This window comes from Micromonospora sp. NPDC049175 (assembly GCF_043197345.1).
Classification (GTDB): domain Bacteria; phylum Actinomycetota; class Actinomycetes; order Mycobacteriales; family Micromonosporaceae; genus Micromonospora.
The window spans coordinates 637423-694064 of sequence record NZ_JBICSY010000002.1; the positions used below are offsets into that span (position 1 = coordinate 637423).

55 protein-coding genes and 1 tRNA gene (1 of these 56 running past the window's edge) are annotated in these 56642 nt (G+C 71.2%); 30 read left to right on the top strand and 26 right to left on the bottom strand.

Going from position 1 to position 56642, the window contains the following annotated elements:
- The coding region (locus ACGFH8_RS09880; protein ID WP_393365675.1) for a hypothetical protein at nt 1-278 on the bottom strand (278 nt) is incomplete at its 3' end.
- Nucleotides 279-500: 222 nt separating this feature from the next.
- On the opposite strand from ACGFH8_RS09880, the gene ACGFH8_RS09885 reads away from it, so the two are divergent.
- The 10 genes from ACGFH8_RS09885 (at nt 501) to ACGFH8_RS09930 (ending at nt 8296) form a co-directional block, all read left to right on the top strand.
- Nucleotides 501-803, top strand: coding sequence for a hypothetical protein (locus ACGFH8_RS09885; RefSeq protein WP_393365677.1), 303 nt, complete (start codon nt 501-503; stop codon nt 801-803).
- On the top strand, nt 800-1426 hold the full coding sequence (locus tag ACGFH8_RS09890) for a tetratricopeptide repeat protein (protein WP_393365679.1): 627 nt from the start codon (nt 800-802) through the stop codon (nt 1424-1426). Before ACGFH8_RS09885 ends, ACGFH8_RS09890 begins: the two co-directional genes overlap by 4 nt.
- Nucleotides 1427-1449: 23 nt before the next feature.
- Nucleotides 1450-2700, top strand: coding sequence for a glycosyltransferase (locus ACGFH8_RS09895; protein ID WP_393365681.1), 1251 nt, complete (start codon nt 1450-1452; stop codon nt 2698-2700).
- 341 nt (nt 2701-3041) lie between these two features.
- Entirely contained in the window at nt 3042-4145 is a 1104-nt protein-coding gene (gene ssd / locus ACGFH8_RS09900) for a septum site-determining protein Ssd (RefSeq protein WP_393365683.1), read from the top strand.
- A complete protein-coding gene (locus ACGFH8_RS09905; RefSeq protein WP_393365685.1) occupies nt 4142-5353 on the top strand; it encodes a TadA family conjugal transfer-associated ATPase in 1212 nt (403 codons plus the stop codon). Before ssd ends, ACGFH8_RS09905 begins: the two co-directional genes overlap by 4 nt.
- Complete coding sequence (locus tag ACGFH8_RS09910; RefSeq protein WP_393365686.1) at nt 5350-6633, top strand: hypothetical protein; 1284 nt, start codon at nt 5350-5352, stop codon at nt 6631-6633. Before ACGFH8_RS09905 ends, ACGFH8_RS09910 begins: the two co-directional genes overlap by 4 nt.
- Entirely contained in the window at nt 6630-7271 is a 642-nt protein-coding gene (locus ACGFH8_RS09915; protein WP_393365688.1) for a type II secretion system F family protein, read from the top strand. Before ACGFH8_RS09910 ends, ACGFH8_RS09915 begins: the two co-directional genes overlap by 4 nt.
- A 22-nt stretch (nt 7272-7293) precedes the next feature.
- Nucleotides 7294-7461, top strand: a complete 168-nt coding sequence (locus tag ACGFH8_RS09920; protein WP_081883916.1) for a DUF4244 domain-containing protein — start codon at nt 7294-7296, stop codon at nt 7459-7461.
- A gap of 38 nt (nt 7462-7499) precedes the next feature.
- On the top strand, nt 7500-7898 hold the full coding sequence (locus ACGFH8_RS09925) for a TadE family type IV pilus minor pilin (protein ID WP_393367054.1): 399 nt from the start codon (nt 7500-7502) through the stop codon (nt 7896-7898).
- 2 nt (nt 7899-7900) lie between these two features.
- Nucleotides 7901-8296: an Rv3654c family TadE-like protein gene (locus tag ACGFH8_RS09930; protein ID WP_393365689.1), complete on the top strand. Its 396-nt coding sequence runs from the start codon at nt 7901-7903 to the stop codon at nt 8294-8296.
- A gap of 160 nt (nt 8297-8456) precedes the next feature.
- On the opposite strand, the gene ACGFH8_RS09935 is transcribed toward ACGFH8_RS09930, so the two are convergent.
- The 3 genes from ACGFH8_RS09935 to ACGFH8_RS09945 form a co-directional block, all read right to left on the bottom strand.
- Entirely contained in the window at nt 8457-9035 is a 579-nt protein-coding gene (locus ACGFH8_RS09935; protein ID WP_393365691.1) for a hypothetical protein, read from the bottom strand.
- A 155-nt stretch (nt 9036-9190) separates the two neighbouring features.
- Nucleotides 9191-9400 (bottom strand): hypothetical protein, encoded by a 210-nt coding sequence (locus ACGFH8_RS09940; protein WP_393365692.1) that lies wholly within the window; start codon nt 9398-9400, stop codon nt 9191-9193.
- Nucleotides 9401-9498: 98 nt separating this feature from the next.
- Nucleotides 9499-11928 (bottom strand): DEAD/DEAH box helicase, encoded by a 2430-nt coding sequence (locus ACGFH8_RS09945; RefSeq protein WP_393365694.1) that lies wholly within the window; start codon nt 11926-11928, stop codon nt 9499-9501.
- Between the two features lie 131 nt (nt 11929-12059).
- On the opposite strand from ACGFH8_RS09945, the gene ACGFH8_RS09950 reads away from it, so the two are divergent.
- The 7 genes from ACGFH8_RS09950 to ACGFH8_RS09980 all read left to right on the top strand — a co-directional run bounded on the left by ACGFH8_RS09950 (nt 12060) and on the right by ACGFH8_RS09980 (nt 21150).
- Complete coding sequence (locus tag ACGFH8_RS09950) at nt 12060-12416, top strand: STAS domain-containing protein (RefSeq protein ID WP_357404550.1); 357 nt, start codon at nt 12060-12062, stop codon at nt 12414-12416.
- A complete protein-coding gene (locus tag ACGFH8_RS09955; RefSeq protein ID WP_030334228.1) occupies nt 12413-12850 on the top strand; it encodes an ATP-binding protein in 438 nt (145 codons plus the stop codon). Before ACGFH8_RS09950 ends, ACGFH8_RS09955 begins: the two co-directional genes overlap by 4 nt.
- A gap of 318 nt (nt 12851-13168) precedes the next feature.
- Entirely contained in the window at nt 13169-15529 is a 2361-nt protein-coding gene (locus tag ACGFH8_RS09960; RefSeq protein WP_393365696.1) for a sodium-translocating pyrophosphatase, read from the top strand.
- 102 nt (nt 15530-15631) lie between these two features.
- The gene (locus ACGFH8_RS09965; protein ID WP_393365698.1) at nt 15632-16174 is read left to right on the top strand and encodes a hypothetical protein; all 543 of its coding nucleotides are present in this window, start codon (nt 15632-15634) and stop codon (nt 16172-16174) included.
- Complete coding sequence (locus ACGFH8_RS09970; RefSeq protein WP_393365700.1) at nt 16165-16896, top strand: hypothetical protein; 732 nt, start codon at nt 16165-16167, stop codon at nt 16894-16896. The genes ACGFH8_RS09965 and ACGFH8_RS09970 overlap by 10 nt, the downstream gene beginning before the upstream one ends.
- Before the next feature lie 333 nt (nt 16897-17229).
- Nucleotides 17230-20067 carry a type I DNA topoisomerase gene (gene topA / locus ACGFH8_RS09975; protein WP_393365702.1) on the top strand — a complete coding sequence of 946 codons (2838 nt, stop codon included), beginning with the start codon at nt 17230-17232 and terminating at the stop codon, nt 20065-20067.
- Nucleotides 20068-20184: 117 nt separating this feature from the next.
- A complete protein-coding gene (locus tag ACGFH8_RS09980; RefSeq protein ID WP_393365704.1) occupies nt 20185-21150 on the top strand; it encodes a DUF559 domain-containing protein in 966 nt (321 codons plus the stop codon).
- A 67-nt stretch (nt 21151-21217) separates the two neighbouring features.
- Here ACGFH8_RS09980 and ACGFH8_RS09985 read toward each other — a convergent pair whose 3' ends face one another.
- Complete coding sequence (locus ACGFH8_RS09985; protein WP_393365705.1) at nt 21218-22534, bottom strand: D-arabinono-1,4-lactone oxidase; 1317 nt, start codon at nt 22532-22534, stop codon at nt 21218-21220.
- Nucleotides 22535-22760: 226 nt separating this feature from the next.
- On the opposite strand from ACGFH8_RS09985, the gene ACGFH8_RS09990 reads away from it, so the two are divergent.
- Nucleotides 22761-23363 carry a TetR/AcrR family transcriptional regulator gene (locus ACGFH8_RS09990; RefSeq protein ID WP_357812038.1) on the top strand — a complete coding sequence of 201 codons (603 nt, stop codon included), beginning with the start codon at nt 22761-22763 and terminating at the stop codon, nt 23361-23363.
- 13 nt (nt 23364-23376) lie between these two features.
- On the opposite strand, the gene ACGFH8_RS09995 is transcribed toward ACGFH8_RS09990, so the two are convergent.
- Nucleotides 23377-24582: an amino acid deaminase/aldolase gene (locus tag ACGFH8_RS09995; protein ID WP_393365707.1), complete on the bottom strand. Its 1206-nt coding sequence runs from the start codon at nt 24580-24582 to the stop codon at nt 23377-23379.
- 316 nt (nt 24583-24898) lie between these two features.
- Here ACGFH8_RS09995 and tmk point away from each other — a divergent pair, with 316 nt between their 5' ends.
- The 6 genes from tmk to ACGFH8_RS10025 all read left to right on the top strand — a co-directional run bounded on the left by tmk (nt 24899) and on the right by ACGFH8_RS10025 (nt 30805).
- Nucleotides 24899-26989 (top strand): dTMP kinase, encoded by a 2091-nt coding sequence (gene tmk, locus ACGFH8_RS10000; protein WP_393367056.1) that lies wholly within the window; start codon nt 24899-24901, stop codon nt 26987-26989.
- The gene (locus ACGFH8_RS10005) at nt 26989-28251 is read left to right on the top strand and encodes a DNA polymerase III subunit delta' (RefSeq protein WP_393365709.1); all 1263 of its coding nucleotides are present in this window, start codon (nt 26989-26991) and stop codon (nt 28249-28251) included. The genes tmk and ACGFH8_RS10005 overlap by 1 nt, the downstream gene beginning before the upstream one ends.
- A 122-nt stretch (nt 28252-28373) precedes the next feature.
- Nucleotides 28374-28703 (top strand): YbaB/EbfC family nucleoid-associated protein, encoded by a 330-nt coding sequence (locus ACGFH8_RS10010; protein WP_355027350.1) that lies wholly within the window; start codon nt 28374-28376, stop codon nt 28701-28703.
- 1 nt (nt 28704) lies between these two features.
- The gene (locus ACGFH8_RS10015; protein WP_393365711.1) at nt 28705-29010 is read left to right on the top strand and encodes a hypothetical protein; all 306 of its coding nucleotides are present in this window, start codon (nt 28705-28707) and stop codon (nt 29008-29010) included.
- Nucleotides 29010-29690, top strand: coding sequence for a hypothetical protein (locus ACGFH8_RS10020; RefSeq protein WP_393365712.1), 681 nt, complete (start codon nt 29010-29012; stop codon nt 29688-29690). The genes ACGFH8_RS10015 and ACGFH8_RS10020 overlap by 1 nt, the downstream gene beginning before the upstream one ends.
- Nucleotides 29691-29965: 275 nt before the next feature.
- Nucleotides 29966-30805, top strand: a complete 840-nt coding sequence (locus ACGFH8_RS10025; protein ID WP_393365714.1) for a stage 0 sporulation family protein — start codon at nt 29966-29968, stop codon at nt 30803-30805.
- A gap of 17 nt (nt 30806-30822) precedes the next feature.
- Here ACGFH8_RS10025 and ACGFH8_RS10030 read toward each other — a convergent pair whose 3' ends face one another.
- Complete coding sequence (locus ACGFH8_RS10030; RefSeq protein WP_393365716.1) at nt 30823-32562, bottom strand: metallophosphoesterase family protein; 1740 nt, start codon at nt 32560-32562, stop codon at nt 30823-30825.
- 144 nt (nt 32563-32706) lie between these two features.
- Between ACGFH8_RS10030 and ACGFH8_RS10035 the strand changes: the two genes are divergently transcribed.
- Nucleotides 32707-32783 (top strand) — tRNA-Thr (locus tag ACGFH8_RS10035).
- 214 nt (nt 32784-32997) lie between these two features.
- Here ACGFH8_RS10035 and ACGFH8_RS10040 read toward each other — a convergent pair.
- The 9 genes from ACGFH8_RS10040 to ACGFH8_RS10080 are packed head-to-tail and all read right to left on the bottom strand — an operon-like array spanning nt 32998 to nt 41138.
- Nucleotides 32998-33675, bottom strand: coding sequence for a hypothetical protein (locus tag ACGFH8_RS10040; protein WP_393365718.1), 678 nt, complete (start codon nt 33673-33675; stop codon nt 32998-33000).
- On the bottom strand, nt 33669-34499 hold the full coding sequence (locus ACGFH8_RS10045; protein WP_393365719.1) for a phosphotransferase family protein: 831 nt from the start codon (nt 34497-34499) through the stop codon (nt 33669-33671). Before ACGFH8_RS10045 ends, ACGFH8_RS10040 begins: the two co-directional genes overlap by 7 nt.
- A 1-nt stretch (nt 34500) precedes the next feature.
- Complete coding sequence (locus ACGFH8_RS10050) at nt 34501-35940, bottom strand: FAD-dependent oxidoreductase (RefSeq protein WP_393365721.1); 1440 nt, start codon at nt 35938-35940, stop codon at nt 34501-34503.
- A complete protein-coding gene (locus tag ACGFH8_RS10055; protein ID WP_393365723.1) occupies nt 35930-36781 on the bottom strand; it encodes a nucleoside-diphosphate kinase in 852 nt (283 codons plus the stop codon). The genes ACGFH8_RS10050 and ACGFH8_RS10055 overlap by 11 nt, the downstream gene beginning before the upstream one ends.
- 2 nt (nt 36782-36783) lie before the next feature.
- Nucleotides 36784-37431 carry a hypothetical protein gene (locus ACGFH8_RS10060; protein ID WP_393365724.1) on the bottom strand — a complete coding sequence of 216 codons (648 nt, stop codon included), beginning with the start codon at nt 37429-37431 and terminating at the stop codon, nt 36784-36786.
- 5 nt (nt 37432-37436) lie between these two features.
- Nucleotides 37437-38597 (bottom strand): DegT/DnrJ/EryC1/StrS family aminotransferase, encoded by a 1161-nt coding sequence (locus ACGFH8_RS10065; RefSeq protein WP_393365725.1) that lies wholly within the window; start codon nt 38595-38597, stop codon nt 37437-37439.
- Entirely contained in the window at nt 38594-39667 is a 1074-nt protein-coding gene (locus tag ACGFH8_RS10070; protein WP_393365726.1) for a Gfo/Idh/MocA family protein, read from the bottom strand. The genes ACGFH8_RS10065 and ACGFH8_RS10070 overlap by 4 nt, the downstream gene beginning before the upstream one ends.
- Nucleotides 39664-40326, bottom strand: a complete 663-nt coding sequence (locus ACGFH8_RS10075; protein WP_393365728.1) for an HAD family hydrolase — start codon at nt 40324-40326, stop codon at nt 39664-39666. Before ACGFH8_RS10075 ends, ACGFH8_RS10070 begins: the two co-directional genes overlap by 4 nt.
- Nucleotides 40323-41138, bottom strand: coding sequence for an ROK family protein (locus ACGFH8_RS10080; RefSeq protein ID WP_393365730.1), 816 nt, complete (start codon nt 41136-41138; stop codon nt 40323-40325). Before ACGFH8_RS10080 ends, ACGFH8_RS10075 begins: the two co-directional genes overlap by 4 nt.
- Nucleotides 41139-41402: 264 nt before the next feature.
- On the opposite strand from ACGFH8_RS10080, the gene aroA reads away from it, so the two are divergent.
- Nucleotides 41403-42656 (top strand): 3-phosphoshikimate 1-carboxyvinyltransferase, encoded by a 1254-nt coding sequence (gene aroA / locus ACGFH8_RS10085; protein WP_393365732.1) that lies wholly within the window; start codon nt 41403-41405, stop codon nt 42654-42656.
- A gap of 32 nt (nt 42657-42688) precedes the next feature.
- On the opposite strand, the gene ACGFH8_RS10090 is transcribed toward aroA, so the two are convergent.
- The 9 genes from ACGFH8_RS10090 to ACGFH8_RS10130 form a co-directional block, all read right to left on the bottom strand.
- Complete coding sequence (locus ACGFH8_RS10090) at nt 42689-43999, bottom strand: MFS transporter (protein ID WP_393365734.1); 1311 nt, start codon at nt 43997-43999, stop codon at nt 42689-42691.
- A 3-nt stretch (nt 44000-44002) separates the two neighbouring features.
- Entirely contained in the window at nt 44003-45019 is a 1017-nt protein-coding gene (locus ACGFH8_RS10095) for a diiron oxygenase (RefSeq protein ID WP_393365735.1), read from the bottom strand.
- Nucleotides 45016-47217 carry an asparagine synthase (glutamine-hydrolyzing) gene (gene asnB / locus ACGFH8_RS10100; protein WP_393365736.1) on the bottom strand — a complete coding sequence of 734 codons (2202 nt, stop codon included), beginning with the start codon at nt 47215-47217 and terminating at the stop codon, nt 45016-45018. Before asnB ends, ACGFH8_RS10095 begins: the two co-directional genes overlap by 4 nt.
- A gap of 270 nt (nt 47218-47487) precedes the next feature.
- Entirely contained in the window at nt 47488-48450 is a 963-nt protein-coding gene (locus ACGFH8_RS10105) for a winged helix-turn-helix domain-containing protein (RefSeq protein WP_393365738.1), read from the bottom strand.
- A 46-nt stretch (nt 48451-48496) separates the two neighbouring features.
- Nucleotides 48497-48796, bottom strand: coding sequence for a PqqD family protein (locus ACGFH8_RS10110; protein WP_393365739.1), 300 nt, complete (start codon nt 48794-48796; stop codon nt 48497-48499).
- Complete coding sequence (locus ACGFH8_RS10115; protein ID WP_393365741.1) at nt 48793-49572, bottom strand: nucleotidyltransferase domain-containing protein; 780 nt, start codon at nt 49570-49572, stop codon at nt 48793-48795. The genes ACGFH8_RS10110 and ACGFH8_RS10115 overlap by 4 nt, the downstream gene beginning before the upstream one ends.
- Nucleotides 49573-50430: 858 nt before the next feature.
- Nucleotides 50431-51183: an LPXTG cell wall anchor domain-containing protein gene (locus tag ACGFH8_RS10120; protein ID WP_393365743.1), complete on the bottom strand. Its 753-nt coding sequence runs from the start codon at nt 51181-51183 to the stop codon at nt 50431-50433.
- 137 nt (nt 51184-51320) lie between these two features.
- On the bottom strand, nt 51321-52211 hold the full coding sequence (locus tag ACGFH8_RS10125) for an aminopeptidase (RefSeq protein ID WP_393365745.1): 891 nt from the start codon (nt 52209-52211) through the stop codon (nt 51321-51323).
- Between the two features lie 135 nt (nt 52212-52346).
- Entirely contained in the window at nt 52347-53090 is a 744-nt protein-coding gene (locus ACGFH8_RS10130) for an AraC family transcriptional regulator (protein ID WP_393365746.1), read from the bottom strand.
- A gap of 78 nt (nt 53091-53168) precedes the next feature.
- Between ACGFH8_RS10130 and ACGFH8_RS10135 the strand changes: the two genes are divergently transcribed.
- Nucleotides 53169-54359: an MFS transporter gene (locus ACGFH8_RS10135; RefSeq protein WP_393365748.1), complete on the top strand. Its 1191-nt coding sequence runs from the start codon at nt 53169-53171 to the stop codon at nt 54357-54359.
- Entirely contained in the window at nt 54359-55249 is an 891-nt protein-coding gene (gene rarD / locus ACGFH8_RS10140; RefSeq protein ID WP_393365750.1) for an EamA family transporter RarD, read from the top strand. Before ACGFH8_RS10135 ends, rarD begins: the two co-directional genes overlap by 1 nt.
- A gap of 63 nt (nt 55250-55312) precedes the next feature.
- Here the strand turns inward: rarD and ACGFH8_RS10145 are convergent, their stop codons facing one another.
- A complete protein-coding gene (locus tag ACGFH8_RS10145; protein WP_393365752.1) occupies nt 55313-55930 on the bottom strand; it encodes a pyridoxamine 5'-phosphate oxidase family protein in 618 nt (205 codons plus the stop codon).
- Nucleotides 55931-56096: 166 nt separating this feature from the next.
- Between ACGFH8_RS10145 and ACGFH8_RS10150 the strand changes: the two genes are divergently transcribed.
- Nucleotides 56097-56603 (top strand): DUF2231 domain-containing protein, encoded by a 507-nt coding sequence (locus ACGFH8_RS10150; protein ID WP_393365754.1) that lies wholly within the window; start codon nt 56097-56099, stop codon nt 56601-56603.
- On the top strand, nt 56600-56642 hold the 5' end (the start) of the coding sequence (locus tag ACGFH8_RS10155) for an Hsp20/alpha crystallin family protein (protein ID WP_393365756.1). Its footprint extends 509 nt past the window's final position; only the first 43 of its 552 coding nucleotides appear in the window; it begins with the start codon at nt 56600-56602; the stop codon falls past the right edge of the window. The genes ACGFH8_RS10150 and ACGFH8_RS10155 overlap by 4 nt, the downstream gene beginning before the upstream one ends.

Sequence of the window (56642 nt, forward strand, 5' to 3'; positions counted from 1 at the left end):
GCGACGCCGGGGTCCAGGGCGCTCAAGGTCTGCAGGGCGTGCAGGGCGATGCCGGCGCTCAGGGCGCTCAAGGTGCGCAGGGCAACACCGGTGCCCAGGGTGCGCAGGGCAACGCGGGTGCGCAGGGATTTCAGGGTTTCCAGGGTGCGCAGGGTGATACTGGCGCTCAAGGCGCGCAGGGAGTTCAGGGCATCACAGGTGCCCAGGGCTTGCAGGGTGCGCAAGGGCCTCAGGGCGACACCGGCGCTCAAGGCGGGATTGGCGCCCAGGGTTTCCAAGGCGCTCAGGGAGCCCAGGGTGCCCAGGGCGACGCGGGCACCCAAGGTGCGCAGGGCGCGACAGGTGCCCAGGGGATCCAGGGTGCCCAGGGCGACACGGGCACTCAGGGCGCTCAGGGTTTCCAGGGCGTAGCAGGACCGCAGGGTGCCACTGGCGCCCAGGGCGCACAGGGACTAGCGGGTAACGGAATCCAGGGCGCCTACATTCAGGGCCCGCTGACCGTGATCGCGGACACTCCGGTGAACTTCGGCTGCGATCCCGGAGACATCGCCGTCGGAACCGGATACCAACTTTCCGGCGCGGGCGTAAACCCAGTGCTGATCCAGCCGCTTTCGACAAGCGGTTATCAGTTCACGTTCACCGGCGGGGGCGCGGACATCTGGGTGTCCTGCATTGAACTCGGCGCGCCGGTGCCGTTCGGTCAGGCCGGCAGCCCGTCGGGCCGGGCGGCGGCCAACAGTAGCAATTCCGACCGGCCGAACAGCGAGTCGGGCCGCCCCGTTACCGTCACGGAGGAAAAATGAGTACGCGTCAGATTTTCGGATCACTTGCCTGTGGTGCGGTCCTGTTGACCGGAGTCGCGGCATGCAGTGAGAAACCTGCCGAGAAGCCGCAGACGAGCAACTCGGGCGACAGCGACAAGGCGAAGGTCGATGCCTCCGCCGGGACCGCTCCGGCGGACCTGTTGAAGCTCGGGGTCGAGCAGGGTCAGGCCGGCAACTTCGAGGCGGCGAAGACCACCTTCGAGAAGGTGTTGGCGACCGAGGCCGACAACAAGTTCGCGTGGTTCAATTTGGGCTTCATCGCCCAGTCGCGTAACCAGCCCGACGAGGCGGTCAACAACTACGACAAGGCATTGGCGGCCGACGGCAACTACAAGCCCGCCCTTTTCAACAAGGCGATCGCGCTGGAAGGCAAAGCTCCGACCAGTTCGATCGACATCTACCGCAAGGTGGTGTCGATCGACAACAAGTCGTCAACCGCATACCTTCGGTTGGGTATTCTGCTGTCCCAGACCGGCGACGACCGGGCGGCGCGGGACGCCTTCAAGGCCGCGGTCCGACTGGACAAGGGGCTCACCTCTTCCGTTCCGGCAAAGTACCGCGCGGCCCCGACCGCTCGGTCCTCGACTCCGGCGGGTAGGTGAGTGGTTCAATGCACACACCGCGCGTGACGGTATTCACGGGAAGCAACCGTACCCGTTTCATCGACGAATGCTTCCGCTCGCTGGCTGCGCAAACTTTCACCGATTGGGAATGGGTGGTCATTCTCAACCAGGGGTCTCGTTGGCGGCCAGAGAGGCACGACGATCGGATTCGGCTCGTCGTCCAGGACAATCTGGACGGCGTTGGCGCCGTGAAGGGGTACGCCTGCGCTGAGGCCGCCGGGGACATACTGGTCGAGCTTGACGACGACGACCTGCTCAGCAGCGACTGTCTGCAAGAGATCGTCGACGCCTTCGACGCCAACCCGGAGGTGGGGTTCGTCTACAGCGACACCGCGCAGATCCAGGAGGACGGCGGCCGCTGTGAAGACCGTTTCTCGAGTTCGTTCGGCTGGCGGCACTACGACGAGAAGGTCGACGGCCGCGAGGTGCTGGTCTGTCGGGCGTTGCCGCCGACACCCCACAACGTGAGCTACATCTGGTACGCACCGAACCACGTGCGCGCCTTCCGCCGGGACATCTACGAGAAGGTCGGCGGATACGACGAGTCGCTCGATGTCGCGGACGATGCCGACCTCATGGCTCGGATGTATCAGGTGAGCGAGTTCCATCACATCCAGAAATGCCTCTACCTGCAACGCATGCATGCCAAGAACACGCAGCGCATTCCGGATGTCAACGCCCGCATCCAGCAGCGTACGGTGGAGATCTACGACCGGAACATTCAGCAGAACGCCTTGGCCTGGTCACGGCGACAGGGGCTCCTGGCGCTGGATCTGGGGGCCGCCCACAACAAGCCGGAAGGCTATCTCGGTCTGGATTACCACGACGGGTCGAGCGTCGACATGATCTGCGACATTACCAAGGGAGTCGATCTACCGGACGGTAGCGTCGGAGTCATTCGGGCCGTCGACTTCCTGGAGCACATCCCGGACAAGATCGCGCTGTTCAATGAGCTCTACCGGTTGCTCGCACCGAACGGGATGCTGTTGTCGCTGACGCCCAGCTCGGACGGCCGAGGTGCCTACCAGGACCCGACGCATGTGGCGTTCTACAACGAAAACTCGTTCTGGTACTTCACGGACGCCAACTATTCTCGGTACGTACCCGAAATCAAGTGCCGCTTCCAGACGTCGCGTCTGGTCACGTATTTTCCGAGCGAATGGCACAAGACGCACAACATTTCGTACGTGTCCGCGAATCTCATCGCGATCAAGGATGACGCCCTGCGTAACGGCGGCCCGCTGAACATATGAGCGTCGGGCTGACCACGTCGCCGTCGCCTGGATCTCGACATCTGCCGGGTCGGCGTCGGAGGTCGGCTCGCTGCCGCCGGCGCGGGTCCGTCCGTGCCAGACGATCATCCATCCGCATCGACCACGTCGACGGGCCGCTCCCGAAAAGGGAGCGGCCTCGTTTGCGTTGCCGAGCAGCTCGTGCGGTGACGGACAGGCCGCGCGCGTAGCAGATCAACTGGCGCGGCGGGCGTTGTCCACAGCCCGCGTGGTTGTCCACAGGTGACGTGGTCGGGGCGGCTTGCGGGGCGGTTTCCGAGCAGGGTCGGCGGCATACCAGAGCCCGACCGCTGGAGGCCGCGATGCCATCCCGTACCTCGGTTCCGCCGATCCGCCGGCTTCCGCTGGTGGTCACCGGCGACCACGATCTGCTCGATGATCTGCTCCGACTCGCCGCCGCCGGCGGGGCCGAGGTGGAGCTCGCCCGCGACCCGGCGGCCGCCCGTACTCGCTGGCAGCCAGCTCCGCTTGTGTTGCTCGGCGCCGACCAGGCCCAGTCGTGTCTGCGTGCCCGGTTGCCACAGCGGCCCCGGCTGGTGCTCGTCGGCCGAGCCGGTCAGCTCGACCCCGGTTGGCAGATTGCCGAGCTGATCGGGGCCGAGCACATCGCCATGCTGCCCACCGCCGAGCCGTGGTTGGTGGATCGATTCGCCGAGCAGGGCGCGGACCGCCCCGGCGAGGCCGGCGCCCGGATCGTCGCGGTGCTCGGCGGTCGGGGCGGTGCCGGGGCGAGCGTGCTCGCTGGTGGCCTCGCCGTGACTGCCGCTCGGTCCCGGTTGCGCACGCTGCTCGTCGACGCGGATCCGCTCGGGGGCGGCCTCGACCTGGTGTTGGGCTGGGAGCAGTTGGAGGGACTGCGCTGGCCGTCGCTCACCAGCGCCGACGGGCGAGTGGACGCCCCGGCGTTGGTGCAGGCCCTGCCCAACAGGGGTGATCTGGTGGTGCTGTCCTGGGATCGCGGCGAGATGCTGGCGTTGCCAGCGGCGGCGATGGCGGCGACCGTCGACGCCGCTCGGCGTGGTCGGGACTTCGTGGTCGTCGACGTGCCTCGACAGTTGGACGACGCCGCGGTGGTGGCGTTGCAGGCGGCGGACCAGGCGTTCGTCGTCGTCCCCGCCGAGTTGCGTGCCACCGCCGCGGCCGCTCGCGTGGTGGCCGCGGCTGCCCCGCACTGCGCCGCGCTCTCGGTGGTGGTGCGCGGGCCCGCTCCGGGTCGACTACGCGCCACCGAGGTGGCACGGGCCCTTGGCCTGCCGCTGGCTGGCGCGCTGCGCCCCGAGCCGGGTCTGTGCCGTGGGCTGGAACGAGGCGAGGCGCCTGCTGCTGCGGGGAAAGGCCCGCTGGCCGCACTCTGCCAGCGGATCGTCACCGACCTGACCGGTGTCCCGGCGACGGGTGCGGCATGACCGGCCGGCCGCAGGACGGCACCCTCGCCGCCCGGGTGCGGCAGCGGATCGCCGCCGCCACCACCCCGGTCACCGCGGCGGCGATCGTCTCCGCCGTACGGGCCGAGCCAACCGCCGCGGTGCTCGGCGACAACGCCGTGCTGCGGATAGCCGACCGGGTGCACGACGACCTCGTCGGCGCCGGGCCGCTGGCCCCTCTGCTCGCCGACCCGGAGGTCACCGACGTCCTCGTCAACGGGACCCGCGTCTGGGTCGACCGTGGTGCGGGGTTGCAGCAGGTCGCGGTCCCGTTCGGCTCGATCGAGGACGTCCGTCGGTTGGCGCAGCGTCTGATCGCCAGCGCCGGCCGGCGGCTCGACGACGGTTCCCCGTACGCGGACGCCCGGCTCCCCGACGGCACCCGACTGCACGCCGTGCTGCCGCCGGTGGCGACCGAGGGCCCCTACCTGTCCCTGCGGACCTTCCGACACCGGCCGTTCACTCTCGACGAGCTGGTCCGCCACGGGACCGTGCCGCGACCGGTGGCACCGCTGCTCGCCGCCGTCGTGGCTGCCCGCCTGGCGTACCTGGTCACCGGGGGCACGGGGTCGGGCAAGACGACCCTGCTCAACACGCTGTTGGGGATGGTTCCCGCCACCGAGCGGATCGTGCTTGTGGAAGACGCCGCCGAGCTGCGTCCGGGGCACCCGCACGTGGTCGGGCTCCAGGCGCGTACCGCCAATGTGGAGGGTTCGGGCGCGGTCAGCCTCGGCGACCTGGTCCGGCAGGCGTTGCGGATGCGTCCGGACCGCCTGGTGGTCGGGGAGTGCCGGGGCGGTGAGGTGGTCGATTTGCTCGCGGCGCTCAACACCGGCCACGACGGGGGCGCGGGCACCTTGCACGCCAACTCCCCGTCCGACGTTCCGGCCCGGCTGGAGGCGCTGGGCATGCTGGGTGGGCTGCCGCGCGCCGCACTGCACGCCCAGGTGGCCGCCGCGTTGCAGGTGTTGTTCCAGGTGCGGCGTGGCGACCAGGGGCGCGTCCTGGAGTCGATCTGCCTGCTCCTGCCCGACGGACCGGATCGGTTGGTGACGGTGGTGCCCGCCTGGGTACGCGGCAGTGGCCTCGGGATGGCCGCCCGCGCACTGGGTGCGCTGCTCCGGCAGCGCGGGGTGGCGGTGCCGCCGATCCTCAGCGAGCCGTGGCCCGGATCGGCAGGTCCGGCATGACCGGGCCGACGATGCTGGTGGCGGCGCTGTTGCTGGTCGCCGCGGCCCTGGTGGCGTGGCCCGTGCGCAGCATCCGCGCGCGCCGACGACGGGTGCTGACGACGGGACGGGGGAGTGGCGGCGCCGATCCCAACGACGCGCTTCTGGAGTGGATTCGGGAACTCGGCCGCACGCCGGACGGGCCGATCGACGGGCCCGACGACCCACCGATTCCGGGTGACGCGATCGGCATTCCGTGCCGGCCGTGGACCACAGCGGGTCGCAGCGGCAGGCCGACCGCGCTCGGCTGGCCCAGCCGGGACGTCACCGGCGGCACGGGTTGGCCCGGGGCGACGGGCGGGTCGGTGGGATCCGCCCGCCCCGTGGGCCCCACACGTCCGCCGACCCGTCGGGATCCCCGCCGCCCGGCCGCCACCACCGGGTACGAGTCCAGGCTCCCGGATGCCGAAGGACGGGGTGGCACATCCGTGGCCGAGATGACGATCGACGGCGACGTGGGGGCGGACCGCCGGGACGACGCCCCCGGTGCGGTGACGACAGTTGGGTGGGGCGCCACGGCGGACAGTCCGGGCAGCACGGTGACGGCCGGGGGAGGCGGGGGTGCCGTTCGCCGGGCCGACCGGCTCGTCGAGTCGACCGATGCCCCGACCGTGGCTGGGCGGACAGGGATTCCACGGTCGTCGAGGCGGGCGCTGCCGCTGGTCGGCCTGCTGGCCGGTGGCGTGGGTGCGGTGGTCGGCGGTCCGGTCGCGGCGGTCGCGTTGGGCGGGTACGCCGCACTGGCCGGGCGGGCCGTGTTGCGCTGGCGAGTGAACCGGGGTGCCGAGCGAAGGCGGCGACGCGGACTGGACCAACTGTGTGGCCTCGCGGCGGACCTCCGGGCCGGCCTGCCCGTGCAGCACGCGCTCGAGGCCGCCACCGATCGGTGGGACGGGTCCGACCGGCTGCGTCAGCTGACGGCAGCAGCGGTGCGACTGGCCGACCGGACGGGCGCGCCGCTGGCGGAACTCGTCGAGCGGATCGAGGCCGACGCTCGGGCGACCGACCGGGGCCTGGCTGCCGCGGCGGCCCAGGCGGCAGGTGCCCGGGCCACGGCCTGGTTGTTGGCCGCGTTGCCGGTGGGCGGGATCCTGCTCGGCTACGGGATTGGCGTCGACCCGGTGGCGGTGCTGCTGCACAGCGGCGTCGGCGGAGTCTGTGCGGTCGTCGCGGTCGCCCTGCAGGTCGTGGGCCTCCTCTGGACGGAACGGCTGGGCGCGACGCCGGGGCGGGTCGGATGATGTCGCGAAGTCCGGCGAGCCGACGCAGCCCAGCCGCTGGGCGGCGGCCGGACGCGATCCGCCTCGCCGCGGCGCTGGGCGGGCTCGCCGTCGCCGTGGTCGCCGAGGGCTGGCTGGGGTTGCTCGGTGCGGTCCCCACCGCGTTCCTGTTGGATTTTCTGCTGCGGCGGATCGAGTCACCGGGCGTGCGCCGGCGGCGGCTGCAGGAGGCCGTCGACCTACCGCTCGCCGTCGACCTGCTGGCCGCCGCGATGCGGGCGGGCGCTCCGGTGGATCGCTCGGTGCTGGCCGTCGCCGAGGCTCTGGACGGACCACTCAGCGCGCGGCTGGCCCGCGCCGGCCGCACGTTGCTGCTCGGCGGTAGCCCATCGGAGGCGTGGTCGGCGCTGGACGGGGTGCCCGGCGCCGAGCGGTTGGCCGCAGCGGCGTTGCGCTCGTCGAACAGCGGCGCGGCCCTGGCCGGCGCGCTGACCCGGCTCGCCGACGACCTACGTGCCGACCGGGCCACCGCTGCCGAGGCGTCCGCCCGTCGGGCGGGTGTGCTCATCGTCCTGCCGCTGGGGCTCTGCTTCCTGCCGGCGTTCATTCTCGCCGGCCTGGTGCCGGTGATCGTCGCCGTCCTCGGCGACGTGCTCTGACCCATCGAGAAGGGAAACAGCCATGCGCAAACTCATCGCCCGCCTGCGCGGCGACGCCGGTATGAACACGGCCGAGTACGCCGTCGGGACACTCGCCGCGGTCGCCTTCGCCGGGATCCTGTTGAAGGTGCTGACCTCCGGCAACGTCCAGTCGGCGCTGACCGCCGTCATCGACCGGGCGCTGAAGTGATCGGGCGCCGGCAGGCTGGCCGCGGTCGGAGGCCAGGCATTCCCGAGCGAGCGCTCGGCGGGTGGAGAGTCCGCGCCGTCGAGCGGGCCGCCGACGGGGACCGAGGGTCGTTCACCGCCGAACTGGCGGCCGGCCTGCCGGCGCTGCTCCTGCTCCTGCTGACCGGCCTCACCGCCGTCAATGCCGTCAGCGCCCAGGCGGGCTGCCTGCACGCGGCCCGGGAAGCCGCGCTGGCCGCCGCTCGCGGCGCGGACGGCAGTGCCGAAGGCGAGCGTGCGGCACCGCCGGGAGCGGAGGTGTCGGTGTCCGTCGACGGCAACCAGGTGCGGACGACGGTACGTGCGCCCGTCCGGGCGCTGGGCGGCCGGCTCCCCCGGATCACCGTCGTGGCCACCGCGGTCGCAGCCGTGGAGCCCGGCGCTGCCGAGAGGAGTTGACGGTGCGACGGACTCACAACCCCGACTCCGCGCGCCCCGACGACGGCCCGCCGGACGCGCAGCGCGGTGGTGCGACCGTCCTGGTGCTGGCGATCGGCCTGGTCTTTCTGCTGTTCGGCACGTTCGGCGCCGCCATCGCCGCAGCTCAGCTAGCGGATCAGCGGGCGGCGGTGGCAGCCGATCTCGGCGCGCTGGCGGCAGCAGCCCACCCGCTCGACGGTGCGGCGATGGCCTGCGCGCTCGCGGCCGACATCGCCAGCCGCAACGCTGGCCGGACGGTCGACTGCCGCCTGGACGGACTGGACGTGCTGGTGACCGTCGAGGTGGCGTTCACGCCACTTCCCGGGCTGACCTGGGTCGCCACATCGACGGCCCGCGCCGGCCCCGTGCGCGGTTGATGACGATTGCGGCTGGGGGCCGCGCCTGCGGACGGGGCCGCGGGCCGGCCGCTCGGCGCACCGGCGGACATCGCGGTGGCTGCCGGACGGCCTGCTGGCCGGGACCAGGGCGCAGGGCCTTGTCCCGGTCAGCGGCCGAGCAGCGGGTGGGCCGGACGGGTCAGCGAGCCTGGAGCGCGTCGAGGGCGACGGCCATGGCGATGACCAGGCGGCGGTCGATCTGCGGCTGCTGCACCTCGACGATGTACTTGTCGCGCAGGCCCCACTTCTTGACGACGGTGAAGACCGGCTGGCCGCCGGCGGTGAAGTCGAAGTGGTACGGCAGCCACGACAGCGAGTCGACGAACCGGCGCAGCAGAGCCACCGGCAGGCTGCGCTCCTGGCCCGTCACCTGCGGCAGGCCGGCCTGCTCGACGTGCCACGTGGACCGGAGCAGGGACTGGGCGAAGTCCTTGCGGAACAGGCCGATCGCGTTGCCGGCGGCGTCGGTGACGTCGTACGTGGCGCCGAGGTCGATGCGCTGGCGGGCCTTGAAACCGAGCAGGGGCTGCTGCTTCGAGTCGTCCGTGTAGATCGTCACCTGCTCCTTGAAGGCGAGCCGCTTCTGCTGCGCGAACGCGATCAGCTCACCCTCGGTGCCGTCCGGAGCGACCGCCCGGACCTCGTACTGGTTGACCATCATGCGCAGTCGTTGACGGACGTGGAACTGGTGCTGGCTCTGCAAGGTGTCGAACTGCATCTGAGCTCCTCAGGGGGTTGGGTCCGCCGGAGTCTCGCACAGCCCGACAACTGTCGCGCTCCTTGCCATCGACGATCGCACGATGCTGGGTAGCCGCCGGGGGCCGTCGGACGACTACGCCAGCATCCCGTTGCCCGTGCTGGTGAAAGGGGTGGTCAGCGCCCGTCGGTGGTGGTCGCGGCGCGCAGCGCCCAGGTGTTGAGGACCTGGTGGATGACGCGCAGCCGTTCGTTGATCTGCTCCAGGCGTTCGGCCTGAGCCAGGGTGGCCAGCGCGGCCCCGAGCGCGATCTGCTGGTCGAGGGTGAGTTGATCCTGGTCGATGGTATAGAGCAGATCGACGGTCTCGGCGATGGTGTCGGCCACGGCTCCTCCTCGGGCACGGGGGGCGATCAGCAACAAAGAGATCGATGGAAGCGCTCCCACACATTGTGCCCAGTGCCATGCCGATTCATGCAACCCGCTCAGCCGGGCAGGTTCGCCAACACCACGTCGAGCACCCGGATCGCATCCGGCTTGGAGAGCGGATTGTTGCCGTTGCCACACTTCGGCGACTGCACGCAGGACGGGCAGCCGGTCTCGCAACCACACTCCGCGATCGCGTCCCGGGTGGCCCGCAGCCACGCCGACGCCGTCCCGTACGCCCGCTCGGCGAACCCCGCGCCACCCGGATGCCCGTCGTAGACGAAGACGGTCGGCGCCTCGGTGTCCGGATGCACGGCGGTGGAGAGCCCGCCGATGTCCCACCTGTCGCAGGTGGCCATCAGCGGCAGCAGGCCGATCGCGGCGTGTTCGGCGGCGTGCAGCGCACCCGGCACGTCGGCGGGCTGCACCCCGGCGAGAGTCAACGACCGCGGCGACAGGGTGAACCAGACCGCCACCGTGCGCAGCTCCCGGGCGGGCAGGTCGAGTGGCCGGGTGTCGATCACCTCGCCGGTGGCGATCCGTCGCCGCTGGTACGACACGACCTGACTTGTCACGTCCACCTCGCCGAGGAACATGCCGACCGGCCCGGCGTCCACGTAGGAACGCACCGACACCACGGACAGGTCGGTGACGTCCCGGGCGTGGGTGGACCAGTCCGGCTCCTCGACGTGCACGAGCGCGCACCCGTCGGCGAGGTCGAGGTCGTCGACCACGTACGAGACGCCCTGGTGCAGATAGACCGCGCCGGGGTGGAGCAGGAAGTGCGAGGAGCCGCCGTCGACAGTGCCGAGCAGCCGGCCGGTCGACGACTCCACCACGCAGACCGGGGCGCCGCCCTCGCCGCGTAGGTCCACCTCGGGCCGCTCCCGGTGTCGCCAGTACCAGCCGGTGGGCCGCTGCCGCAGCGCCCCGGCGGCGACGAGTTGGTCGACGGCCTCCTTCGCCCCGTCGCCGAAGAGCACCAGGTCGGCCGGGGTGAGTGGTGCCTCCGCGGCGGCGCAGGCGAGTTGCGGTGCCAGCACGTACGGGTTGGCGGGGTCGAGCACCGTCGCCTCCACGGGGGCGCCGAAGATCGCCTCCGGGTGGTGCACCAGATAGGTGTCCAGTGGGTCGTCCCGGGCCACCAGCACGGCGAGGGCTTCCTGTCCGGAACGGCCGGCGCGGCCCGCCTGCTGCCACAGCGACGCCCGGGTGCCGGGGTAGCCGCAGATCAGCACCGCGTCCAGCCCGATCAGGTCCACACCCAGTTCGAGCGCGTTCGTAGAGGCCAGGCCGAGCAGGTCGCCGTGCAGCAGTGCCCGTTCCAGCTCGCGCCGCTCCTCACGCAGGTAGCCGCCCCGGTAGGCGGCCACCCGGTCGCCGAGCCCCGGCACCGCGTCGTCGAGTGACCGGCGTGCGTTGGCCGCCACCACCTCGGCGCCCTTGCGGGAACGGACGAACGCGAGGGTGCGTACCCCCTCGGCGACCGTGTCGGCGAGCAGGTCCGCGGTCTCGCGCAGCGCCGACCGGCGGACCTGGTGGAGGTCGTCGTGCTCACCTGTCGCCTGCGGGGGCACCGGGGAACCGGTGCCGGTGTCGGGTGGCAGCAGCGGCGGCTCCCAGAGCGCGAAGGTCACCCCGCCGCGCGGCGACGCGTCCTCGGTGACCGCCGTCACCGGCAGGCCGGTCAGCCGCCCGGCCGCGGTCGCCGGGTCGCCGGAGGTCGCCGAGGCGAGGACGAAGACCGGGGTGGCCCCGAACCGGGCGCACTGCCGACGGAGCCGCCGGAGCACGTGCGCCACGTGCGAGCCGAACACGCCTCGGTAGGTGTGGCACTCGTCGATCACCACGTACGCGAGTCGGCGCAGGAAACCGGACCACTGGGCATGACCGGGCAGGATGCCGTGGTGCAGCATGTCGGGGTTGGTCAGCACGAACCGGGAGTGCCGGCGGATCCACTCCCGCTCGGCGCGCGGAGTGTCCCCGTCGTAGCAGGCGGGGCGTACCCCCTCCAGTTCCAGCGCGGCGACGGCGCGCAACTGGTCGGCGGCGAGGGCCTTTGTCGGCGCCAGGTAGAGCACCGTGGCCCGGGGGTCGGCGCGCAGGGTGGACAGGGCCGGCATCTGGTACGCGAGTGACTTGCCGGACGCGGTGCCGGTGGCGACGATCACGTGCTGACCCTCGTACGCCAGGTTGGCGGCCTCGGCCTGGTGCTGCCAGGGCGCGACCACGCCGCGCTTGGCGAACGCCGCGCGCAGTTCCGCCGGCGCCCACGACGGCCACGGAGCGGGCACCCCGGCGCGGGCCGGCACCCGCTCGACGTGGGTGACCGGGTCACCGGCGCCCCGGGCGCGGAGTCGGCGCAGCAGGTCGGCCGGCGTTGGCCCGGGGCCGGGACCAGCGGATACGGTGGCCGCGGGCGACGACTCCAGGTCATGGCGCGGCGTGTGCCGCGCCGAGCTGAAGTCGTTGGAGGTCACGCCCTGCACTCTCGCACTGGTGTTCGGAGATGAAAAGTCGGGCCCGGGGGTAAGGGGAAGCCTCCGCTGGCGTCCGCAGGCCGCACCGGCGGTAGTGGTTAGATGCCCACGAGAGTTTACGGCTCTGGCGAGGAGGACCGATGGAGCTGTCGCTGGCTACCCGCACCGAGGGTGAGCACACGGTGCTCGAGGTCGGTGGTGAGGTGGACGTCTACACCGCGCCCCGGCTCCGCGAACGACTCCTCGAGTTGATCGATGGTGGCGCCCGACACGTGGTCGTCGACCTCGACCGGGTGGACTTCCTCGACTCCACCGGGCTGGGTGTGCTCGTCGGCGCGCTCAAGCGGCTCCGGTCGGCCGGCGGTTCGTTCGCCCTGGTCTGCGACAAGGAGCCGCTGCTCAAGATCTTCCGGATCACCGCACTGGACCAGGTGTTCCCGTTGCACCCGACGGTCGACGCGGCGATCAGCGCCGACCCGGCGGGCGCCGGCGCGTGATGGCGACCGTCAAGCTCTCGTTCTCCCCCGCCCCGGTGCACGTGCGCACCGCCCGGCTGGTCGGCGTCGCCGTCGCACGGCGCGCCGGGGTCCGGGAGGACCTGCTGGACGAGGTACGCCTGGCCATCGGTGAGGCGTGCACCCGCGCGGTGGCCCTGCACCGGCAGTACGGCCTGGCCGACCCGGTGCTCGTGGAGATGTCCGACGGCGGTTCGTACGCGGTGCGGGTGGTGGACCGGGCGCCGATCGAGGCGGGCATCGGCCTGACCGCGCTGCCCCCGGACGAGTTGGCGAACGAGTCGCTTACCGACGAGGCGCTGACCACCGGCGTCGGGTTCGCGCTGCTCGCCGGTTTCGTCGAGGACCTGCAGGTGCGCCCGGTCGACGAGGGCATCGGCACCGAGGTGCGGATGGTGTGGCCGGTCGGCCGCTGACCCAAAACCGTTTCGTGGGCCGCATCCCGATGGGGGTGCGGCCCTTTTTTGTTTCATGGACCGTGCCCTATATCAGATTTCGATTCATAACACAGCGACGGAGATCATCGCGACACGGTGGCACCTGCGTGTGACCTCCGACACTGCGGAGGGCTACAGTACCCGGGTTGTCAGCAAGTGATCCATCCCGCAGCCAGCGGGTATGGGTGGTCATCGCTGGTCCGCCGGGGTTGGCGCTCGCTTGCGAAGTCCGCATCCAGGCGTCGGTCGGTGCGTCTCCACTCACCGGCGCGATTGTTCGGTAACAGGAGGACACAGATGTCCGAGACCTTGGCCGCCGACGGCGGCGGGCTTTCCCTTACCGGAAGCAATGTCACATACGTCGTCATCGCCGCGGTGATCGCGCTCGTGGCGCTCGCCTTCGCCGCCGCCCTTACCAAGACGGTGCTCGCCGCCGGCAAGGGCACCACGAACATGCAGGAGATCTCGGCGGCGGTCCAGGAGGGCGCCTCGGCCTACCTGCTCCGCCAGTTCCGTACCCTGGCGATCTTCGTCGTCATCGCCGTGGTGCTGCTCTTCCTGCTGCCGGTGCACGACACCGACGGCAGCGAGGTCGCGGTGAAGATCGGCCGCTCGGCCTTCTTCGTGGTGGGCGCCCTGTTCAGCGCGTTCATCGGCGGGGCGGGCATGTGGTTGGCCACCCGCGCCAACCTGCGCGTCGCCGCCGCCGCGAGGGAGCGGGAAGGTGGCCGCGAGGCGGCCATGAAGATCGCCTTCCGCACCGGTGGTGTGGTCGGCTTCCTCACCGTCGGCCTCGGCCTCTTCGGCGCCGCGCTCGTCGTCCTGGTCTACCGGGGTGACGCGCCGACCGTGCTGGAGGGCTTCGGCTTCGGCGCCGCGCTGCTCGCGATGTTCATGCGGGTCGGCGGCGGCATCTTCACCAAGGCCGCCGACGTCGGCGCCGACCTGGTCGGCAAGGTCGAGCAGGGCATCCCCGAGGACGACCCGCGTAACGCCGCCACCATCGCCGACAACGTGGGCGACAACGTCGGCGACTGCGCCGGCATGGCCGCGGACCTGTTCGAGTCGTACGCGGTGACGCTCGTCGCCGCGCTGATCCTCGGCCGCGCCGCGTTCGGCGAGGAGGGCCTGGTCTTCCCGCTGATCATCTCCACCATCGGCGTCCTGGTCGCGATCATCGGAGTCTTCATCACCCGGCTGCGCGCCTCCGACCGCAACGCGCTGACCGCGATCAACCGGGCCTTCTACATCTCGGCGGTGCTGTCGGCCGTGCTGGTGGCGATCGCCGCCTACGCCTACCTGCCGGCGACGTTCGGCGAGTTCGACGCCGGCCTCACCGACGCCGGCGGCAACCCGCGGTTCGTGGCCATCGGCGCGGTGGTGATCGGCATCGTGCTGGCCGCCGCGATCCAGGCCCTGACCGGCTACTTCACCGAGACCAACAGGCGTCCGGTGCAGGACATCGGCAAGAGCTCGCAGACCGGTGCGGCGACAGTCATCCTGGCCGGCATCAGCATCGGTCTGGAGTCGGCGGTCTACTCGGCGCTGCTCATCGGCGCCGGCGTCTTCGGCGCGTTCCTGCTCGGCGGCAGCTCCATCACGCTGTCGCTGTTCGCGGTGGCGCTGGCCGGCACCGGCCTGCTCACCACTGTCGGCGTCATCGTCGCGATGGACACCTTCGGGCCGATCTCCGACAACGCCCAGGGCATCGCGGAGATGTCCGGCGACATCGACGAGCACGGTGCCCGGACGCTCACCGAGCTGGACGCGGTCGGCAACACCACGAAGGCGATCACCAAGGGCATCGCGATCGCCACGGCGGTGCTCGCCGCGACCGCGCTGTTCGGCTCGTACACCGACTCGCTGAAGGCCGCGTACGCGGACGCGGGCGTGGGCGACGTCGGGTTGGAGATCCTCAACTCGCTGAACGTGGCCAACCCGCGCAACCTGGTCGGCCTGATCATCGGTGCGGCGGTCGTCTTCCTCTTCTCCGGGCTGGCCATCAACGCGGTGTCCCGCTCGGCGGGCGCCGTCGTTATGGAGGTCCGCCGGCAGTTCCGTGAGCTGCCCGGCATCATGGACCGCACCCAGCGCCCGGAGTACGGCAAGGTCGTCGACATCTGCACCCGGGACGCGCAGCGCGAGCTGATGACCCCCGGTCTGCTGGCCATCCTGGCGCCGATCGCGGTCGGCTTCGGCCTCGGGCCCGGCGCGCTCGCCGCGTACCTGGCCGGGGCGATCGGGGCGGGCACCCTGATGGCGGTCTTCCTGGCCAACTCCGGTGGCGCGTGGGACAACGCCAAGAAGCTGGTCGAGGACGGCGCGTACGGCGGCAAGGGCTCCGAGTCGCACGCCGCGACCGTCATCGGTGACACCGTCGGCGACCCGTTCAAGGACACCGCAGGCCCGGCGATCAACCCGCTGATCAAGGTGATGAACCTGGTCTCGCTGCTGATCGCGCCCGCCGTGGTGGCGTACAGCGTCGGCGACGACCGCAACGTCGGCCTGCGGGTCGGCATCGCGCTGGTCGCGACGCTGATCATCGTGGCGTCGGTGGTGTTCAGCAAGCGCAAGGGCATCGCGATGGACAGCTCCGACGCCGATGGCAGCACCGGCGCGGGCAGCTCCGACCACCGGCCGGAGACGATCAACGCCTGATCCGGCACCGGCACGGGCTCCCCGGTCGACGTCCGCGTCGACCGGGGACCCCGGCCGTCCGGCCCGGTGCCACACCTACCCGAAGGCCGTACGCTGCAACGCATGCGTACGTGCCAGGCGTCTGCCGCCGGAAAGCTCACGGTGGTCCTGGCCACGATCGTCGTCGTCCTCGCCGGCTGCGGCGGCGGCCCCAGCCCCAGGGCCTGGGCGGCGTCGGTCTGCGGCGCGCTCGCCCCATGGCGCTCCGAGATCAGCAAGCTGACCAGTAGTACGGACGAGCAGATGACCGCGCAGACCACGCCGGCGCAGGCCAAGGAGAACCTGGTGCGGCTCTTCGGCGGGGCGGAGCAGGCAAGTGAGGCCGCGCGCCGCAAGGTGGAGCGGGCGGGCATCCCGGAGACCGACAACGGCGAGGCCATCTCCGCCGGTTTCCGCAGCTCACTGGGGAAGATGCGGGACGCCTACGGCCGCGCCCGGGACACCATCGACGGGTTGGGCACCGGCGAGCCGACGGCCTTCTACGACGGCGTCCGGGCCGCCGTGGCGACCCTCAACACGGAGTACGACGCCAGCGCGCTGGACACCAGCAAGCTCAACTCCGAGGAGCTGAAAAAAGCCTTCGACGAGGTGCCGGAGTGTCGCTGAGCGGGCTCGACGACACCCCGGCGGAGCCATCGGCGCTGTTCCCCGCCCCCGAGTCCGACGCGCCCGTACCCGCACCGGCGCGACGGCGCGGCGGCCCAGCTCAGCCCTCCCCGCCGAGGCGGGAGCCGAGCCAGGGCGCCGAGGCGGGTCGGCAACTTGTCTTCTTCGGCGCGGAGGCGGCCGAGCCGACGGTCGCCGACCTCGCCGGGCTGCTCGCCGGGCCGGGCGAGGTGGTCCGCATGGGCGGCACCGCCCGGCTCTCGGTGCAGGTGGACGCCGCGTGGCGGGTGCACGTGCTCGTCGCCGAACTGGCGTCGCGGGGGCTGGCGGCGAGCTGGGAGCCGACCGAGGGCGAGCGACACGCCGTGCGTACGTCGTACACCCGGGTCTTGAAGCCGCTCGCGGCGGCCTGGCTGCACGGTACGGCGAAACGCCCGCCGGCCACCTTCCACCTGACCGGCCGGCGGCTGCGGCTGTGGCTCGCCGCCGCCGGGACGCCGGAGCCACCCGATGGCTTCCTGTTGCGGGTCGGCGCGGACGACCGGGAGTGCTGGGAGCCGATCGGGGTCGCGCTCGCCGCGGCCGGGCTGGCCGGCACGCTGCTCAGTCCGGGTGAGGGCGATCCGGCGTACCAGATCACCGGCCGCCGCCGGCTGGCCCGGCTCGCCGAGCTGGTCGGCCGCCCGCCCCGGGCGGCGCCGGCCGGTGCCTGGCCGACCTGATCCGCGGCGGGGCGGGCGTCTGTCCGGTGGTGGACAGCTGGCGGGGACATCAGGGCGGAAAACGGGCGGGTTGGCCCCTGGTCGTGGGCCCGCCATCGTCACAGTGACCCTCTTCGAGCCCTACCCACGGTGTACGGTGGCGCCGTCCGGCAGTGCCGAGCGCGGCGGGGCGAGAGGTGACCGTCGCGCGGTGGCGGTTTGCCGCCCGCGAAACCCGAAACGCTTGCGGCGCGTTACGTTGGACATCCGGACCGCCGGTGTGACGGCGGGGTCGAAGGCGGTCGCTGTCCGGGCGCCGGCAGGCCACGAGCAGGAGTGAGGTCGGGGAGAGACGTGCCAAGCGAAGCTGGAACCACCCGTCTGGTCATCGTCGAGTCACCGGCGAAGGCCAAGACGATCTCGGGCTACCTCGGCCCGGGGTACGTCGTGGAGGCCAGCTTCGGTCACGTCCGCGACCTGCCGCGCAACGCCGCCGACGTGCCGGCCAAATACAAGAAGGAGCCCTGGGCCCGGCTCGGGGTGGACGTGGACAACGGCTTCCACGCGCTCTACGTCGTCTCCGCCGACCGCAAGCAGCAGATCAGCAAGCTGATCAAGCTGGCCAAGGAGGTCGACGAGATCTTCCTGGCGACGGATGAGGACCGCGAGGGCGAGGCGATCGCCTGGCACCTGGTCGAGACGCTCAAGCCCAAGGTCCCGGTCAAGCGGATGGTCTTCCACGAGATCACCAAGCCGGCGATCCAGGCGGCCGTGGCCAACCCCCGGGAGATCGACCGCGACCTGGTCGACGCCCAGGAGGCGCGGCGGATCCTCGACCGGCTCTACGGCTACGAGGTCTCCCCGGTGCTGTGGAAGAAGGTCATGCCGAGGCTCTCGGCCGGCCGGGTGCAGTCCGTGGCGACCCGCATCGTGGTCGAGCGGGAGCGGCAGCGGATGGCCTTCCGCACCGCCGAATACTGGGACATCCTGGCCACCCTCGCCGTGACGAACGCCGGCGAGGGCCCACGCGCGTTCAACGCCACCCTGATCGCCCTGAACGGCGACCGGATCGCCACCGGTAAGGACTTCGAGCCGACCACCGGTCGGGTGAAGCCCGGCGCCGGGGTCGTCCACCTCGACGAGAGTGGTGCCCGGGGTCTCGCGGCCCGACTCGACGGGCGGCCGTTCACCGTCACCCGGGTCGAGGAGAAGCCCTACCGTCGCCGCCCGTACGCGCCGTTCATCACGTCGACCCTCCAGCAGGAGGCGGCCCGCAAGCTGCGCCTGTCCTCGCAGCAGACGATGCGCACCGCGCAGCGGCTCTACGAGAACGGCTACATCACCTATATGCGTACCGACTCGGTCAACCTGTCGGAGACCGCCATCTCGGCGGCCCGTCGGCAGATCGTCGAGTTGTACGGCGAGCGCAGCGTTCCGCCGGAGCCGCGCCGCTACACCGGCAAGGTGAAGAACGCGCAGGAGGCGCACGAGGCGATCCGCCCGGCGGGGGACAACTTCCGCACCCCGGGCGAGGTCGCCAAGGAGCTGTCCGCCGAGGAGTTCAAGCTCTACGAGCTGATCTGGCGGCGGACCATCGCCTCGCAGATGACCGACGCGGTCGGCTCCAGCGTGTCGGTGCGCATCCGGGCGGTCTCCACCTCCTCCGAGGAGGCCGACTTCGGCGCGACCGGCAAGACCATCACGGACCCGGGCTTCCTGCGGGCGTACGTGGAGTCCAGCGACGACGAGAACGCCGAGGCCGAGGACGCCGAGCGCCGGCTGCCCACCCTGGTCAAGGACCAGCCGCTGACCGCCGACGAGCTGGCCGCGCAGGGCCACCACACCCAGCCGCCGTCGCGCTACACCGAAGCGTCGCTGGTGAAGGCCCTGGAAGAGCTGGGCATCGGCCGTCCGTCCACCTACGCGTCGATCATGCAGACGATCCAGGACCGGGGGTACGTCACCAAGCGCGGGCAGGCGATGATCCCGACCTTCCTGGCGTTCGCGGTGATCGGGCTGATGGAGCGGCACTACCCGCGCCTGATCGACTACGACTTCACCGCCACGATGGAAAACGAGCTTGACGAGATCGCCGGCGGTGACCACGCCGCCGTCGACTTCCTCACCGCGTTCTACTTCGGCAGCTCCAACGGCGCCGGTGACCAGGACATCGCCCGTTCCGGTGGGCTGAAGAAGCTGGTCACCGAGAACCTGAGCGACATCGACGCCCGCAGCGTCAACTCCATCCCGCTCTTCACCGACGACGAGGGCCGCGAGGTCGTCGTCCGGGTCGGCCGGTACGGCCCGTACCTGCAACGGGAGCTGCCCGGCGGCGAACAGTCGGCCGCCGCCTCGGGTGAGGGCGAGGAGGGTGGCACCCAGGGTGACCGGGCGCCGATCCCGGAGGGCCTGGCCCCGGACGAGCTGACCCCGGAGAAGGTGCACGAGCTGTACCTCGGCGGCAGCGGCGAGCGCAAGCTCGGCGACGACCCGGCGACCGGCGAGCCGATCGTGCTCAAGTCCGGCCGGTTCGGCCCGTACGTGTCCAGCGGTGAGCGGAAGTCCTCGCTGCTGCGGACGCAGACCCCGGACTCCCTCACCCTGGAGGAGGCGCTCAAGCTGCTCAGCCTGCCCCGGCTGGTCGGTGTCGCGCCGGACGGCGTCGAGGTCTTCGCCAACAACGGCCGCTACGGCCCGTACGTGAAGCGGGGCGAGGAGTTCCGCTCGCTGGAGTCCGAGGACCAGATGTTCACGGTGGGCCTGGACGAGGCGCTGGCGCTGCTGGCCGCCCCGAAGGCCCGTGGACGGCGGGCGGCGGCGCCGCCGCTGCGCGAGATGGGCGTGGACCCGGCCACCGAGAAGCCGCTGGTGATCAAGGACGGTCGGTTCGGCCCGTACGTCACCGACGGCGAGGTCAACGCGTCGCTGCGGCGCGCGCAGACCCCGGAGGCGCTGACCATCGAGGAAGCGTCCGAGATGCTTGCGGAGAAGCGGGCGAAGGGTCCGGCGCCGCGGAAGAAGGCGGCGGCGAAGAAGGCCCCCGCGAAGAAGGCCACGGCGGCGAAGAAGACGGCAGCGGCCAGCAAGTCCACGGCCGCGAAGAAGACCACGACGGCCAAGGCCAGCACCGCGGCGAAGAAGACCCCGGCCAAGAAGGCAACCCCCCGCAAGGCCGCGTCCAGCACGGAGTGACAGTGGTCCACGAGATCTTGGAAGGAACGTGCCCCTCCAAGGGCCGTTTCCCTCCAAGATCTCGTCGTTGTCCACAGGGGCTGCCAGCGGGGTTGGCGATCGGGAGACTTGGTGGTCATGAGTCTTCGGAGGACTTCGTCGCCCGCTGCCTGGGCTCGGCGGCTGCCGCATGACGACGCGGACGAGCTGAGCTGGCTGCTCTTCCATCAGGAGGACGTGTTGAGCCTCGCCCAGGCGAGGCGGCACCTGTCGCCCAAGGCCATCCGGCATCGGTTGGCCACCGGCAGGTGGCGACAGGTCCACCGAGCCGTGCTGCTCGCGCACAACGGGCCGGTCAGCGCCGGCCAACTCCGCTGGGTGGCCGTCCTCGCCGCGGGACCGCAGGCGATCCTCGGTGGTCTGACCGCCGCACAGGCCGGAGGGCTTCGAGGGTTCCCGGGTCGACCGGTTCACGTGCTACTTCCCGCCGCCCGCCGGCGCGGATCGCTGCCTCCGGGCGTGCTGGCGCACCGGACAGTCACGTTGACCGACCGGGATGTCCTGGCCGTCGGGCAACCCCGCAGGACCATGCCGGCCCGTTCGATCGTCGACGCAGCCCAGTGGGCCGGCGCTGACCAGGAGGCGCGGGCGATCGTCGTCGCCGCATTCCAACAACGGCTCGTGGCCGCCGACGACCTGCACCGGATCGTCGACCGGCTGCCCCGGGTCCGCCGTCGCCAACTGATTCTGAGCACGGCGGCGGACGCGGCGGGTGGGTCTCACTCGTTGCCGGAGCTGGACTTCCTGAGCCTGATCCGTCGCGCGGGACTACCCGAACCGACGCGCCAGAAGGTCCGTTGTGACTCGGCCGGGCGACGCCGTTACCTGGACGCCTACTTCGAGCAGTGGCGGGTGCACATCGAGATCGACGGCGGGCAGCACCTCGATCCCCGCGCCTGGTGGGCGGACATGCGCCGGCAGAACGATCTCTGGGTCGACGGTGACCGAGTCCTGCGCTTCCCGGCCTGGGCGATCCGCGCCAACTCGGACGAGGTCCTCCGTCAAATCCTTGCGGCACTGCGGGCGGCGGGATGGGAAGGATGAAGATCTTGGAAGAAACGCGCCCCTGGAAGGGCGCTTTCCTTCCAAGATCTACGGAACAGGCCCTCCGTCAGGCGCCGAGGACGTGGGTTAGGTGGGGGTTGGTGAAGATGCGGTCGGGGTCGAGGCGGTCGCGGATGGCCTGGAAGTCGGTGAAGCGGGGGTAGGCCGTGGCCAGCGAGGCGGCGTCGCGATAGTGCAGCTTGCCCCAGTGCGGGCGGCCACCCAGCCCGGCGGCCACCTTCTCGAAGGCCCGGAAGTACGGCTCGTAGGGCATCCCGACGTACTGGTGCACGGCGATGTAGGCGTTGTCCCGCCCGTAGCCGTGCGAGAGCCAGATGTCGTCGGCGGCGGTGAAGCGCACCTCCACCGGGAAGAGCACCTTGAACGGCAGGCCGTCCACGATCCGCTGGAGCGCGGCGAGCGCCTCGGGTAGCGCCTCGCGGGGCAGGCCGTACTCCATCTCCACGAAGCGGACCCGGCGCGGGGTGCAGAAGACCCGGTCGGAGCGGCCCGTGTACTGGCGTTCGGTGAGGGCGCGGGCGGAGACCGCGCTGATGCCCGGGGCGAGCGCGGGCACGGCCCGGCCGAGTCGGCAGGCGCCGGCGAAGACCCTGTTGGCCAGGAAGTCGTCGTCCAGCCAGCCGCGCCAGCGGGGCAGTGGCCGGTCGTTCGCCGGTACCCGGTCGTTGGTCTTGACCTGCACCCGCGAGGTGTAGGGGAACCAGTAGAACTCGACGTGGTCGTGTGAGCCGATCAGCGCGGGCAGGTCGCCGAGGACGTCGGCCAGTTCGGCGGGACGTTCGTGTGCGTGCAGCACGAAGGCGTCCACGCAGCGCAGGGTGACCTCGACCAGGACGCCGAGCGCGCCGAGTGACACCCGGGCGGCGGCGAGCACGTCGGAATTGTCGTCGGCGGAGCAGCGCAGCACCTCGCCGGTGCCGGTGACCAGGGTGATCGCCTCGACGAAGGTGGACAGACACCCGTAGCCGGCTCCGGTACCGTGGGTGCCCGTGGAGATCGCCCCGGCCACCGTCTGCGCGTCGATGTCGCCGAGATTGGGCAGCGCGAGGCCATGGCGGGCGAGCAGGCCGTTGAGCGCGTGCAGGGTCATTCCTGCCGGCACGGTGACCAGCAGGTTCGCGACGTCGACGCTGACCATGGTGTCCAACTCGGACAGGTCCATCCGGCGGTCGTCGGCGAGCGCGACGGCGGTGAACGAGTGGCCGCTGCCGGTCACGCGGATCCGGGCGCCGTCGGCTGCGGCCGACCGGACGGCTTCTACGACATCTGTCGGCGAGCCGGGGCGCAGGATCGCGGTGGCGCTGCCACGCTGGTTGCCGGCCCAGTTGGACCATCCAGCGGCGAGCGGTGCGGTGACGACCATGCGCACTCCTCATTCATGAATATGAAGTGACTTCATATCAGGAACGTTGTGCCTGGTAAATACCGCAATTGCGATCCGCTCGTTGTACCGGTAGTCACGGACTCGTGACGTGGAGATATGTTCATCCGTCGAAGGGGGGTGGCGCCGAGTGTCCACACCAGCCGCCACGACCGGGCCGCTGCGCCGCGTTCCGGTGCAGGGTCGAAGTGTCGCGCGGGTCCAGCGCATGTTGGATGCCTGCGCCGAGCTCGTCGACGAGGTGGGGTACGAGGGGCTGACCACGACCCTGCTCGCCGAGCGCGCCGAAGTGGCGATCGGGTCGGTCTACCAGTTCTTCCCGGACAAGCGGGCGATCGTGCAGGCGCTGACGCTGCGGACGATGGAGTCCTACCTCCAACGCCTCGACGAGCGGTTCGCCTCCGACAAGATGACCCACTGGTGGGATGGCGTCGACGCGGGGATCGACGAATACATCACGATGCACCGCACCGTCCCCGGCTTCCGTACCCTGCACTTCGGCGACGTGGTCGACCTGCACCTGCTCGACGAGCAGCGGGACAACAACGGCGTGATCGCCGACCAGTTGGCCCAGGTGCTCACCGAGCGTTTCGGGCTCACCGACGTACCGAAGCTCCGTTTCGTCCTGGAGATCGCGGTCGAGGCGGCGGACGCGCTGATCAAGCTCGCGTTCCGGCGGAAGTCCGACGGTGACGAGCGGGTGCTGCTGGAGGCGAAGGCACTGATCCGGGAATACCTGCACCGCCAGGTCGACGGCCCGGACAGCGACCGGTCCGCGCTCGGGCAGGCCGAGGCGGCCCAGCCGGCCTGAGCCGGCGTGGGCCTCAGAGGAAGGCCTGCCCCTCACCCCGGTAGGTGGGGACGGTCGCCGCGATCACGTCGCCCTCGACCAGGTGCAGCTCGTTGACCCGTTCGCACAGCTCACCAGCCTTGGCGTGGCGGAACCACACCCGGTCGCCGACCCGCAGGGTGGCCGCCGCCGCGCCGGACAGCGGAGTCTGCACCTCGCCGGCGCCCTCGGTGCCGACCAGCTTGAGCCCGGCCGGCAGCCACGGCCGGGGCAGCCGGCTGTCGGCCGCCGGGCCGGAGGCGATCCAGCCGCCGCCGAGCACCGTGGCCAGCTCCGGCGTCGGCCGGCGGACCACCGCGCAGGCGAAGAACGCCGCCGGGGTGGGCCGCCAGGCGCGGTACGCGTCGAACAGCGTCGGCCCGTACAGGCCCGATCCCGCGGTGACCTCGGTGACCGCGGGATCGGCGCTGGTCGCGGCCACGCTGCCGGTGCCGCCGCCGTTGACGAACTCCAGGTCGGCGTGCTCGCGTACCGCGGCCACCGCCGCGCCACGGCGGGCCAGCAACTCGCGGTACGACCCGCGCTGGGCCAGCCTGATCGCGCCCGCCAGCAGCGTCTGCCCCGGCGGCGCGTCGCCCAGGCCGGCGATCTGCGCCTCGTACGACATGAGCCCGACCAGCCGGAACCCGGCTCGGTCGGCGACGGTGGCGGCGAGCGCGCCGGCCGCCCGCGCGCTGTGCACGGGCGAGCGGCGGACGCCGACGTGCACCCCGCGCAGCGGTCGCCAGGAGGCGTCCAGGTCCAGGCAGAGGCGCAGTTCGGCACGTTGCCCGGGGGCGCGGACGTCGTCGATCAGGTCGAGTTGGCCGGTGCCGTCGATCATCAGAGTGATCGCGGCGGCGAGCGCCGGGTCGGCGCCGAGTTCGGCGAGTGCCGCCCGGTCCACGCTCGGGTACGCGAGCAGCACGTCGTCGCTGATGCCGGAGCGGACCAGCCAGATCGCCTCGGGGAGGGTGAACGCCATCACGCCCCGCCAGCCGGGCCGGGCGAGGGCGCGACTGATCAACTCCCGGCTGCGGACCGACTTGCTGGCCAGGCGGACCGGTTTACCGGCGGCGCGATCGGCCAGCGCGGCCGAATTGGCGTCGAAGGCGGTGAGGTCGACCACGGCGTAGGGCGGGTCGAGGTGGGCGGTCGCCCGATCCAGGCGCTCGCGAAGTTTGTCGCTTTCGATGGCCACGTGTGCACGCTAACTGTCCGGCGGTAAATGCGAAATACCCTCGCGTACGTCCGGGCTGCGGCCGGTGCCTCCGGCGGCCTAGGCTCAGCGAGCAGGAGAATGTCATCGGTGGGGCCGCTCCCACCCGGTCTAGAGTGTTCCACCGGAGGCGCCCAGCGATGGGCCGGCACGTGGAGGTACGGCCATCGAAAGCCAGAACGACGGCGAGTCGCACGGCGTGTCGCGCTCGGGAGAGCAGTCGGGGAACGCCGCCAACCAGTCCAGCTCGGGCCAGGTCGATCCGTCCGGTTACGCGGCGATTCGCTCGGTTCTGCGGATCAGGCCGTTCCGGCGGCTCTGGATCGTGCTCGGCGCCGCCTCCTTCGGCGACTGGCTCGGCCTGCTGGCCACGTCGGTCTTCGCCGCGTCCCAGGTCCAGGGCAGCACCGCCAAGGGTGCCGCCTTCGGTGTCGTCATCGCGATCCGCCTGCTCCCCGCGCTGGTGCTCGGGCCGATCGCCGGTGTGCTGGCCGACCGGTTCGACAGGCGCTGGACGATGGTCATCTGCGACCTGCTCCGCTTCGTGCTCTTCGCCTCGATCCCGATCGTGGCGCTGGCCGGCGCCAATGGCGGCCTCGTGGTCCTGTGGGCGACAGTCGCCACCTTCCTGATCGAGTCGATCACCCTGATCTGGATCCCGGCCAAGGAGGCCGCGGTTCCCAACCTGATCCCGCGCGCCCGGCTGGAGGCGGCCAACCAGCTCACGCTGATCACCACGTACGGCCTCACCCCGATCCTCGCGGCACTGGTGGCCGCGGCGCTCGACCGCAGCGTCCGGGCCCTCGTCCCCGGCGGTGACCTCGGCTGGGCGGAGCCCGCCCAACTCGCACTCTGGGTCAACTCCTTCTCCCGACTGGCCACCGCCCTCGTGGTGGCGTTCGGGATCAAGGAGATCAGCCAGGCGCAACGCGGTGAGGCCGAGCGTGCCGAAAAGAGCATGTTCCGGCAGTTCGCCGAGGGCTGGAAGTACATCGGCCAGACCCGGCTCGTCCGCGGCCTGGTGCTCGGCATCTTCGGCGCGTTCGCCGGCGGCGGCATCGTGGTCGGCACGGCCAAGTTCTTCGCCGCCTCGCTCGGCGCCGGCGACGCCGCCTTCTTCCTGCTCTTCGGCGCCATCTTCATCGGCCTGGCTCTCGGCATCGGCCTCGGCCCGATGGTCGTCAAGGAGATGTCCCGGCGGCGGTGGTTCGGCATGAGCATCGTGCTGGCCAGCGCCGCCGTGATGACCCTCGCCTTCGCCATCCACCTGTCCATGGCGATCGTCGGCGCGGTACTCGTCGGTACCGGTGCCGGCATGGCCTTCCTGGCCGGCACCACACTGCTCGGCGGCGAGATCAAGGACGAGGTGCGTGGCCGGGTCTTCGCCGTGGTGCAGATCGGCACCCGGCTGGTGCTGATCCTGGCCATCGGGCTGAGCAGCCTGCTGGTCGGCGTCGGTGGCTCCCGCAAGCTGACGATCGCCGACCTCGGCATCTCCGTCTCCTCCACCCGTCTGCTGCTGCTCGCCGCGGGTGCCGCCGGCATCTTCGCCGGGATCAGCGCCTTCGGCCAGATGGACGACAAGAAGGGCGTGCCGGTCCTCGCCGACCTGTGGGGGTCCATCCGGGGCCGGCCGCTGATGCCGGCCGAGCCGTTCGTCTCCGCGGGCCTCTTCGTGGTCTTCGAGGGTGGCGAGGGCGCGGGCAAGTCCACCCAACTCACGGCGCTCGCCGAGCGGCTGCGCGGTCACGGCCGCGAGGTCGTGGTCACCCGCGAGCCGGGGGCGACAGGGGTCGGTCGACGGATCCGGTCGCTCGTGCTGGACACCTCCGGCGACGACGCGCCGTCACCACGCGCCGAGGCGCTGCTCTACGCCGCCGACCGGGCACACCACGTGGCCACCGTCGTCCGGCCCGCGCTGGTCCGCGGTGGCGTGGTGATCAGCGACCGGTACGTCGACTCGTCCCTGGCGTACCAGGGCGCCGGCCGGACGCTGCCCGTCGACGAGGTCTCCTGGCTCTCCTCCTGGGCCACCGGTGGGCTCAAGCCCGACCTGGTGGTGCTGCTGGACGTCGAGCCGAAGACCGGCCTGTCCCGGGTGGCCTCGCGCAACACCGGCACCGACCGGCTGGAGGCCGAGTCGGTCGCCTTCCACGAGCGGGTCCGGTACGCATTCCTGGACCTCGCCGCCGCCGATCCGAAGCGCTACCTGGTGCTCGACGCGTCCCGGTCGGTCGAGGAGATCAACCGGCAGGTCGTCCGCCGGGTCGAGGAGATGCTCGGCAAGCCGGGGGGCATCGTGCACCCGCGGCCGGCGCAGGGCCCGGACACCTCGGTGCAGCCTGAGTTATCCGACGCGGAGTTGGTGACGATGGAGCACAAGACCTGATGCCGGACGTCTTCGCCGACCTGGTCGGTCAGGACGAGGCGGTCGTCGAGCTGCGCCGGGCCGCGGCCGCCGCGGCTGCCGTGCTGCGCGCCGGCGCGGCCGACCGGGCACCCGCGCCACGCACCGCCGACCCGGCCGAGTCCGCCGACGCGGACGCCTCCGGCGGGGTGGACCCGTCCGCCGGGATGACGCACGCCTGGATCTTCACCGGCCCGCCCGGCTCCGGCCGCTCGGTCGCCGCGCGGGCGTTCGCCGCCGCCCTGCAGTGCGTGCACGGCACCGGCTGCGGCGAGTGCCCCGGCTGCCGCACCACGATGGGCGGCACCCACGCCGACGTCCGACTCGTGGTGCCGGAGGGGCTGTCCATCGGCGTCGGTGAGATGCGCGCGCTTGTGCTCCGGGCGGCCAGCACCCCGTCCGGCGGGCGCTGGCAGGTGGTGGTCATCGAGGACGCCGACCGGCTCACCGAGGCCGCCGGCAACGCGCTGCTCAAGGCGATCGAGGAGCCACCACCGCGTACGGTCTTCCTGCTCTGCGCCCCGTCCACCCACCCGGACGACATCTCGGTGACCATCCGGTCCCGCTGTCGGGTCGTACCCCTGCGGCAGCCGCCGGCCGACGCGGTGGCCGAGGTGCTGGCCCGTCGGGACGGGATCGCGCCCGACGTGGCGCAGTGGGCGGCGGCGGCCGCGCAGGGGCACGTGGGTCGGGCCCGCCGGCTGGCCCGCGACCCGGAGGCCCGCAAACGGCGTGAGGCGGTGCTCGCGGTGCCGCGCCGGTTGACAGGCGTCGGCGCGGCGTTCGACGCGGCGTCGGCGTTGATCGAGGCGGCCGAAGCGGAAGCCGAGGCGTCGGTCACCGACGCCGACACGACCGAACGGGCGGCACTGGAGACCGCGCTGGGCGCGGGCGGCACCGGCCGGGGCGCGTCCGGCGCGATCCGGGGGGCCGCCGGCCAGCTCAAGGAGCTGGAGAAACGGCAGAAGTCGCGGGCCACCCGCGCCCAGCGGGACGCGCTCGACCGAGCGCTTGTCGATCTTGCCGGCTTCTACCGGGACGCGCTCACCATGGCGTTGCGCGCACCCGTCGCCCCGGTGCACACCGACACCGCCGCACTGGCCGGCGCGGGCGCGCAGAAATGGGACGCCGAGGGGTCGCTGCGCCGGCTGGAGGCCGTGCTCGCCTGCCGGGCGGCGATCGAGGCGAACGTCAAGCCGCGGATCGCGGTCGAGGCGATGATGCTCGCCCTCTGGAAGGGCTGACCCGCAGCTACCGGCGTTGTCCACAGGCATCGACAGGCCCGATTGTGGTGCGGTACGGTCCGGTGTGCCGTGGTGACGGCGGCGGCACGCTCAGTGATGGCTCATCCGGGAGGAGTCGGCCGATGCCACGGGGGGAGATCGACGAAGCCTGGATCGAGGAGGCGGTGCGGCGATACCGCCGGATCGAGCAGCTCCAGGCCGAGTTCGACCAGGCGGTGTCCACCGTCGAGGTGACCGTCCGGTCGCCGGACGGTCTGGTCGAGGTCGTCGTCACCGCCGGGGGGCGGATCACCCACGTCCGGTTCCTCGGCCCACTGCACACCCGCAACCCACGCGACGTCGCCGGCTCCGTGCAGGCCGCGGTCACCGCGGCCGCCGACGCCGCCGAGTGGGCGCGGGAGAAGCTGCACAACGAGACGTTCGCCGCCTACCGACCGCTCGCGGGGGCCTGAGATGGACACACTGCGCGCGCTCTCCGCCCGACTGGACGAGGCGAGCGCCACGCTCACCACAATCGCGCACACCGTCACGGCCAGCGACCCGGCTCAGGCCGCGTTCGGCGCCGACGCTCCGGGCCGCCCCGGCGAGATCGGTCGCGCGCTGCACCGGCAGTGGGTCATCGCCACCGACGAACGGGCCCGGGAGGCCCGCACCGCCGCCGGTCGGCTCGCCACCGCCGCCTCGGCGGTGCGGGAAGCCGCCGACCGCTATGCCGAGGTCGACCGGGCAGCCCGCCGCCGCCTCGCCGGGGAGCCCTGATGGACGCGCTGGACCGGCTCGCCGAACCCGGCCTCGACCTGCTGCGCCGGGTGGACCGGCTGATCGCCGCCGGCGTCGGAGAGGGGCATCGCGTCTGGCCGCTGCTGCGCCGGATGCAGGTGCTGCCGGGCGACGCGGTCCGCGGCTTCCTCGACCTGCACCCCGCGCCGCTCGCCGGCGCCGGGCACGCGGTGCGCCGGCTGGTCCGGGGGTACGACGACGTCTCCGCCGCGCTCACCGACCCGGTGCTCTGGTCCGGCCCGGCCGCCACCGCGTACGGGCAACAACGGGCCGCGCTGTTGCGCCACCTCGACGAGGGGCCGGACAGCCTGGTCGGGCGACTCGAATCCACAGCCGGTTACGCCGACGCGCTCGCCGACTGGGTGGAGGGCAGCCGTCTCGCGCTGGCCCGGACGCTGGCCGACGTGCTGCGCTCGGCCGAGGCGGTGGCCGTGGTCGCCGCCACCGCCACGGGCCCGTCGACAGGCCCCGGGCCGCTCGGGCCGGGTGTGGCCGATGCGGCGGAGATCGCCGCCCGGGTGCTGGCGGTGCTCTGCGTCGCGTACGACGGCGCGGAGACGTTGCTGCGTCAGTGGGCGCCGAGCCTGGCCGAGACCGCGTGGCGACCGCCGGCGGACGGCCGGCCGCACTACGACCAACCCACCCGCGTCGGCTGGTAGCCGCTCGGACAGGCCACGGCGTCGCGCACGGGCGTCGGACCGGAGCCGGCGCCCACGGCGACGCCGTGGTCTTCCCCCTGCACCCCCCGCAGGTCTGCCTTCACTCAACGCCGCCGGGGGCGTGCTTGTCTGCTGTCCGGGTCCGGATTCAACCGTCCGGGCGAGGCGCAACGGCACGACGGGCCGCCCCGCCATCGGTCGAGTCGACGGTCATGGATGGCAGTCGACGGATCGGCTGGCGCGTTCTTCGCGGTGATCCGTCGTAGGGTGGGGGGATGGGGATGCTCTGCGCAGTCAGCTTCAACAGGTACGGGCGCCTCTACTACCTCGACCCCGGCGAGTTGCGTCCGCAGGTGGGCGACAAGGTGCTGGTGCCCACCGACGACGGGCCCGAGGTGGCGGAGTGCGTGTGGGCCGCGCAGTGGGTCACCGAGGAGACCGATGGTTTTCCCCGGCTGGTGGGGCTCGCCGGCGACGACGACCTGCTCCGGGACGAGGCGCTGCGGCGTCGTAAGGCCGAGGCGAAGGTGGCCGCGAAACGGCTGATCCGCTCACACGGCCTGCCGATGAAAGTGGTGGCGGTCGACCATGTGCTCGGCTCCGTCGAGGGCGGCGGCGAGCGCAGCACCGTCTACTTCACCGCCCCACACCGGGTGGACTTCCGCTCCCTGGTCCGTGACCTGGGCGCCACCCTGCACTGCCGGGTCGAGCTACGCCAGCTCTCCGCGCGCGACTCGGCGCGGGTGCAGGGCGGCATCGGCTCCTGCGGTCGCGACCTGTGCTGCGCGACGTTCCTCACCGACTTCGAGCCGGTGACCATCCGGATGGCCAAGGACCAGGACCTGCCACTGAACCCGCTGCGCATCTCCGGTGCGTGTGGCCGGTTGATGTGCTGCCTCAAATACGAGCACCCGTTGTACGCCAGGTTCCAGGAGACCGCCCCGGCGGTCGGCAGCCGGGTCTCCACGCCGGAGGGCGACGGCCGGGTCGTCGGCCACAGCGTCCCCCGCGACGCGGTGACGGTCCGCCTGGACGCGGACGGCTCCCGCTGCTCCTGCTCCCGCGCCTCCGTCTGCGCCCCCCGCCAAGCCCACGACCAGCACTACACCCCCTGACCCCGGTCGGGCGTCGATCAGGGCAGGACTATCGGGGGTTCGGACAGGCGGGCGGTCAGGGCGGTCTCCGGCGTCAGCCAGCTTGCCGTGGGGGACTGGTCGGGGTTCACCCGCCAGTCGCGGGAAACCCGGTCCACCGCGATCGGGTAGATGGTCAGCGTGCCGTCCGCGTCGATGCGCAACCGCAGGAACGACTTGGAGTCCTCGATGCCCTGCCCGGCGAACAGTTCGTTGACGTTCACCCCGAACCAGCCCGCCACCAGCAGGTACACCGCCACCAACTGGCTGGCGACCAGGCCGATCACCGGCCCGTAGACAACCGCCGCGGCGGCTGCCGGCAGCGGCCACGGCCATTCGTAGAACGGCAGCGCCAACCAGACCCAGGTGCCGCCGGCGGCCAGCGCCACCTGGGCCACCCCGTGGCCGACGCCGAGTAGCCAGTGCCGGGCGTGCCGCTTGCCGCTGGCGTTGGGCGGCCTGGCGAACAGCACCGCCGCCGCCACCGTCACGAGCACCATCAACACCAGCGGGACGCTGAACAGTCGCTGGTCGGTGCTGTCGCCCCAGTTCGCCGTCGCGCCCGCCATCGCCAACATCAGCAGGGTGTGCAGGATGCCGAGCAGCGTGGTGAAGCCAGGGTTGCGGAACGGCAGCCGGGCGAAGATGCCCCAGCCGTAGCGGCGGGAGCGGGCCGCGTCCGGATAGCGGGCCACCAGGTCGTACGGCTGGGTGCGGCTGGCCCGGCGGGCCAACGTGTCGCGGGGCGGCACCTCGATGCGCTCCGGCAGCTTGTGGGTGGGGTACAGGTAGGCCCCACCGCCGCCACAGGTGATCAACTGCCGGTCCGGGCTGGCATAGCGGGCGTAGTGGTGCAGGTCGCCGGAGAGCAGCAGCCGCACCCGCGCCCCGGTCGGGTCGATGATCGTCCGGATGAAGTAGTCGATCGAGTCGTACGCCGCCGGGCTGTCGGCGGCCTTGACCCAGGTCGGCGACGGCGCGGCCAGGATCACCTTCGACTCCGGGCCGAGCCGTCGGGCCACCTCGTCGAAGTAGGCCAACTGCGGGTCGTCCAGGTACGAGCCGGACTGGTCGTCCACGCCGAGCAGCCACCAGCCGGCCGGCAACTCCACGGCGAAGTACGACCGCGACTGACCGGTACGCCAGCCGGCGAAGTTGCGGTCCCTTGAGCGGACGAACAGCCGCAGGAAAGCGGTGAGTCCGTCGTACCAGTCGTGGTTGCCCGGCACCGCGAACAGCGTGGGACGGTCGGGCGGGGTCATCGGCAGCGCGGCCTGGTACGGCCCCTTGCACCGATTTTCGTACTCCTCGTAGGCCGCCGACGGATACACCTGGTCGCCGCCCATCACCAGGGTCTGCGCCCGGGGCAGCCGGTGCCCGTCCACGGTCAGCTCCGGCTGCGCCAGCAGGTACGCGACCGAGTAGGTGGCGTTGAAGCCGTCACCGAGGTCGGCCACGTAGTCGAGCCAGAGGCCGCCGTCCGGTCCCGCCTGGCGGAAGATGTCGTCGCCGAAGGCGTTCTGCAACTCGCGCTTGTCCAGGTAGGCGCCGAAGAGGACCGCCAGCAGCGTCCGGATGCCGGTGCTGATCAGCAGGAACGGCGCCAGCCACGGCACCGGCTTGCGTGGGGTGAAGCCCAGCTCCAGCGGATCGGTGGAGCGTGGCCGGGGTCGGGCACGCTCGCCGTCGGGGTGATCGTCGGCCGCCGGAGCCCGGTGGTCGTCGCGTTCGTCGCTCACCCGCCGCAGCGTAGTACCGGATTCGGCGAAACGCTGTCCGGTAACAGGCCGGTTGGTCCCCGTTGTCCGGTTGATGGCTGCTGGAAGCGCGAGGGTATCCCGTTCGGTGCCGGGCAACGGGGTGCCGTACACTTGCTGATCGTTGCCGCCTTAGCTCAGTCGGCTAGAGCGACGCACTCGTAATGCGTAGGTCGACGGTTCGATTCCGTCAGGCGGCTCCACTGAAAGGCCCAGGTCACCGGCTTGATCGCCGATCATGACCTGGGCCTTTTGCTTTTCGTCGCCAGGGCGGGCAGCCAACCGGATCGTGAGCGCTGGGAAGAGCAAGACTGGCCGTGACGGTCGCCGACGGGCAGGACGAACAGGCGGGTCAAGGGCCGCGACGATAGCGGGTGGAGATCACCGCGATCGTCGCGGCAGCTACGTGGAGCTGCTCTACGAGGGCCCGCTGGGCGGCACCGGCGCCTGGCGCGACCTGGGCTGGACCGAGGATTCCTTCGGCGAGTTCGACGCCCACGACGAGTAGGGCGCGAGGTGCTTCCAGGCCAGGTCGAGAAGCTCGTCCGCCGGAAGCTCGGCGTCGAGGTCGACCTGGGGGTACGGAAGCCGTTCCGCCGCATCGTCGAAGGCCTGCACCAGTGCACGCATCTCCGTGGCCGGCGACGGTCGCGCGAGCAGACCGTCCCCCTTGCGACGGCCGCGGATGCGCGCCATGCAGGTGAAGTCGGAGACCAGCAGTCGGACCGACAGATCCGGCACGGTCACGTGGTCGAGCAGGGCGAGCAGTTCGCCGTGGCCGGCGAGCCCGCGGCGGAGCAATCGCGCCAACAGGGCACATCGGTATTGCTGGACGAAGACGTGCGTGGTCGGATTGCGCACGTATTTGGTCAGCTCACCCGTCGACTGACTCACCGCGTCCAACAAAACCGCGAGTTCGAACTCGCGTGGTGAGAAGCCGTGTGACTGCTGCTGCACGATCTCGAGCAGGTTGCGGCTCTCCGAGCGCAGCGTCCGCTCGTACGCGACGTGGCCGGCCTCCCGGACACGCGCCCGGAGCCCGTCCACGAGCGTCGACTTGCCCGACCCGTCCGGACCGCAGACTTCGATCAGCATGCGGGCGCCTCCCGCAGGCTCGCCTGTGACCAGCACCGGAGGGCCGTCGCGACCGCTCGCCGCCAGTCCGGAACCCCTGGACGGCCGGCATGGCGGCGGCGCCAGACCGCGACACGCAGACCTTCGCGTGCCGCCCACCCGAACAGCTCCGGCACCGGAAGCGCTCCCGCGCCGTAGCCCGCCAGCAACGCCGCACCGGCGTCGCTCGGGCTTCTGCCGGCGTCCGTGAGGAGGAACAGGCAGCGGCCGAGATCGGCGCCGGCGGGTTGCCGGCACGTGGCCTCGAAGTCGATGAGGGAGCCGCCATCCGGATGATCCAGGAAGTTCTCCGGGCCGGCGTCACCGTGGCTGAGGACCAACTCGTCGCCTGGTGACGCTGCGGTCATCATCTGCATCGCCCGCCGCTCGCCCACCGCGGACCGGACAGATCCGGGTAGGTCGGCGACAGTCATGGAGAGCCGTACGGGGACACCCGGGACGGGAGGCAGCCGGTGCAGCTGCGCGAGACGAGCTCCGAGCCGCCGCCAGGCCGCGGTCCCGTTGGGCACCGTCCCGTCGACCCAGGACAGCAGCAGCGCCAGCCGCCACCGCCCTCCGATTGTCGGTATCCGGGTCAGAGCGAGCGGCAGGGGAGCGGGGAAGCCGGCCGCCGCGAGCCCCTGAAGGACGGCGAACTCGTGGGTGAGACCGGCGGGGTCGCCGTCGGTCTTCACCAGTACCACCGACCCGTCCGCGGAACGAGCCCGGAACGTGCGGTGGGACCGGCCGCCGGGCAGCGCCCACTCCACCCGCAGAGCCGTACCGTCAGCCGTGGTGAGGAACATGTCAGGCCTTGGCCGCCGCCGACAGCTCGTAGAACAGCTGCGGCACGATCTCGGCCACCGGGTAGTCGGCCAGAGTCCGCTGGATGGCGTCCCGCCGCGCCCTCGTGTCCGGCGAGTCGACGAAGGCCAGCCGGGAGAGTTCCGACAGGAACGCCAGCAGCTCGCGGCGTCGGTCGTACGGCATGGAACCACCGGGCTCCAGGAGGAACGAGACGAGATGCCGGAGGCCCTCGTCGAGAACGTCCTCGGTACGCGCGCCGACCGGGTGCAGCCGGAAGGCCGCCGCCGGGGTGAACGGGTTGTCGACCGTCGGCGCCGCAGTCGTGAGGTGCCCAGCGATGATGTCGGCCACCAGCGGGGCCATCAGGATGCCGTTGCGGTAGGTCCCCGTGGCGACCGACAGGCGCTTCAATGCCGTGGCGCCGATGACGGGGTAACGATCGCTGCTCAGCGGACGAAGCCCGTACCGCGTGGAGGTGAGCGAGGCGGTGCGGATTCCCACGTTCACCTCGTGGATGACGCTGTGCAGAAGCGCGTGCACTTCGCCTGGCGTCACTCCCTCGGAGCTTCCCGGAGTGGCCGACACCCGGTTGGTGGCGCCCACGTAGACCGCGCCGACGCCACGGGGGACGACATGGCTGCCGCACGCGAAGTCCCGGTTGGGGGTACGGACGACGTACGGGAACGGATCGGGCACCCCTTCCACCAGCAGGCTGACCCCCTTGCCCGGCAACAGCTTCGGGAGCCGGCCCACGGTCAGGCCCAGGGCGTCGAGCAGTGGCTGTACGCCGACGCCGTTGGCGAGGACCACCTGGTCGGCCGAGATGACGCTGCCGTCGGCGAGGCGTACGCCGGTCGCCGCGGACCCGTTGGTCTCCACGGCGACCACCTCGGCGTCGACGAGGGACACCTCCGGTGCGACGGCGAGCGCTCGGTCGAGCGCGTCCATCAGCCGGCCGGTGTCGACGAAACCCTCGTCCGGCAGGAACGTTGCGCCGATCGGCTCGTGACCGACCGCGGGCCGCAGACCGACCCGGTGGTCCGCGACCATCCGCTCGTGCCGGTGGCCCAGCTTGTCGGCGGCCGCCTCGATAGCACGCAGATTCGTGGCGTCGTCGACGTTCGCGCCGGTGGCGATCACCACTGTGCCGCGGTTGAGCGGCACCCGGACACCCGAGCGGTCCGCGATGCGTTCCAGGAAGGCTGGGTAACGACGTCCCGACTCGTCTCGGAACCGCAGCTCGGCGATGTCCACCTCGGAGGTCGCGTCCGCGGTGACCTCGCCGAGCACGCCGAGCATCGCGCCGGCTGCGGTCGACGCGGTGCCGGGCCGCCGGGCAGGCGGGCCGACGCAGACGACCGTGCACCCGGCGTCGGCCAGGCGCAACGCGATGCTCTTGCCGATCACACCGCCACCGACCACGAGAACGTCACTGCTCATGCGGAATCTCCAGACATAGATCGAGATAACGGAGGGAGGTGTACGTCAGGTAGGTGGCCCACACGTCGGGTGGATTCGCCAGCGCACGGCAGGCCGCGCTGAACTGTGCGAGTCCGGGCAGGTTCTTCTCGTCCCCGGCGATCAGCGCGGGCAGGCCAGCCGTACGCGCGAGGTGCCTGCGGTCCGCGGCCGCGGAGAGGGCTTCACGAGCCCGGCGCACCGCCCGATAGGCGGCGATGCGGTCCGTGTCGTTGTCCGGCCATCCGGCCGTGTCGAGCTGGCGCCGGCCGGAGAGATCGCCGTCCCCGTCGCCGAGCAGCGCCGCCACGGTGTCCCCGACGGTGCGCCAGTGGTTGATGGGCCGGGCCCGTGCCGACGCCGCGACCTGACCGTCGCGCAGGACGTCCCGCACGGGACGGCCGAAGAGCACCGGCAACTCGCGGGCCACCTCGTCCTCGTCGTCCGACGCGTGCACCAGGTTGAATATGGGGTTCATGGCGTTGAGGTCACCGCGCAACGATCCCGGTGCGGCCCGGGTGGGCAGGAAGTGGCCCTTGAGCCGGCCGGACAGGCAGGCGGCCGCACCGCCATCGCCGGAAGGCCCGCGCAGCAGCACGGCTGTCACTGGTCCGAGGGTGTACAGCACGGCGTTGAGCTCCCAGTCGAGCCGGCCGCCGCTTCGGGTCGTCGCGTAGAGCCGGGCGCGGAGGTCGGGAGTGAGCAGCACGTCCTCGGTGGCGAGCGCGGTGAAGCCACGGCGAGCGAGGAAGGCGAGCACCGTGTCGGTGAGCCGTTGTCGCACACCGTCCGGCTTGATCATCAACAGGGCCAGATCTCGCATGATCAACCGTTCTCCGATCCGGGGCCGGTCGCGACGACCAGATCCCGGTACCAGTACGCCGACATCCGCTCGGCCGTGGTCGTGAGCGGCGCGAACACCAGCCGGGAGCCGGCGAGGGCGGCCCGCAGCCGGCCCTGCCGGTGGCCGGCCGGGGTGAGGCTGAGGCCGACCCGCTCGTGCGGCCACTCCCGCAGCAATTCCTCTGCCCACCCGACGTGCCGGGCGTTCAGGGCCGGATAGACGACCTTCACCACGGGAGCGCCGAGGGCCGCGAGCCGTTCAGCCCGATCCTTGAGGTGGCCGCGCCGGGACGGTGCCGCTGGCAGGTGGCACGCCGGGATGGGGGTGAGGCCGTGATCGCGCACGGCGTCCAGCGCCGCCGCGTCCCGCGCGTGGCCGGAGACCTCGAACTGCACGTGGGTCGCCGCCGCGGCGCCGATCGTCGGAAGCGCCTCGATTACCCGCGCCGCGCCGTGCCGCGTCGCGACGACCACCGAGGCCCCGTCTTCGGGCGTCGCACCACGTTCGCGGGACGCCCGCATCACGCCGGCGTCGTCACCATCGAGCTCGTACCACCGGAAGCCCGGGGCCGCACCGAGCGACGGCACCTCACAGACCAGGTGCTCCAGGGAGAAGAGGGTGAGGGACACGGTGATCAGGCTCCGTGGTCCTCGAGGATCCGGGCCATCGCTCGGGTGACGTCGTCGGCCACGTCGTCGTCGAGCAACAACCGGTGATGCAGCCACAAACCCGCCTTACCGGCCGCGGCGGCGACCGGTGTCCACGCCGCACCGGCGCCGAACGACGGAACGGCCGCCCACGGCGGATACATGACCGAGGCGGGTATGCCGTCCGCGCCCAGGGCGGCGGCGGCCGCGGCGTTGGTCAGACCTCTGGCCAGCACTCGGGCGGGCAGCCGGAGCAGGACCATGTAATGGTCGTGGCGGGTCACTGCGGGGTCGGTGCCGACGACAAGGTCGGGGTCGAGCACGCGGAGCCGCTCGGCCAGTTCCGCCGCGTGCCGGTCCCGGATCCGCCAGAGTTCCTCGTACCCGGGGAGATGGGCGAGGACGACGGCGGCCGCGAACTCGCTGATTCGCGCGTTGGTCCCGACCTCCTCGAACGCGTAGGCCCCGCTTCCTCGGGGCCGGCCGCAGTTGGCGATCAGCTCGACGCGGCGTGCCAAGGTGGCGTCGGAACGGATCAGGACGGCTCCGCCGTCTCCGCCGGGGAGCAGCTTCCCCGCCTGGAAGCTGAACGTGGTCAGATCACCCACCGTCCCGACCCGGGCGCCGCGCCAACAGGCGGAGGTCGCCTGGGCGCTGTCCTCGATCAGCGCGAGGCCGTGGCGGTCGCACAGCGCCCGCGCCGCGTCGAGGTCGGCCGGTTGCCCGGCGAGATGAACCACGATCAACGCGCGCGTACGGTGCGAGACCGAGGTCTCGGCCGCAGTCGGGTCCACGCACCAGGTCTCCTCTCGCACATCCACCGGAATCGGTTGCGCCCCGACCGCGAGCACCGAGGACGCGGTGGAGACGAAGGTCGTCGCCGGGACCAGCACCTCGTCGCCGGCCCCGATGCCGAGGGCCCGGAGCGCGACCTCCAGAGCGACGGTGCCATTGGCCACGGCGACACAGGCGGACGCGCGGTGATCAGCGGCCAGGTGCGCCTCGAGTTCCTCGGCCGCACCTTGCCCGGACTGCCACCAGTGCCCGCTGTCGAAGGCGGACAGCAGGCGCTGCCTCGCCTCGGTGACAGGCTGCGGCCAGGCCGGGAACGGGCGGATCCGCACCGGAATCAGCTGTGGGGTGCTCACTCGAACTCCTCGTCCACATCGGTGACGACGGCCTTGCCGGTCTCCAGCGACTGGGCGAAGGCATCGCACAGCGACACCGATCGGACCGCGGAACGCAGGTCGTCGGCGCAGTCCTGCCGCAGGGCCTGATCCATCTGACGGTGATACTCGGTGGGCGCCCGCAACTGGCCGGCCATCAGCTCGCGCCAGCCATGGTCCTGATGGAACAGCCGCAGGGAGGGGCCGGCGATGGTCTGCCGCGCCGGGCTGAAACCGAAGACCGTCCGGAGCTCGGCGTGCCCCGCCGAGCCGGCGGCCAGGACGGTCACCGAGTCCGCGGCTACTGCGTCGTTCCAGGAGGCGCGCATCCGCATCGTGCCGGCGCCGATCTGAGCCAGGCCGTTGACGGTCTGGAAGGACACCTCCGGCTCCCGGTGCGCGGCGCCGGGGTTCTGATACCAGTCCGACGTCGCCGATCCGCCGGCGTGCGGTGGGCGTACGCCGGTGGCCAACGCGACTGCCCGCCCCGACCAGCCGGTGCACCAGAGCATCAGGTCGACCAGGTGCGCGCCCAGATCCCACAGGACGCCGGACTCCCAGCCGCCCGGCGTGCCGGGGATTCCGGAGCGACGCGACCAGGTCGCCGACATCTCGTGGACGGGACCGATCGCGCCCTCGCGGATCACCTGGCGAAGACGCTCGACGTCCGCGCGGAAGCGGTTGGTGTAACAGGTGAACACCCGCCGGCTCAGCTTCCGGCTCATCTGCTCGATCTCGGTCGCCGCCACCGCGGACGTCACCAACGGCTTTTCGCACACCACGTCCATACCGGCCGCGAGCGCCTCGGTGATGAGCGCCGCGTGCGAGTGCGGCGGCGTGCAGATCACGGCCAGACCGGCACCGGACGATGCCAGATCGCCCGGGTGCGCCTCGACCCCGAAGGTCCGGACGGACCGCTCGACGGCCTCCGGGTCGTTGTCCGAGACCAGGACGTCGCGGACCCGGGGATCGGCGACGAGGTACGGCAGATGGACTCGCGCAGCGATCGCACCGGCGCCGACCACCACGACCCGGACCCCGGTCGCCGTCATCGGACCAGGCCGTTCATCCGCGCGCCGAGCCGCGTGGTCAGCACCGTTTCCAACTCGGCGACGGACTCCACGAGCGCATCCGGCCCGGCGGTCCGCAGGACGTCGGTCCGCCCTGCGCCCCAGGTGCAGGCGACCGTGTAAACCCCCGCGTTCTGCCCGGCGCGGATGTCGTTCATCGAGTCGCCCACCAGCACCGTGTCCCGCGTCGTGCCGCGCAGCCGGCCGATCAGATGGTGCACGCCGTCCGGCGCGGGCTTGGGGGCTGGCGGGTCCGACGGGGTGACGAGCTCGGAACAGAACGCACCGAGCCCGGTGAGAGCGATCACCTGCTCCGCCCGCCCGCGGTCCTTGCCGGTGATGATGCCGAGGCCGACGCCCTGACGGCTGAGCGCCGCCAACATGGCGGTGACACCGGGGAACGGCCGCACCGTGTGCACCCGGCTGACGGAGTGGCGGCGAAAGGACGGCGCCATGGTCGGCGGCAGGCCCAGCGTCTCGACGATCCGCTCGAACGGCAGGCCGGCCATCGCCAGCAGTTCGTCCGTGGGCGCCCGGCCCGGCCCGACACACTCGCTGAATGCCGCGCGGAACGCCTCGACGGCGACCTGCTCGGAGTCGACAAGTGTGCCGTCCAGGTCGAAGAGGACGGTCAGCGTCACGGCAGCGGCTCTTCGGTGAGGAAGGCGCCCAGCAGAGCCGAACCGCCCGGATCGTCCGGTACGACGGCGTCGAGTCCGGCAGCCCTCGCCTCCGACACCAGCACCTGACGCAGCACCGGACGGTGCAGCCGGCCGCCGGTGAGCAGCACGGCCGGGACGCTCAGGACCCGGGCCAGGTCGGCCACCGTGTCGATCAGCCGCTGCCCGTCCGGCCACGCCGTGAACCCACGTCGGGACAACTGCTCATCGTCGGGAAGAGTGTCCAGGGCCGACTGGAGGCATCCCCGACGACCGCACGGGCACAACCGGTCGGAGCCGAGAGCCCGGAGATGGCCGATCGTCCGCGCGTCCGGCGAGGCCGACGGGCGCACCCGGCCGTCGAGGAACACGCCGCCGCCGATCCCGGTGCCGAGGCTTACCAGCAGGAATTCCGGGACGTCGCGGGCGGCGCCGAGCATGCGTTCACCGAGGACCGCTCCCACGCCGTCGTCGCCGACGGCAACGGGAACCCCGGTTGGCGCGCCGGTCAGGTCGCGCAGTCGTCGGCCGACCCACGCCGGACGGTTGGGCCAGGCCGTCACGACACCGGTCTCGTCGAGGCCGCCCGGAAACGAGATGCCAATGCTGACGTCCGACAACGGTCCGGACGTGGCCGCGGCGCAGGCCGCCCGAACCGCCGCCCGCAGGTCGGTCAGGCTGCCGGGAGGAGCCGCTCCGGTCGGCCCGGAGCCGACGAGGCGCACTCCCGAGGTGGTCCAGGTCGCCACCGACCACCCGGTGCCGCCGATGTCGAGCGCCACGGCGTTCCGCACCCGCGCACCTGCGCCGGGAAGAGCCCGCTCATGCCGGAGATAATGCTGAATGATGGTGCCTCCTGTCGCGCACCAGCGATCCGCCGGCTCCTGAATCAAGCGCGTTTCCCGCGAACTCCCACGCCGTTTCGTATTCATGCCCACAATGCCGCAACCACTCTTACTCCCGCCTTCTCCGCCCGCCCGCTGCCCCCCGGAACGACGACGGGCAAGTAGACTGTGGCCGTTCTCCCGGGCGGCGGGAGAGGGTAAAGGTAGGAAATTTTGACGAACGTACCGATTCCCGGCTCGAAGTCCGTCACGGCGCGCGCGCTTTTCCTCGCGGCCATGGCGGAGGGCACCTCGCGACTGACCGGCGCGTTGGATTCCGACGACACGCAGGCGTTCCGCTCCGGATTGCGTGCGCTCGGTTACCGGGTCTCCGACACCGACGAGGTCTGGAGCATCGACGGCCATCCCGACGGTCCGCCCTCCCGTTCCGCCGACGTCTACTGTCGCGACGCCGGCACCGCTGCCCGCTTCCTTCCCGCCCTCGGCGCCCTCGGAAACGGCGAATTCCGGTTCGACGCCTCGCCGCAGATGCGTCGGCGTCCGGTTGGGCCGATGACCACCGCGCTGCGGGAGCTCGGCGCCGATCTCCGATTCGAGGACCGTGACGATCACCTGCCCGTCGTCATCGACGCCCGCCGGCTGCCCGGTGGCCGGCTCCGCCTCGACTCGTCGATCTCCTCGCAGTTCCTGACCGCGCTCCTGATGGCCGCGCCGGCCATGACCGAGGGTTTGACAGTGCAGGTCACCGGCATGGTGTCGCGGCCCTACGTGGAGATGACGGTCCGGATGATGCGCGACTTCGGCGTGTCGGTCGAGTGGGACGACGACACTTTCACGGTGCCCCCGCAGCGGTACGCGGCGCGCGACTACCGCGTCGAGCCGGACGCCTCGACGGCCAGTTACTTCTTCGCGGCCGCAGCCCTGACCGGCAATTCCGTCACCGTTCCAGGCCTCGGCGCCGAGGTCATGCAGGGCGATATCGGATTCGTCGACATCCTTCGCCGGATGGGCGCCGACGTTATCGTCGACAGCGACCGGACGACCGTCACCGGCACCGGCCGGATCACTGGGACGACCGTGAACATGCGTGACATCTCCGACACCATGCCGACCCTGGCGGCAATCGCACCCTTCGCCGACGGCCCGGTGCGAATCGAGGACGTCTACAACACTCGCGTGAAAGAGTGCGACCGCCTCGAAGCCTGCGCCAAGAATTTGAGTGCAATGGGCATCGAGGTGGCAACGGGCCGCGACTGGATCGAAATTCAGCCGGGCCGTCCCAGGCCCGCGCTGATCGATTGTCATGCGGATCACCGGATCGCCATGGCCTTCAGCGTCACCGGGCTCCGTGCCGATGGCATCGAGCTCGACGATCCGGAATGTGTGAAGAAGACGTTCCCCGAATTCCACCACGTCTTCGGCGAAATGCGTGAGCAGTGGAGTCGCGCCGCCGTCGGCCGCGACTGATCGGAGCGGCACCCGCGGGCTGTGCGTATGGGTCATCGCTCACCGGCCCGGGACGCAGCCGCGGGTGCCGTCTCCGCCTCGCCGGCACCCAGCGGCTCGAGGTCTTCCAGTCGGGTTGTCGTCCTGATCCGGCTGCCCCACACGGCCAGCGGAGCTACGAGGGCGGCCGCGCAGGCAATGACCAGACCGGCCCGCGGATCCCAGGCCTGAGCGACCGCCCCGGCGCTCAGGGCGCCGAACGGGGTGGCGCTCCAGGAGGCGAAGCGAACCGAAGCCATCACACGGGGCAGCAGGTGCGACGGCGTCACCGTCTGCCGGTGCGTACGGGTGACGACGCTGAACACCGTGACCCCGGCTGCCAGGCCGCACATGCCGGTCGCGAACATCCAGATGGCCGCGGAGCCGGTGCCGAGCGGCATCAGCAGCGCGGCGGCCGGCGCGAACGCGACCGACGCCAGCACGATCCTGGTGTTGCCGAAGCGGGACACCATCCGGGCGACGAGCGCTGCGGCCACCACCGCGCCGAGTGCGTCCACCGCCATGACGACACCGACGATCCCGACCGGAAGGTCGAGCGTGCGGACCAGGAACGTGGGTGTCACCGCGAGCAGGGCTCCGTTGGCGAAGTTGAAGGCGCCGGCGGCCACCAGGCCCGGACGGATCACCGGGTGCCGGACGACGTACCGCAGGCCGACGCGGATCCGCTCCCAGAAGCCGGTCCGGTCGATGTGCCGGTCGGTCGTGTCCGCCCGGGACATGCTGCCCAGCACGGCGGCCGAGAGCAGGTACGAGACGGCGTCGAGCAGGATTGCCTGAGCCGCGCCGATCGCCTGGACCAGCACGCCGCCGACCGCCGGCCCGAGGAGGCGCGTGGTGGCGAAGGTGCCGGTCAGAAGGCCGTTGCGGCGGGTCAGGTCGGCCTTGGGGACGATGTACGGGACGAGGGTGGAGTTGGCCACGTCGAAGACGTTCGTGGCCAGGCCGGCCAGAAACGCGACGGCTAGGACGTGGGCGAGGGTGAGTGCGTCCAGCCAGGCCGCGGCCGGGATGCTCGCCATGAGGAGGGCGCGCAGGACGTCCATCGAGACCTGGGTGCGGCGCAAGGGGAACCGGTGCACCAGAACACCCGCCGGAAGCCCGATGAGCACGATGGCGGCGTAATTGGCCGCGGTGATCAGGCCGACCTCGAAGTTCGAGGCGTTCAGCAGGTGCAGGGCGGCCAACGGGAGCGCCACCGAGGTGACGCCGTCGCCCGCGGTGCTGATCGAGGTCGCCGCCCAGTATCGCCAGAAGTCGCGCCCCGACCGGCGCGGACGGGTTTCGTGGTCGACCGAAACAGACATAACTCAGCCGACCGCCGCGGACAGCAACGGGGCGAAGGCGTCCCGCGTGGCCGCGTCCGACAAGGCCCCCACCTCTTCGCAGTACGAGATGGTGGACCGTGCCGCCGCGGCCACGGTGGCGAGAACCCGGTCGCGCGGGTAGGACTCCGTGAGGACCGCCTCGATCTGGTCGGCGCGCAGGCCCAGCAGCGCCAATGAGTCGGCGACGGCCGCGTAGTCCGGTTCGAGGAAAGCCATGACGATCGCCGGAAGCCACGGACCCGCCATCGAGCGCTCGGCGGGCGTGAGCGCACGCCAGAGGAGCCGTAGGACGTCACGGAAGTACGCGTGATGGCGGCCCTCGTCGACAGCGTGGTCGGCGACCGTCTGCCGAACGGCGGTGGGCAGACGCCTGTCGTGGGGGACCTCGGCCAGCAGCGACGAGATGAGCGTCTCGCTCACCACCGCGAACAGCAGCGGGCCGAGCGCGGGGATGTGGGTCCGCAACCGGTTCGAGATCGTCGCGAGGCGTCCGACGAACTGGGGTACGCCGAACGCCGGAGAAGGCACAGCGCTGTTCTCGACGATCTGGGTGTGCAACTCGTAGGAGAACTGCGCGTGCCAGGCCTCGTCGGTCACGATGTTGAACGCGTCACGCCGCATTCCGGCGGGGAGCTGTAGGCCCGATCGTCCTCTGCTCAGCTCCATGGTCACCGGTATGACAGCGGTGTCCTCCAACTCGGACGTGAAGTGCAGGTACTGGTACAGGGCATGGACAAGGAGGCGATGGTGAGCGGAGTCGCCCAGTTCGGCGACGAGCGGGTGCGACCGGACCGGCACCAGCTCCGGCGGGAAGTACACCTGCGCCGTCGTGGCCGGCTCGAGCTTGCGCAGCGGGCGGCTGCGCACCGCGGCGTTCCGGTCCCACTTGTCGAAGCGGCTGCGGTACTCGGCGCCGACGGCGATGTCCGCCAGACCGCGTGGAGCGCAGGTGGCCTGCTCGGCGGAGCGAACCGCCAGCTTGAGGAAGTCGGTGCTCACAGACGCGTCCGGGACGATCGCGGCACGGCCCCCAGCAGTCCCTGATCGAGCACTCGCCCCAGCGGCTCGGCGATGGCGTCGTAGGTGGTGCCGGTCGCCGCCATCAGCTCGTCGAGCCGCCTCGCGCCGTCCACCAGGCCGACGAACCGGTGCCAGTGCGGACTGTCGTCGTCGATGACGTACTCGACGACGCCGTCGACCACGAGAAAACGCTGGGCGCTCCCGTCGACGGCGTCTAGGAGAAGAACGTTCTCGGACCACACAGGCACGGCGTCCGGCGCCAGCACGGGCAGGTCGAGCACCCGCTGCGCGACGGCCAGGCCGCCGTCCGCGGCGAAGTCCTCGACGGGCCACGCGCTCAGGACGGCGGGGACCGGCTGATCGACGATGGCCGGCGGCTGCTCGGCAACCATGGCGTCGAGCAGGCCCAGGTTGACAAGCCCCAGCAGTAGGTTGGCCGACCCCAACCCGGCGCCGGCGGACATCCGGTCGAGGAGTGCGTGGACGGCACCCCCGTCCAGGTGGTGCCTGGCTCCGCTGCTCGACAGGGCCTGCTCGACCAGGGCGCGGCCAGACTGCGTCAGGAGGCCCACGATCGACCGATAGGTGTGCTCGACCCCCTCGCCGTAGACGAACGGCACCTTCTCCCGCTCGGACACCTCGGCCGGCAGGTACTTGCGGACCGCATCGCGAAGGATTCGCTTGTCCCACAGCAGCCGGCTACGCCGGTGCGGAGGAACAGCGGCCACGAATTCGACGAGTCGATGGTCGAGGAACGGCACGCGAGCTTCGATCCCACTGCCAGCGGCGCTCCGGTCCTCGTGCCAGACGTTGTACTGGTAGATCTTGCGGTATTCCCGCCGTAGGTAGGCGGGGTAGGGGTCCGCGGCGTCGTCGTCGGCGGCGCTCCGCACGACCGACGCCCCCATCGCCTCGTTCCACGCCGCCGACATCTCGTTGCCGTGCGCGGCACCACGGCGGGCCATGGTCGCGAGGTTCGCCAGGAAGGTGTTCCAGTCGCCGCCACCGGCGTAGTCGGCCGAGTAGCCGCCGTTGAACTCGTCGCTGGCGGCGCCCAGGAGCATCCCCTTGAGGCCCGGGCGGGTGGCGCGGGCGTACCGGTGCAGCTCCTGCTTGAGGTACGACTCGGGGCCGGCCATCGGGTGCTCCAACAGCCAGAGGTGCCGGCGCCACTCGTCCACCGTCGGGTGGTGATCCCTGGGCACGTATATCTGATGGTTGGTGAGGCCCAGACCGCGAGCCACAAGGTCGGCGTGGTACGAGTCGCCGTTCTCCACGGTGCTCGGGTTGAGGACGGTGAAGGTCTGCAGATCCGTGGTGCGAGCCGCCAGCGCGGCGACCGCCGCCGAATCGACACCGCCGCTGAGGAACATGCCGAGCTCCGCGTCCGCGGTGGCGCAGTCGGTCACCGCGTCGGCGAGGAGACGCCCGTACTCCTCGATCGCCTCGTCGTCGGTCAGGTCGAACGATTCGCGAGTGCCGGGGAAGACCCAGTAGTCGTGGACGGTGGTGTGCCCGTCGGCGAGGTCGATCTCCATGACGGTGCCGGGAGCGACGTACTCGATGCCGGTGAACCAGGTGACCGGCTCGGCGGCGCCCAACACCGGTTCCGCGCGCAGGAAAGGACTCGAAAGGCTGGACTGCCAATCGATCGAGCGCGGCGTCGCGGAATCCACGAACAGCGCTTTGATCTCGGACGCGAAGACGATTCGATCGTTGTCGCGATGGAAATAAAGTGGCTTGATCCCGAAGCGGTCCCGCGCCAGCACCAGCTTGTTTCTGCGGATGTCGTAGAGGACGACGGCAAACATTCCGTTCACCCGCTCGGCGAATCGGTGGCCGTGTTCCTGATACAGGTGCCCGATTATCTCGCAGTCGGAACCGGTCCTCATCCGCGCACCGGAGGCAAGGCCGCGTTCGAGTTGACGGTGGTTGTAGACCTCACCGTTGGCGATCACCACGACGCTGCGGTCGGTGGTCCAGAGCGGTTGGTCACCGGCCTCCGGAGCCACCAGGGCGAGGCGGGTGAAACCGAGCCCGACCGGGCCTTCGCGCAGCGTGACCTGCTCGTCCGGCCCGCGATGCGCAACGCGGTGCGTCATCGCCGAGAGCAGCGCGCCGGCCTCCGGGCCCAGCGCAGCACCCCCGAACCTCGCCACCCCGGCCAAACCGCACATGGTTTCCTCATTTCCTCGAGCACATCGGGCGCGCGTCGGATCGGGTGCGCTCCGCACACGGCGGAGCGCACCCGACACGGATCAGCAGGCGGCGCGCAGGACGGTGGAAACGTCCACTGGACGCATGGTGGGCTTCGCGTACTTCTTCATGTCGATCACCTCCGGTTTGGGCGAATTCGCCTGTCCGTCGCCGGGAGGCGAGCGGATGGGCGTGGCTTCAGTGAAGCAGCCTCCAGAGTGGGCAGCCAGACATTCGGTTGGACCCGAAAGTCACCCGGCCATGAGCATGTCGAGCAGGGTGGAACCAATGTCGGTAAGCCCGTAATAGACGCGGTTCGCGCGCCGCGTCCGGATAGCTATGCGACAGGACACCAGCACGGACAGATGCTCCGAGATCGTGCTGGGCGCGAGGCGCAGCTCGGTCGCCAGGGCGGTCGTCGTCCGGGGCATGCTGAGCGCGCGCATGAGGGTGGCCCGCGTCCTGCCGAGCAACTGCACCACGTGATCCGGCCCGGGTCGCGGCGAGGGGTTCACCCCGCCGGCGAGATTCGCGACCCCGCGCGCCGGATAGCCGAGCACCGTCGTGTCGGTATTGGGATCGAGCAGCGCGGGCTCGTCCCGGGCGAAGACCAGGGGCACCAGCAGCAGCCGCTGAGGATCGCGGGTGCCCTCCGCGACACCCGGAGCCGTCAGCGTCAGTGTGGGGCTGTTCCACCCGACCCGCTGGTGCAGCGAGCCGAGCAAGGCATCGACGCCACCCGTGGCGAGGGTTCCGGACCGGTGCGCCAGCTCGTCGACCAAAGTCTCGGAGATTGTGCCCCAATGCGGTCTGATCGCTACGTCGCAGTAGTCCTCCAACGTCCGCCGGAAGGTCTGCAGCGCCCGAGCCGGGTCGGCGGCGAAGGGTCCGAAGGCGGGCGGCACGCCGCGCGGGAACTGCCGGTGCAACCGATCGCGGACCCCCGTCGGCTCCCAGGACTCGATCCGGCGGCAGGCATCCGTCAGATCGAGGTCGTCGGGGCGCGGGTCGCTGATCAGGAACTGCGGGATTATCCCGGGAGGCCACGACGCCACCCATCGCAGCAGTGCGCGGGCAGGACCGTTGCCGATCGCCGACAGCGCCGACCGGGCCCAGCTTTGGTACGGGAACGGCGCGGCGAGCCCGTGGTGGGCCAGTAGTTGGGCGCTCGTGAGCACCTCCCACACCGGTTGCGGCGCCAGCCGGATCTGCAACAGCGCCCGGTCCGACAGGGTGATGGAGGCCGAGCGCCGCGCCCCGTCAGGATGGTGGCCGGCGGGCGTCGCCCGGCCATTCGACAAGTCGACGCGCCGTGAGGTCGTCCAAGAAGGCGGCGACATCCGCGACAAGCTCCACCTCTTCCTCGCCGTACTGTCTGGCTACGCGTGCGGCGATCTGGCGCACCGTGCGCCGGCCGTCGATCGACTGCCAGATCAGCTCGGCGGTCTCGTCGAGTTCGAGCGGTTCCTCTGTCTCCGTCCGGCCCGCAACGACGAGGGCTCCGGCGACACGACGTACGCGGCTGTAGAGACTGACCCGCGGCACCTCGGAGTCGTTCATCCGATCGGCACCAGGGACTGCAGCCGGCGACTGACGGTGATCACCTCGACGATCCACTGCTCCGGATGGTCCGCGTCGAACGACCGCATGGTCTCGAGCGCCCAGTACTCCTCGAAGCTCAGCTCCGGCGGGTCGGCGGCCTGGAACCGGCGAGCCCGCCACTTCGGACTGTTGCCGTACTCACCGCGGTGGGCAAGCAGACCTTCGACCGCGTGGTTGAAGGCGAGGCGGGCGGAGAGGACGGCGCTGACGGTGTCACCGTTGCCCAGTTGGCCAGCCGCGTCCTCGGCGTAGCCATCGGTCATGTTGAAGGCCTTGATGACCAGACCCGGTACGTACGCCGAGGCGCGCAGCGCGGCCTGCCGCTCGGCGAGCCACTCGGCACCGTCGAGGGCGACGGCGTGGCCGACGCGCTCCAGGAAGAACGATTCGTCGACCGACAACCGGGTCGAGGCGGCCGCACCGCTGCGCAACGCCTCCCAGCTCATCTTCGCGAACAGTTGGTCGACCTGCGCCGACGTCCAGTACTCGACGTCGCACCGCAGCGCACCGACGTGCGTCTGCTCCGAAAGGACGTGGCCGGGCTCCAGGCCAACCGCGAGAGGGACGGCCGTCGGGCCGGCCCAGGCCTCCTCGGAGACCACGTAGACGTCGGCGTCACTGGCCTCGTTGTGCCAGCCGCGAGCGAAGGACCCACCGATGTACGCGGTGAGGCAGGAGTCGGGGAGCAGTTTTTCCTTCCTGAGATGGTCTCGAATCATGTCGACGTCGGTCACTGCAACTCCTCATGAGTCATCCGGCGGGCGTTCGCGGTCTCCGGTTGAACCCCTATACGGGACCCGAGCACGATGCGACGGCACCCGTCCGTTGAGGTGGAGGGCGAAATGTTCACCACAGGAACCGTTGATCCGGAAGGCTCGCCACACGACGCGAGGGGATCAAGAGGGTGAATGCCGTCGGCGACGACGGCCACGCTGCGTCAACCGCTGGACGATGAGTGCATTCTCTTATCCCCCGTGATCTTCATCAATGCGGTTCTGCCGGATACTACCGAGCCAGCCTGCCGGTGTCTGCCCCGTGCGCGTCCGGTGAGCCGCCTCCGCCTCGACCGACCTGGGGGCGCTCCTCGGGGGACGCCTCCGTACGAATGCCCAGGTCAGTGGCCTGGGCTCCGTCGCTTGCGAAGGTCGTCAACGGCACCTTCGGCCGAGGCATCCTGCTTGCGGGACCTCTCCGGAGCGGCGCGCCGGCATTGTGGTCAGAAAAGTCACAGCGGCGCGAGAATCAGCCGGCCGTGGGACAGAAACCTGCGCCCGACCTACGACGTGGCGCGGATGATCGCCAGGGCGGCTGCGCGGCGGCCCCGCCGGCACTGTGGTCCGAGCACTTACCAGTGGCGGAAGGGGTCACCAGAATCTTGTCGCGGTCATCGCCCGCGTCAAACCGTCACGGCCGATGTGCCGGACCCGACGCATCGTCGCTGCTGAGCTGGGGGTACAGGTCGGCGATGAGGCGCTCGGCCACGGGATCGACCTGGGTTACCGATCTGTCGGAACTCCACAGGGAATGACGGATCAGGACGGAAAGTATCGCGCCCGGCCCGACGAGGCGTCGAGCCGGGCGCGTCGAGCGAGCTATGCCACGAAGCGGGAACGGCGTCGGCGTCCGATCAGGTAACCCACGCCGCCGAGGAGCAGAAGCGCGCCGCCGATGCTGGCCACCGTCATGGTGTTGGTGCCGGTGACGGGCAGTCCGCCACCGTCACCGCCGGAGGCGCCCAGGCTGGCGGAGGAGGTGGGGGTCGGCGCAACGGACGTCGTAGCGCTGGCCGTCGCACTGGGCGTCGCACTGGGCGTCGCACTGGGCGTCGCACTGGGCGTCGCGCTCGGCGTCGACGTGGGCTGCGCCGCGCAGTCACTCACACGTGCGGCGTACAGGCCGTCGTTCAGGTAAGCCAGGAGGGCGTCGATGGAGTCGGCGTCGAGCGTCTTCTGCGCGGCGTCCTTCACGTTGGCGCCAGCACCCGTCATCGTCCGGCCCACCGAGATCTGCAGAGCTGTCCACCAGGTGTCCTGCAAGCGAGACTTGAGGAAGGTCCGGAGCTCCTCCGAGGTGCCGCCCAGCGCCTTCTCGATCGCCTCCGGCAGCCCGGGCAACTCCTCTTTCTTTGCCGTGTCCAGGATCCGATAGGCCAGCAGCCGCAACTGCCCGAGGTCGGCGGTATCCAGATCGATGGTGACAGCCTTACGAATATCCGTGTACGTGTTGCGTTCGACCGTCTGGCAGGTCGCGTTCAGCCCGGGTGAGCCAGCCTGAGCCACCGCCGGTGCCGCCGGAACCAGAAACGCCAGCGCTATCAGGGCGCCGGCCGGGAACTTCCATCGCATGTAGATCTTCCTCCCCGTTGGAGATCAAAACATGGAGATATTACCGGTGGCTGGCGGGAAGGCAGGAAGGGGTGGATGTCGTGGACCGCGCACGGAAAAGGCGACAGCGGTTACCCGCACGGAGGCAGGCCACCCAGTTACTCCTCGCGCTTGTTGCCGTCGTCCTCCATCAGCAGGAAGCCCGTCCGGTCCGTGACCTCGCGGGAGCTGCGCAGCGCGCCGACGGCCGCCAATCCCACCCCGGCGAGCGGGATCGCCGTCTCCACGGCCGACGATACCTGAAGGGTGTCTTCCGTTGACCTACTCACCGCCATCCCCAGTTGCAGGAAGGCGTCCCGGTCCGGGTTGGCCATCTCCCACCAGCCCGACCACAACCCGGCGAGATTCGAGTACGCGTCGGCCGCTGCGAGGGACAGCAGGAACAACCCCACCGGGAGCAGCCAACGGCGGTCCGCGCGCCACCCGGACAGCGCGAGCGCCCCCATGGTCACGAGGGCAGCGAGCAGCGCCGGCCACACCGTCCCGAGCAGGTCCGGCAGTGGATGGTCGACGAACTCCGGGGTGGAGTCCAGCCCGAACCAGGCGAGCAGCAGCAGTGCGAGGACTGCCGTCGCCACACCCCGTCGTCTGCCGCGAGACGGCAGTGCCAACACGCCGGCCGCGAGACAGGCAGCGCCGAGCGCCAGGCCCAGCGCGGCGAGCCGTTGCCTGTCGATCGAGTCCCGCCACGGCCCCAAGATGGACGTCTCCGCAGCCGCCGGCCCGTATGCCACCCAGCCCACGTCGACGGACTGCTCCTGATGCCAGTGCAGTCGCACGGCAGCCACCACGGCAAGGAGCCCGATGCCGGCGGCGACGGCCCACCGCACCCGGCGCTCACCGCGACTCAGCAGGACGTAGCCGAGCAGTGTGAGCAGCATGACCAGGCCGAACTGCATCGACGCGGCTGGACTGGCGACCAGCGCCGCCCCGGCCGAGAGCAGACCGGCCGCGACGGACGCGACGAGCAGGCCGAACGGAAGACGCATGGCCGAGATCGTGGCACGCGAGCCGGAGTCGCGTAGCCCCGTTGGGCCAGGGCGGGATGGGCACCGCGGCGGATATCAGAATGGCGATCCGGGCAGCCGCCCGGCCGGTTCCCGTCCGCGAGAGGATCCTTCGCGTCACCGGCTTCGGCAGTACTCGCCCGGCGTCATCCCGAAGTAGCCCCGGAAGGCCTGGATGAACGCACTGGGACCGCTGTAACCGCTGGCTGTGGCGGTGGTGGTCACCGACTTGCCCTGGGCGATCAACGTGAGCGAGTGGTGCAGCCGCAGTTGGGTCCGCCAGTGCGGGAACGACATCCCGGTCTGCTCCCGAAACAGTCGGCTGAGGGTACGCGCGCCGGCGCCCACGGCCATGCCCAGTTCGCCGAGGGTGCGGCGATCGGTGGGGTCCTCGAGCAGGATCTCGGCAAGATCCCGCAACCGGGGGTCGTCCGGGTACGGCAGGCGCAGGCGCAACGTGGCGGTCCGTCGTAGCTGGTCAAGAGCCACCCGTTCGAGATTGTGCTGTTCGTCGTCGGTCAGCTCCTCGCCGTCGGTGAGTTTGACGATCACCTCGCGCAGCAACGGTGAGACGGCCAGGGCGGTCGGCTGATCCACACCCAGCGGGTTCAGCGGGCGGTCGAACATGATCGCGCGCATGTCGGTGGGCCCGTACGCCCGATGGGCGTGGGCGGCACCTGCCGGGATCCACACCGCCCGATCCGGTGGCACGGTCCACAGCCCGGTCGGCGTCGACACCCCGAGCACACCCTTGCGGGGACAGACCAGTTGATGGCGGGCGTGGGTGTGCCAGTCGATCCGGTCGCGGTCGGCCAGGGGCACCCGGGCGGGGCCATCGACATCTTGGCTGCTTGTCGACATAAATCGGCAGGATATCGATAGTCCGCACCTGAGGCGACCGGGCATCCTTCCTGAGGACACCGGACGAGAGAGCTGATCATGACGGAGATGGGCAGCCGGGTGAACTCGGCCAACCCTGGGACGATGGTGCCGCTGGACGAGCAACCGTCGGCGTGGCGGCGAATGCGACTGTGGAGTGCCGCCCACGCGGTCGACGACCTCTACCAGGGTCTGGTGCCGGCCTGCGTCCCGTACTTCGTGCTGGACCGCCACTACAGCTACGTGGCCGCCGGCGGTCTCACGCTCGCCGCGACCCTGGGTAGCTCCGTCCCGCAGCCGTTCATCGGCGTCGCCGTCGACCGTTACCGGCTCGACTGGCTCGCCGGGGCGGGCGTGACGCTGGCCGGAATCGGGCTCGGCCTCTCCGGTCTCGTGCACAGTTACGTGGCGGTCTGGTTGCTGCTCTGTGCCTCGGGGTTCGGCGTGGCGATGTTCCACCCGGCCGCGGGAAAGTCGGCCCGGGTGGCGGCCGGTGAGAGCGCCACCGCGATGAGTATCTTCGCCGCCGGCGGCAGTGTCGGGTTCTTCCTGGCACCGGTACTTGCCACTCCCGCACTCATCGCGATGGGCGTCGGAGCGACGGCGCTCTTCATCCCGCCGGCCGTACTGATGGGCTTCCTGTTGTACCGCAATCGGCTACCGCGGCCGGCCGCCCGCTCCGTTTCCGACAACGGCTCGGACCGCTGGATTCCCTTCCTGGTGTTGACGGGCATCGAGACCGTCAGATCGGTGGCCTTCTTCGGCGCGATCACCTTCATCGAGTTGTTCTGGATACGCCATCTGGGCGCGGGCAAGAGCCTCGCCGGGGCCGCGCTGGCCTGCTTCCTGGTCGGCGGGGTTCTCGGAACACTGCTGGGCGGCCGGATCGCCGACCGGGTCGGGATGGTCCGCACCGTGCAGCTCGGCGCGATCGTCGCCATACCCGCGCTCGTCGGCCTGCGGTTCACGCCCGGGGAGTATCCGCCGCTGCTCCTCGCCGTGCTCGCCGGCGCCGCCCTGAACATCCCGTTCGCGGTGCTGGTCAAGCTGGGCCAGGACTACCTGCCGACGCGGCCCGGCACCGCGGCCGGTGTGACACTCGGACTCGCCGTGAGCATCGGGGGCCTCATCGCGCCCGTCCTGGGCGTGGCCGCGGAAAAGTGGGGTCCCGAGGGCGTGTTCACCATCATCTGCCTGATTCCCCTCGTGGCGCTGGCACTCGGGGTGTTCCTCACCGAGCCGCGGACGTGATGCGTCAGGCCCGAGCCGGCGTGCTGGCCGGAACGGCGGCGTACCTCCTCTGGGGTTTGCTGACCCTCTACTGGCCGCTGCTGGAGCCGGCCTCCGCGGTGGAGATCCTCGCCCACCGCATCGTCTGGTCACTGGTCTTCGTCGCCGTCGTGCTGGCGATCCAGCGCGACCTCCGCTGGGTACGGGCGATCCGGCGGCAGCCACGGGTACTGGCGCTGCTGGCCGGCGCCGGCTGCTTCGTGGGCGCCAACTGGGGCCTCTACATCTGGGCGGTCAACAACGGGCGGGTGATCGAGGCGGCCCTCGGCTACTACATCAATCCGCTCTTCACCGCGCTTCTCGGCCTGGCGGTGCTGCGGGAGCGGATGGCGATCGTCCAGTGGGTCGGCGTGGCCCTGGCCACGGGGGGCGTGGTGTGGCTGGGGATCGACGCCGGACGGCCGCCGTGGGTGGCGATCGGCCTCGCCGCCACCTTCGGAATCTACGGACTGCTTCGCAAGTGGGCGGCCATGCCGAGCTGGCGGGCGTTGGCGGTGGAGACCGCCACGCTGGCCGTGCCCGCCGCCGCGTACCTCGCCTTCCTGTCGGCGACGGGCCAGAGCCACCTTGGGGACGGTCCGGTCCGGTCCGTGTTGCTCGTCAGCACCGGCCTGGTCACCGCGCTGCCGTTGGTGCTGTTCGGCTTCGCGGCGGTCCGGACGCCGCTGACGGTCCTCGGGATGCTCCAGTTCCTGCTGCCGACGACACAGTTCGTCATCGGCTACTTCGGGCTGCACGAGTCGGTCAGCGCTGTCGGCCTGGGCGCCTACTGCCTGGTCTGGGCCGGTGCGGCGTTCTTCCTCGCCCCCTACGCGCGGCGGCAGACCCGCGCCGAGGACGGGCGCACGTGAAACCAACTGGCGCTGAGAATCGGCTACTGAGGTCGAGCACGATCTTCCTGTCGTGCGGCGGGATCAGGTGTAGATGTTCTTTGCGTACTCCGGGCCGTAGTGCCGCTCCAGATCCTCCAGGCTCACCGCCGGTGCCTCGACCTCCTTGATCAGGCGGGGGCGCGACGGCAGCAGGTCCGGCTGCCAGGTCTCCGGCTGCCACAGCGCGGACCGCAGGAACGCCTTCGCGCAGTGGTAGAAGATCTGCTCGATCTCCACCACCACGGCGAGCACCGGCCGGTGTCCCTTGACCACCATGTCGTCGAACCAGGGCGCGTCGCTGAGCAGGCGCGCCCGCCCGTTGATCCGCAGCGTGTCGGTGCGCCCCGGGATCAGGAAGAGCAACCCGACGTGTGGGTTGTCCAGGATGTTGCGGTAACCGTCGGCCCGCCGGTTGCCCGGCCGCTCGGGCAGCGCGATTGTCGTGTCGTCCAGCACCATGGCGAACCCGGCCGGGTCGCCCTTGGGGGAGACGTCGCAGCTACCGTCCGCACCGGCGGTGGCCAGCAGGCAGAACGGCGACGCGGCAAGCCACTCACGGTCCCGCTCGTGTAGGCGTCGGCGTTCCTTGTTGACGGCCCGCGCGGTTGGTGCCCCCAGCAACTCGCGCAGTTCCTCGTGCGAAGTGATCTCCACCGTCACGTGATCCTCCCTCAGGCGTTGACCCGTTGGCGGGCACCGCCACGTGTCAGCCTAGGCCGCCGTGACCAGGGTGAGGTTTGTGCCCGGTCGCCGGGGGTAGGGCCTCACCCGACGCGCCCGCCGCACGAGACCGTTCCGCAGGACGCCGACAAGTGGAGGCCGGGAGATGGAGAGCCGACTCAAGGTACTGGGTCATCCAGTCCATCCGATGCTCGTCATGTTCCCGGTCGCGCTGCTGGCCACGGCGGTGCTGTTCGACGTGGTCGATACCGTCGGCGGCCCCGACCTCCTCGGCGAGGTCGCGTACTGGAACATCACCGTCGGCCTGATCGGCGGTCTCCTCGCGGCGGCGGCCGGCGCGTTCGACCTGCTGGCCATCCCGACCGGCACCCGGGCCAAGCGGGTGGGTCTGCTGCACGCCGCCGCCAACGTCGCGGTGATCCTGCTCTTCGCCGCCGTGTGGGCCGTGCGGCTCAATGCCGACTCCCGGGCCGCGGGCGGCGCACTCGTCGCCATCGAGGTGGTCGCGGTCGGGATCCTCGGCATCAGCGCCTGGCTGGGTGGCGAACTGGTCGACCGGCTCGGCGTGGGCGTCGACGCCGACGCCGGCCTGGACGCGCCCAGCTCACTACGGCCGTCGACGGCCACCCAGCGGATCGGAGAGGCGCGATGAGCGAGCAGCAGGCCGGCGGATTCGGTCGGGGCTGGCGCG

Excerpts from the sequence above, each read along its gene's own strand:
- ACGFH8_RS09905 (WP_393365685.1), top strand. The coding sequence starts at position 4,142 with ATGACCGGCCGGCCGCAGGACGGCACCCTCGCCGCCCGGGTGCGGCAG.
- ACGFH8_RS10070 (WP_393365726.1), bottom strand. The coding sequence starts at position 39,667 with ATGACGGCGACCGGGGTCCGGGTCGTGGTGGTCGGCGCCGGTGCGATC.
- ACGFH8_RS10150 (WP_393365754.1), top strand. The coding sequence starts at position 56,097 with ATGGAGAGCCGACTCAAGGTACTGGGTCATCCAGTCCATCCGATGCTC.
- ACGFH8_RS10125 (WP_393365745.1), bottom strand. The coding sequence starts at position 52,211 with ATGCGTCTTCCGTTCGGCCTGCTCGTCGCGTCCGTCGCGGCCGGTCTG.
- rarD (WP_393365750.1), top strand. The coding sequence starts at position 54,359 with ATGCGTCAGGCCCGAGCCGGCGTGCTGGCCGGAACGGCGGCGTACCTC.
- ACGFH8_RS10015 (WP_393365711.1), top strand. The coding sequence starts at position 28,705 with ATGGACACACTGCGCGCGCTCTCCGCCCGACTGGACGAGGCGAGCGCC.
- ACGFH8_RS09890 (WP_393365679.1), top strand. The coding sequence starts at position 800 with ATGAGTACGCGTCAGATTTTCGGATCACTTGCCTGTGGTGCGGTCCTG.
- ACGFH8_RS10020 (WP_393365712.1), top strand. The coding sequence starts at position 29,010 with ATGGACGCGCTGGACCGGCTCGCCGAACCCGGCCTCGACCTGCTGCGC.
- ACGFH8_RS09980 (WP_393365704.1), top strand. The coding sequence starts at position 20,185 with ATGAGTCTTCGGAGGACTTCGTCGCCCGCTGCCTGGGCTCGGCGGCTG.
- ACGFH8_RS10010 (WP_355027350.1), top strand. The coding sequence starts at position 28,374 with ATGCCACGGGGGGAGATCGACGAAGCCTGGATCGAGGAGGCGGTGCGG.
- ACGFH8_RS10055 (WP_393365723.1), bottom strand. The coding sequence starts at position 36,781 with ATGCGAGATCTGGCCCTGTTGATGATCAAGCCGGACGGTGTGCGACAA.
- ACGFH8_RS10130 (WP_393365746.1), bottom strand. The coding sequence starts at position 53,090 with ATGTCGACAAGCAGCCAAGATGTCGATGGCCCCGCCCGGGTGCCCCTG.
- ACGFH8_RS10045 (WP_393365719.1), bottom strand. The coding sequence starts at position 34,499 with ATGTTCCTCACCACGGCTGACGGTACGGCTCTGCGGGTGGAGTGGGCG.
- ACGFH8_RS09915 (WP_393365688.1), top strand. The coding sequence starts at position 6,630 with ATGATGTCGCGAAGTCCGGCGAGCCGACGCAGCCCAGCCGCTGGGCGG.
- ACGFH8_RS10005 (WP_393365709.1), top strand. The coding sequence starts at position 26,989 with ATGCCGGACGTCTTCGCCGACCTGGTCGGTCAGGACGAGGCGGTCGTC.
- ACGFH8_RS09985 (WP_393365705.1), bottom strand. The coding sequence starts at position 22,534 with ATGGTCGTCACCGCACCGCTCGCCGCTGGATGGTCCAACTGGGCCGGC.
- ACGFH8_RS09960 (WP_393365696.1), top strand. The coding sequence starts at position 13,169 with ATGTCCGAGACCTTGGCCGCCGACGGCGGCGGGCTTTCCCTTACCGGA.
- ACGFH8_RS10120 (WP_393365743.1), bottom strand. The coding sequence starts at position 51,183 with ATGCGATGGAAGTTCCCGGCCGGCGCCCTGATAGCGCTGGCGTTTCTG.
- ACGFH8_RS10025 (WP_393365714.1), top strand. The coding sequence starts at position 29,966 with ATGGGGATGCTCTGCGCAGTCAGCTTCAACAGGTACGGGCGCCTCTAC.
- ACGFH8_RS10110 (WP_393365739.1), bottom strand. The coding sequence starts at position 48,796 with ATGAACGACTCCGAGGTGCCGCGGGTCAGTCTCTACAGCCGCGTACGT.
- ACGFH8_RS09965 (WP_393365698.1), top strand. The coding sequence starts at position 15,632 with ATGCGTACGTGCCAGGCGTCTGCCGCCGGAAAGCTCACGGTGGTCCTG.
- asnB (WP_393365736.1), bottom strand. The coding sequence starts at position 47,217 with ATGTGCGGTTTGGCCGGGGTGGCGAGGTTCGGGGGTGCTGCGCTGGGC.
- ssd (WP_393365683.1), top strand. The coding sequence starts at position 3,042 with ATGCCATCCCGTACCTCGGTTCCGCCGATCCGCCGGCTTCCGCTGGTG.
- ACGFH8_RS09950 (WP_357404550.1), top strand. The coding sequence starts at position 12,060 with ATGGAGCTGTCGCTGGCTACCCGCACCGAGGGTGAGCACACGGTGCTC.
- ACGFH8_RS10050 (WP_393365721.1), bottom strand. The coding sequence starts at position 35,940 with ATGAGCAGTGACGTTCTCGTGGTCGGTGGCGGTGTGATCGGCAAGAGC.
- ACGFH8_RS10090 (WP_393365734.1), bottom strand. The coding sequence starts at position 43,999 with ATGTCTGTTTCGGTCGACCACGAAACCCGTCCGCGCCGGTCGGGGCGC.
- ACGFH8_RS09935 (WP_393365691.1), bottom strand. The coding sequence starts at position 9,035 with ATGCAGTTCGACACCTTGCAGAGCCAGCACCAGTTCCACGTCCGTCAA.
- ACGFH8_RS10040 (WP_393365718.1), bottom strand. The coding sequence starts at position 33,675 with ATGCTGATCGAAGTCTGCGGTCCGGACGGGTCGGGCAAGTCGACGCTC.
- ACGFH8_RS09910 (WP_393365686.1), top strand. The coding sequence starts at position 5,350 with ATGACCGGGCCGACGATGCTGGTGGCGGCGCTGTTGCTGGTCGCCGCG.
- ACGFH8_RS10135 (WP_393365748.1), top strand. The coding sequence starts at position 53,169 with ATGACGGAGATGGGCAGCCGGGTGAACTCGGCCAACCCTGGGACGATG.
- ACGFH8_RS09920 (WP_081883916.1), top strand. The coding sequence starts at position 7,294 with ATGCGCAAACTCATCGCCCGCCTGCGCGGCGACGCCGGTATGAACACG.
- ACGFH8_RS09990 (WP_357812038.1), top strand. The coding sequence starts at position 22,761 with ATGTTGGATGCCTGCGCCGAGCTCGTCGACGAGGTGGGGTACGAGGGG.